At 67.3% G+C, this 57,671-nt stretch carries 42 protein-coding genes and 1 tRNA gene (1 of these 43 cut by a window edge); 20 read left to right on the forward strand and 23 right to left on the reverse strand.

Translation table 11 applies throughout. The features are described 5' to 3' along the window. Window positions 1–115: 115 nt before the first annotated feature. On the reverse strand, window positions 116–793 hold the full coding sequence (lolD, locus tag GFK26_RS00530) for a lipoprotein-releasing ABC transporter ATP-binding protein LolD (protein WP_153280386.1): 678 nt from the start codon (window positions 791–793) through the stop codon (window positions 116–118). Further along, a complete protein-coding gene (locus GFK26_RS00535; RefSeq protein WP_153280387.1) occupies window positions 786–2,042 on the reverse strand; it encodes a lipoprotein-releasing ABC transporter permease subunit in 1,257 nt (418 codons plus the stop codon). Before GFK26_RS00535 ends, lolD begins: the two co-directional genes overlap by 8 nt. Window positions 2,043–2,165: 123 nt before the next feature. Between GFK26_RS00535 and GFK26_RS00540 the strand changes: the two genes are divergently transcribed. From GFK26_RS00540 to GFK26_RS00555, 4 genes are all read left to right on the forward strand, one after another. Then, entirely contained in the window at window positions 2,166–3,134 is a 969-nt protein-coding gene (locus GFK26_RS00540) for a hypothetical protein (protein WP_153280388.1), read from the forward strand. Beyond that, window positions 3,131–4,852, forward strand: coding sequence for a single-stranded-DNA-specific exonuclease RecJ (gene recJ, locus GFK26_RS00545; RefSeq protein WP_153280389.1), 1,722 nt, complete (start codon window positions 3,131–3,133; stop codon window positions 4,850–4,852). The genes GFK26_RS00540 and recJ overlap by 4 nt, the downstream gene beginning before the upstream one ends. A 49-nt stretch (window positions 4,853–4,901) precedes the next feature. Beyond that, window positions 4,902–5,495, forward strand: a complete 594-nt coding sequence (locus GFK26_RS00550) for a hypothetical protein (protein WP_153280390.1) — start codon at window positions 4,902–4,904, stop codon at window positions 5,493–5,495. A gap of 136 nt (window positions 5,496–5,631) precedes the next feature. Beyond that, on the forward strand, window positions 5,632–6,657 hold the full coding sequence (locus GFK26_RS00555) for an SDR family oxidoreductase (protein WP_153280391.1): 1,026 nt from the start codon (window positions 5,632–5,634) through the stop codon (window positions 6,655–6,657). Window positions 6,658–6,662: 5 nt separating this feature from the next. On the opposite strand, the gene GFK26_RS00560 is transcribed toward GFK26_RS00555, so the two are convergent. Next, the gene (locus GFK26_RS00560; RefSeq protein ID WP_153280392.1) at window positions 6,663–8,009 is read right to left on the reverse strand and encodes an erythromycin esterase family protein; all 1,347 of its coding nucleotides are present in this window, start codon (window positions 8,007–8,009) and stop codon (window positions 6,663–6,665) included. A 23-nt stretch (window positions 8,010–8,032) separates the two neighbouring features. Next, window positions 8,033–8,698, reverse strand: coding sequence for a phosphoribosyltransferase (locus GFK26_RS00565; RefSeq protein WP_153280393.1), 666 nt, complete (start codon window positions 8,696–8,698; stop codon window positions 8,033–8,035). A 250-nt stretch (window positions 8,699–8,948) separates the two neighbouring features. Here GFK26_RS00565 and GFK26_RS00570 point away from each other — a divergent pair, with 250 nt between their 5' ends. Further along, window positions 8,949–9,440 carry a ferritin-like domain-containing protein gene (locus tag GFK26_RS00570; protein ID WP_153280394.1) on the forward strand — a complete coding sequence of 164 codons (492 nt, stop codon included), beginning with the start codon at window positions 8,949–8,951 and terminating at the stop codon, window positions 9,438–9,440. A 22-nt stretch (window positions 9,441–9,462) separates the two neighbouring features. Continuing rightward, a complete protein-coding gene (locus GFK26_RS00575; RefSeq protein ID WP_153280395.1) occupies window positions 9,463–9,738 on the forward strand; it encodes a hypothetical protein in 276 nt (91 codons plus the stop codon). A 78-nt stretch (window positions 9,739–9,816) separates the two neighbouring features. On the opposite strand, the gene GFK26_RS00580 is transcribed toward GFK26_RS00575, so the two are convergent. From GFK26_RS00580 to GFK26_RS00595, 4 genes are all read right to left on the reverse strand, one after another. Further along, a complete protein-coding gene (locus GFK26_RS00580) occupies window positions 9,817–10,323 on the reverse strand; it encodes a hypothetical protein (RefSeq protein ID WP_153280396.1) in 507 nt (168 codons plus the stop codon). 42 nt (window positions 10,324–10,365) lie between these two features. Further along, entirely contained in the window at window positions 10,366–11,523 is a 1,158-nt protein-coding gene (locus GFK26_RS00585) for a zinc-dependent alcohol dehydrogenase (RefSeq protein WP_153280397.1), read from the reverse strand. A gap of 274 nt (window positions 11,524–11,797) precedes the next feature. Then, window positions 11,798–12,019 carry a hypothetical protein gene (locus tag GFK26_RS00590; protein ID WP_153280398.1) on the reverse strand — a complete coding sequence of 74 codons (222 nt, stop codon included), beginning with the start codon at window positions 12,017–12,019 and terminating at the stop codon, window positions 11,798–11,800. Window positions 12,020–12,148: 129 nt separating this feature from the next. Beyond that, on the reverse strand, window positions 12,149–13,759 hold the full coding sequence (locus GFK26_RS00595) for an alpha-amylase family glycosyl hydrolase (RefSeq protein WP_153280399.1): 1,611 nt from the start codon (window positions 13,757–13,759) through the stop codon (window positions 12,149–12,151). A 59-nt stretch (window positions 13,760–13,818) separates the two neighbouring features. Here GFK26_RS00595 and GFK26_RS00600 point away from each other — a divergent pair, with 59 nt between their 5' ends. Both GFK26_RS00600 and GFK26_RS00605 read left to right on the forward strand, forming a co-directional pair. Then, a complete protein-coding gene (locus GFK26_RS00600; RefSeq protein ID WP_153280400.1) occupies window positions 13,819–15,483 on the forward strand; it encodes an alpha-amylase family protein in 1,665 nt (554 codons plus the stop codon). 47 nt (window positions 15,484–15,530) lie between these two features. Then, window positions 15,531–16,016, forward strand: coding sequence for a DUF305 domain-containing protein (locus GFK26_RS00605; protein ID WP_153280401.1), 486 nt, complete (start codon window positions 15,531–15,533; stop codon window positions 16,014–16,016). 14 nt (window positions 16,017–16,030) lie between these two features. Here the strand turns inward: GFK26_RS00605 and GFK26_RS00610 are convergent, their stop codons facing one another. Next, window positions 16,031–19,210 (reverse strand): ATP-binding protein, encoded by a 3,180-nt coding sequence (locus GFK26_RS00610; RefSeq protein WP_153280402.1) that lies wholly within the window; start codon window positions 19,208–19,210, stop codon window positions 16,031–16,033. A gap of 143 nt (window positions 19,211–19,353) precedes the next feature. Between GFK26_RS00610 and GFK26_RS00615 the strand changes: the two genes are divergently transcribed. Further along, window positions 19,354–19,740 (forward strand): cupin domain-containing protein, encoded by a 387-nt coding sequence (locus GFK26_RS00615; protein ID WP_153280403.1) that lies wholly within the window; start codon window positions 19,354–19,356, stop codon window positions 19,738–19,740. Next, on the forward strand, window positions 19,737–20,552 hold the full coding sequence (locus GFK26_RS00620) for a class I SAM-dependent methyltransferase (protein WP_153280404.1): 816 nt from the start codon (window positions 19,737–19,739) through the stop codon (window positions 20,550–20,552). Before GFK26_RS00615 ends, GFK26_RS00620 begins: the two co-directional genes overlap by 4 nt. Before the next feature lie 40 nt (window positions 20,553–20,592). Here GFK26_RS00620 and GFK26_RS00625 read toward each other — a convergent pair whose 3' ends face one another. From GFK26_RS00625 to GFK26_RS00650, 6 genes are all read right to left on the reverse strand, one after another. Continuing rightward, the gene (locus GFK26_RS00625; protein WP_153280405.1) at window positions 20,593–21,141 is read right to left on the reverse strand and encodes an RNA polymerase sigma factor; all 549 of its coding nucleotides are present in this window, start codon (window positions 21,139–21,141) and stop codon (window positions 20,593–20,595) included. Window positions 21,142–21,273: 132 nt separating this feature from the next. After that, on the reverse strand, window positions 21,274–32,628 hold the full coding sequence (locus GFK26_RS00630; protein WP_153280406.1) for a filamentous haemagglutinin family protein: 11,355 nt from the start codon (window positions 32,626–32,628) through the stop codon (window positions 21,274–21,276). A gap of 244 nt (window positions 32,629–32,872) precedes the next feature. Continuing rightward, on the reverse strand, window positions 32,873–33,925 hold the full coding sequence (locus tag GFK26_RS00635) for a FecR family protein (RefSeq protein ID WP_153280407.1): 1,053 nt from the start codon (window positions 33,923–33,925) through the stop codon (window positions 32,873–32,875). A gap of 78 nt (window positions 33,926–34,003) precedes the next feature. Next, a complete protein-coding gene (locus GFK26_RS00640) occupies window positions 34,004–34,525 on the reverse strand; it encodes an RNA polymerase sigma factor (RefSeq protein ID WP_153280408.1) in 522 nt (173 codons plus the stop codon). A gap of 2 nt (window positions 34,526–34,527) precedes the next feature. Further along, window positions 34,528–35,205, reverse strand: coding sequence for an STN domain-containing protein (locus tag GFK26_RS00645; protein WP_153280409.1), 678 nt, complete (start codon window positions 35,203–35,205; stop codon window positions 34,528–34,530). A 365-nt stretch (window positions 35,206–35,570) separates the two neighbouring features. Next, entirely contained in the window at window positions 35,571–36,626 is a 1,056-nt protein-coding gene (locus GFK26_RS00650; RefSeq protein WP_101490954.1) for a LacI family DNA-binding transcriptional regulator, read from the reverse strand. 125 nt (window positions 36,627–36,751) lie between these two features. Here GFK26_RS00650 and GFK26_RS00655 point away from each other — a divergent pair, with 125 nt between their 5' ends. The 5 genes from GFK26_RS00655 to GFK26_RS00675 are packed head-to-tail and all read left to right on the forward strand — an operon-like array spanning window position 36,752 to window position 42,855. After that, complete coding sequence (locus GFK26_RS00655; protein WP_153280410.1) at window positions 36,752–37,780, forward strand: TRAP transporter substrate-binding protein; 1,029 nt, start codon at window positions 36,752–36,754, stop codon at window positions 37,778–37,780. 6 nt (window positions 37,781–37,786) lie between these two features. Then, complete coding sequence (locus GFK26_RS00660) at window positions 37,787–39,682, forward strand: TRAP transporter large permease subunit (RefSeq protein ID WP_153280411.1); 1,896 nt, start codon at window positions 37,787–37,789, stop codon at window positions 39,680–39,682. A gap of 37 nt (window positions 39,683–39,719) precedes the next feature. Next, window positions 39,720–40,259, forward strand: a complete 540-nt coding sequence (locus GFK26_RS00665) for a VOC family protein (RefSeq protein ID WP_101490957.1) — start codon at window positions 39,720–39,722, stop codon at window positions 40,257–40,259. A 2-nt stretch (window positions 40,260–40,261) separates the two neighbouring features. Further along, window positions 40,262–41,530 carry a ribulose-bisphosphate carboxylase large subunit family protein gene (locus GFK26_RS00670; protein ID WP_153285803.1) on the forward strand — a complete coding sequence of 423 codons (1,269 nt, stop codon included), beginning with the start codon at window positions 40,262–40,264 and terminating at the stop codon, window positions 41,528–41,530. Further along, entirely contained in the window at window positions 41,527–42,855 is a 1,329-nt protein-coding gene (locus tag GFK26_RS00675; RefSeq protein ID WP_153280412.1) for a four-carbon acid sugar kinase family protein, read from the forward strand. The genes GFK26_RS00670 and GFK26_RS00675 overlap by 4 nt, the downstream gene beginning before the upstream one ends. 71 nt (window positions 42,856–42,926) lie before the next feature. Here GFK26_RS00675 and GFK26_RS00680 read toward each other — a convergent pair. The 7 genes from GFK26_RS00680 to GFK26_RS00710 all read right to left on the reverse strand — a co-directional run bounded on the left by GFK26_RS00680 (window position 42,927) and on the right by GFK26_RS00710 (window position 48,193). Beyond that, window positions 42,927–43,002 (reverse strand) — tRNA-Thr (locus tag GFK26_RS00680). Between the two features lie 59 nt (window positions 43,003–43,061). Then, on the reverse strand, window positions 43,062–43,640 hold the full coding sequence (locus GFK26_RS00685) for a ClpXP protease specificity-enhancing factor (protein WP_153280413.1): 579 nt from the start codon (window positions 43,638–43,640) through the stop codon (window positions 43,062–43,064). 41 nt (window positions 43,641–43,681) lie between these two features. Further along, a complete protein-coding gene (locus GFK26_RS00690; RefSeq protein WP_056572661.1) occupies window positions 43,682–44,293 on the reverse strand; it encodes a glutathione S-transferase N-terminal domain-containing protein in 612 nt (203 codons plus the stop codon). A 96-nt stretch (window positions 44,294–44,389) separates the two neighbouring features. Next, the gene (locus tag GFK26_RS00695; RefSeq protein ID WP_153280414.1) at window positions 44,390–45,166 is read right to left on the reverse strand and encodes a cytochrome c1; all 777 of its coding nucleotides are present in this window, start codon (window positions 45,164–45,166) and stop codon (window positions 44,390–44,392) included. A gap of 36 nt (window positions 45,167–45,202) precedes the next feature. After that, window positions 45,203–46,639 (reverse strand): cytochrome b, encoded by a 1,437-nt coding sequence (locus GFK26_RS00700; RefSeq protein ID WP_153280415.1) that lies wholly within the window; start codon window positions 46,637–46,639, stop codon window positions 45,203–45,205. A 14-nt stretch (window positions 46,640–46,653) separates the two neighbouring features. Then, a complete protein-coding gene (petA, locus tag GFK26_RS00705) occupies window positions 46,654–47,271 on the reverse strand; it encodes a ubiquinol-cytochrome c reductase iron-sulfur subunit (protein WP_153280416.1) in 618 nt (205 codons plus the stop codon). Window positions 47,272–47,431: 160 nt separating this feature from the next. Beyond that, window positions 47,432–48,193: a response regulator transcription factor gene (locus GFK26_RS00710; RefSeq protein WP_228121859.1), complete on the reverse strand. Its 762-nt coding sequence runs from the start codon at window positions 48,191–48,193 to the stop codon at window positions 47,432–47,434. Between the two features lie 480 nt (window positions 48,194–48,673). On the opposite strand from GFK26_RS00710, the gene GFK26_RS00715 reads away from it, so the two are divergent. The 3 genes from GFK26_RS00715 (at window position 48,674) to GFK26_RS00725 (ending at window position 52,790) form a co-directional block, all read left to right on the forward strand. Then, the gene (locus GFK26_RS00715; protein WP_153280417.1) at window positions 48,674–48,982 is read left to right on the forward strand and encodes a hypothetical protein; all 309 of its coding nucleotides are present in this window, start codon (window positions 48,674–48,676) and stop codon (window positions 48,980–48,982) included. A 134-nt stretch (window positions 48,983–49,116) separates the two neighbouring features. After that, window positions 49,117–49,734 carry a YjbF family lipoprotein gene (locus tag GFK26_RS00720; protein WP_194274000.1) on the forward strand — a complete coding sequence of 206 codons (618 nt, stop codon included), beginning with the start codon at window positions 49,117–49,119 and terminating at the stop codon, window positions 49,732–49,734. Beyond that, window positions 49,731–52,790, forward strand: a complete 3,060-nt coding sequence (locus GFK26_RS00725; RefSeq protein WP_153285805.1) for a YjbH domain-containing protein — start codon at window positions 49,731–49,733, stop codon at window positions 52,788–52,790. The genes GFK26_RS00720 and GFK26_RS00725 overlap by 4 nt, the downstream gene beginning before the upstream one ends. Before the next feature lie 100 nt (window positions 52,791–52,890). On the opposite strand, the gene GFK26_RS00730 is transcribed toward GFK26_RS00725, so the two are convergent. Continuing rightward, window positions 52,891–54,897: a polysaccharide biosynthesis protein gene (locus tag GFK26_RS00730; protein ID WP_153280419.1), complete on the reverse strand. Its 2,007-nt coding sequence runs from the start codon at window positions 54,895–54,897 to the stop codon at window positions 52,891–52,893. 452 nt (window positions 54,898–55,349) lie between these two features. Between GFK26_RS00730 and GFK26_RS00735 the strand changes: the two genes are divergently transcribed. Together GFK26_RS00735 and GFK26_RS00740 are read left to right on the forward strand one after the other, a co-directional pair. Then, on the forward strand, window positions 55,350–55,784 hold the full coding sequence (locus tag GFK26_RS00735; protein WP_153280420.1) for a low molecular weight protein-tyrosine-phosphatase: 435 nt from the start codon (window positions 55,350–55,352) through the stop codon (window positions 55,782–55,784). Continuing rightward, window positions 55,781–57,671 carry the 5' portion of a polysaccharide biosynthesis tyrosine autokinase gene (locus GFK26_RS00740; RefSeq protein WP_153280421.1) on the forward strand. Its footprint extends 371 nt past the window's final position, so the window shows 1,891 of its 2,262 coding nt (coding positions 1–1,891); the start codon lies at window positions 55,781–55,783; its stop codon lies off the right edge, out of view. Before GFK26_RS00735 ends, GFK26_RS00740 begins: the two co-directional genes overlap by 4 nt.

Raw genomic sequence — 57,671 nt, forward strand, 5'->3', positions numbered from 1 at the left:
TGTCACCGGTGTGTGACGGTCTCGTTGCAACGTCAGACTTTCGTACGACTCGGCGTGGCGGGCATCCCGTGCGCCGCGGGAAGCCCGGGGCTCCCCTTGGGTGGCTGACTGCCCCTCAGCCCGCCAGCCGCCCCGCCACCAGCTGCAGCACGCGATCGCAGCGCTTGGCCAGGTCCTGGTCGTGCGTGACCATCACGAAGGCCGTGCCGTGCCGGTGCGCAAGGTCGAGCATCAGCGCGAACACGGCGTCGGCGGTGCTGCGGTCGAGGTTGCCGGTGGGCTCGTCGGCCAGCACGCAGGCGGGCTGCGTGACCAGCGCGCGCGCAATCGCCACGCGCTGGCGCTCGCCGCCCGACAGCTCGGCCGGCCGGTGGTGCAGGCGCTCGCCCAGGCCTACGCTGGCCAGGGTCTTCGCGGCGGCCTGCGACGCCTCGCCGGTCTCGACGCGGCGGATCTTCAGCGGCATCGCGACGTTGTCGAGCGCGCTGAACTCGGGCAGCAGGTGATGGAACTGGTAGACGAAGCCCAGGTGATGGTTGCGCAAGCGGCCCTGCTCGGCGGCGTCGGCGTGCGCGATGTCCTTGCCGAGCAGTTCGACCTTGCCCGCGGTGGGCGCGTCGAGCCCGCCCATCAGGTGCAGCAGCGTGCTCTTGCCGGAGCCCGACGCGCCGACGATGGCCAGCGTTTCGCCGGCGTGCACGTCGAGGTCGACACCGTGCAGCACGGTGAGATCGATGCGGCCTTCATGGAAGCGCTTGGTAAGGCCGCGGGCCTTGAGAACGACATCACTCATAGCGCAGGGCCTCGGCAGGATTGACGCGGCTGGCGCGCCAGCTCGGATACAGCGTGGCCAGGAAGGCCAGGATGAGGGAAATGATCGCGATCGGCATGATGTCGCTTTGCTGCGGATCGCTCGGCATCTTGCTGATCAGGTAGATGTCCTTGGGCAGGAAGCTGGCGTGAAAGAGCTGCTCCAGGAAGGGCACGATCACGTCGATGTTGTAGGCAATGCCCAGCCCCAGCAGCAGGCCGCCCACGGTGCCGATCACGCCCACCATGGCGCCCTGCACCACGAAGATGGCCATGATGCTGCGCGGCGAGCTGCCCAGCGTGCGCAGGATGGCGATGTCGGCGCGCTTGTCGGTCACGGTCATCACCAGCGTGGAGACGAGGTTGAAGGCCGCCACCGCGACGATCAGCGTGAGGATGATGAACATCATGCGTTTCTCGACCTGCACGGCCGCGAACCAGGTCTTGTTCTGGCGCGTCCAGTCGCGGATGAGGAACTGCCCCGGCAGCGTGGCGGCGAGCTGGTCGGCCACGTCGCGCGCCTCGTGCAGGTCTTCCAGCTTGAGGCGGATGCCGGTCGGGCCTTCGAGGCGGAACACCTTGGCCGCATCTTTCTCGTGCACCATCGCCAGCGCCGAGTCGTACTCGTAGTGGCCCGAGTCGAACACGCCGACCACGGTGAACTGCTTCAGGCGCGGCACCACGCCGGCCGGCGTGACCTGCCCGCCCGGTGCCACCAGCGTGACCTGGTCGCCGGGCTGCACGAACATCGAGCGCGCCAGCTCGACACCCAGCACGATGCCGAACTCGCCGGGCACCAGCTTGTCGAAGGTGCCGCCCTTGGCGATGCTGCCGGTGTCGGTGACTTCGGGCTCGAGCGCGGGGTCGATGCCGCGCACGATCGCGCCCTTCATGTCTTCGCCGCGCGCAATCAGCGCCTGCGTGTTGATGAAAGGCGCGGCGCCGATCACCGCGGGGTTCTTGCGGGCGTCGGCCATGATGGCGTCGATGTCCTGCAGGGCCTGGCCGTCGCGCGAGAAGATCTCGATATGCGACACCACGCTGAGCATGCGGTCGCGCACTTCCTTCTGGAAGCCGTTCATCACGCTGAGCACGATGATCAGCGCCGCCACGCCCAGCGCGATGCCCAGCATCGACACGCCGGAGATGAACGAGATGAAGCCGTTGCGTCGCGTGGCACGGCCTGCGCGCGTGTAGCGCCAGCCGAGCTGCAGTTCATAAGGGAATCGCATCAGAAGCCCCGCCCCGTGGCCTCAAGGGGCATGGGCGCACCCGCAGGGGGCGGCAAATACACGGGGTGAGGAGCGAGGGGGTAGGTCATACGGTGGAATTGTGGCATCCCGGACAATAGGGAAATGGCCGAACCTCTCCCACGTCATCTGTTGATTCCCTTTGCCGGCCGCGGTTCCCCGGCTTGCCGTGCGGCGCTCGCGACCCTGCGGCTGCCGAACCTCGAAACCCTGCTGCTCCGCCTGACGCTCGCCGACACCGACACGCAGGACGACAGCACCCGCTCCCCGCCGCACGAACGCGCGCTGGCCCGCGCGCTCGGACTGCCCGCCGCCGCCGATGGCTGCATTCCCTGGGCCGCGCTCGAAGCCCGCCAGAGCGGCCTGGCCGCGCCCGGCGACCGCGAGGCCTGGGGCCTGGTGACGCTGTGCAACTGGCAGGTCGGCATCGACGACGTGGCGCTGGGCGATCCGTCCGCCATCGAGATCGACGCCGACGAATCGACGGCCCTGCTGGCCGTGGCACAGCCGTTCTTCGAGGAAGACGGCATCGCGCTGCACCCCTCCGGCACGCCGGGCCGCTGGCTCGCGCGCGCGCCCATCTTCGACGGGCTGGCCACGGCCTCGATCGACCGGGCCGTGGGCTACCCGATTTCGCAGTGGTCGCCATTGGGCGACGCGTCGCGGCCGCTGCGCCGGCTGCAGAACGAGATGCAGATGCTGCTCTACACGCAGCGCGTGAACGACGAGCGCACCGCGCGCGGCGTGCCGCCCATCAACTCGTTCTGGCTCAGCGGCACCGGCGCGCTGACGCAGGACGTCGCGCCCGCCAGCCCCGCGCCCGAAGTCAGCGACGCCCTGCGCGTGGCCGCATTGCGCGACGACGGCGCCGGTTGGGCTGCGGCCTGGCAGGCCCTGGACGCCGGCGCCATCGCGAGCCTGCTGAGCGACTACACCCGCGGCGCCGACGTGGCGCTCACGCTGTGCGGCGACCTCGCCGCGCAGCGCTACACCGTGCAGCAGCGCGGCCTGGCCCGCTGGGCCAAGAGTTTGTTCGATCGCACACGCGCCGCCAGCGTGCTGGAGGCCCTGTGAAAATCATCGCCCGAGACATCCCCCCGCGCACCGTCTGGGCGCTGGAACAAGCCGGCGTGCACCCGCTGCTGGCGCGCCTTTTTGCCGCACGCGGCGTGCGCGGCAAGGACGAGCTCGACGACGGGCTCGCGCGCCTGCTGCTGCCCGACACGCTGCGCGGCACGCGCGAAGCCGCCGTGCTGCTGGCCGATGCCATCGCGCAAGACAAGCGCCTGTGCATCGTGGCCGACTACGACTGCGACGGCGCCACCGCCTGCGCGGTCGGCGTGCGCGGCCTGCGCCTGCTGGGCGCGAAGAACGTGAGCTACCTCGTGCCCGACCGCGTGGTGGACGGCTACGGCCTGACGCCGCCGATTGCCGAGCGCGTGGCCAACGCCGGTGCCGACATGCTGATCACCGTCGACAACGGCATCGCCAGCGTCGAGGGCGTGGCCGCCGCCAAGGCGCGCGGCCTGCAGGTGCTGGTGACCGACCACCATCTGCCCGGCCCCGAGCTGCCCCTGGCCGACGTGATGGTCAACCCCAACCAGCCCGGCTGCGAGTTCGAAAGCAAGAGCATCGCCGGCGTCGGCGTGATGTTCTACGTGCTGCTCGCGCTGCGCTCCGAGCTGCGCGCGCGCGGCGTGTTCGACACCGCCACACAACCCAAGCTCGATGCGCTGCTGCCGCTCGTGGCGCTCGGCACCGTGGCCGACGTGGTGAAGCTCGACGCCAACAACCGCCGGCTCGTGGCGCAGGGCCTGCGCCGCATCCGCGCGGGCGCGATGCCGGCCGGCGTGGCGGCGCTGTTCAAGGCCGCGGGGCGCACCGCCTCGGCCGCGACGACTTTCGACTTCGGCTTTGCACTCGGCCCGCGCATCAACGCGGCCGGCCGGCTGGCCGACATGACGCTGGGCATCGAATGCCTGCTGACCGACGACGCCGGCCGCGCCGACGAACTCGCGCGCATGCTCGACGGCATCAACCGCGAGCGGCGCGACATCGAGGGCGGCATGCGCGACCAGGCGCTGCTGCTGGCCGAGTCGCTGTTCGCGGCCGACGGCGAAGGCGTCGACGCACCGCCGCCGGCCATCAGCGTGTTCGGTGCGGACTTCCACGAAGGCGTGGTGGGCATCGTCGCCTCGCGCATCAAGGACCGCTTCCATCGCCCGACCTTCGTGTTCGCAGCCAGCGCGGCGCCGGGCAAGGAGCAGGAGTTGAAGGGCTCGGGCCGATCGATTCCGGGCTTTCACCTGCGCGATGCGCTCGACCTCGTGGCCAAGCGCCACCCGGGCGTGCTGCTGCGCTTCGGCGGCCACGCGATGGCCGCGGGCTGCACCGTGGCACGCGAGCACTTTCCCGTCTTCGAGCGCGCGCTGGCGCAGGTCGCCGGCGAATGGCTGGCCGAGGCCGCACTCACGCGCCAGATCGAGACCGACGGGCCCATCGCCCGCGAGTACATGCGCATCGACCTCGTCGACACGCTGCACCGCGAGGTCTGGGGCCAGGGCTTTGCGCCGCCGACCTTCAGCGAAGAGGTCGAGGTGGTGTCACAGCGGCTGGTGGGCGAGAAGCACCTGGCGCTCAAGCTCAAGCACCAGGGCCAGCCGATCGACGCCATCTGGTTCAGCCACACCGAGCCGCTGCCGCCGCGCGTGAAGCTGGCCTTCCGGCTCGATGCCGACGAGTGGCAGGGCGTGCGCCGGCTGCGCTTCCTGGTCGAAGGCGCGGAGGTGTGACGCAAGCGGCCTAGACTTGGGTTCCATCCTTCGATTGGGGCACGCTCGCATGCAGCAAGAAGCCATCTCGGCCCACGACATCTTTCCGCACATCCGCGTCGTGATGGGCATGGTCATCGGCCTGGGCGTCACCCGGTTGCTGTCGGGCGTGGCGCGCATCGTGCAGCACCCGACGCAGTACCGGCTCTATGCCGTGCACCTGGCCTGGGTCGCTTCGGTGCTGCTGGCACTGGTGCATTTCTGGTGGTGGGAGTTCGGCCTGTACCAGATCGACAGCTGGACCTTCGGCACCTACGCCTTCATCATCAGCTACGCGATCCTGCTGTTCCTGCTGTGCGCGCTGCTCTTTCCCGACAGCATGCAGGACTACGCGAGCTACCGCGACTACTTCTACGCCCGCCGCGCATGGTTCTTCGGCTTGCTGGCCGCCACTTATCTGCTCGACGTGGTCGACACGATGATCAAGGGCGAGGCGCACTTCGCCCGCTTTGCGACGGAGTACCTCATTCGCACGCCCATCCTGGTGGGCCTGTGCATCGCGGCGGCCCGCTCCGCCAACCCGCGCTTCCACACGGCCTTTGTTGTGGGCACGCTGGCGTACCAGCTGTCTTGGATCTTCCGGCTCTTCGACACCTTGAACTGATCGGCCGGGGCCGTGCGCGGCCTCGGACGCCACGCGCGTGGGGTCGGGACGCTTTCCTACGCAGGTGGCGGCGCAGCGTTCTACGGTGGCTTTTCGAACGCAACGTCGAACGAACGCCAGACCGCAGGAGCCGTCCATGAAGTCCACCGCCGCCACCGCCACAGCCTCCGCGAAGAAAACCGGCAAGACCGCCGCCGTCACCGCGCGGCATCGCGCCGTTCAACGCAGCCAGGACGCCAAGGACCGCGCGAAGCAACCCGAGGCCGAAAGCAAGAAGAAAGCGCCGGTGCAGGCAGGCCACCGGCCACTGCCTGCCAACCCCATGCCCGCGCAGCACCTGACCAAGCCGGGCCTGGAGGCCGAGATGGCGCTGCGCCCGCGCTTCGAGGCGCCCGACTACGTCGGCAGCGGCAAGCTCGAGGGCATGAGCGCGCTGGTCACGGGCGGCGATTCAGGCATCGGCCGCGCGGTGGCCGTGCTCTACGCACGCGAAGGCGCCGACGTGGCCATCGTTCACCTCGACGACGAACAGGAGGACGCCGAAGAAACGCGGCGCCACGTCGAGGCCGAGGGCGCGCGCTGCCTCACGATCAGCGGCGATGTGCGCGACCCGGCCTTCTGCCGGCAGGCGGTCGACGCCACCATCGCGGCCTTCGGCAAGCTCGACATCCTCGTCAACAACGCGGCGTTCCAGCTGCATGCGGCATCGATCGAGGACATCAGCGACGAGCGCCTCGACCTCACGCTGCGCACCAACATCGCCGGCTACTTCCTCATGGCGCGCGCCGCCGTTCCGCACCTGGGACGCGGCAGTTCGATCATCAACACGGGCTCGGTGACGGGCCTCGAAGGCAGTGCGCAGTTGCTGGACTACTCGGCCACCAAGGGCGCCATCCACGCCTTCACCAAGTCGCTGGCCAGCAACCTGCTCGAACGCGGCATCCGCGTGAACGCCGTGGCGCCGGGCCCGGTGTGGACGCCGCTGAATCCGGCGGACCGGTCCGCCGAAGAAGTGAAGGACTTCGGCAAGCAGACCGACATGAAGCGGCCCGCCCAGCCCGAGGAGCTGTCGCCTGCGTATGTGTTCCTTGCGGCACCGAGCTGCGCGAGCTACATCACCGGTGTGGTGCTGCCTGTGACGGGCAGCGTGGGCGCGGTGTAGCGCCGCTACATGCCGAAGGGATAGGTCTCGGGCGCCTCGGCGTCCGTCCATCCGGCTTCGCGCTCGAGCGGTTCGACCGCACGCGACTGGTCGAAATGCAGCACCGCATCGAATTGCGCCGGCAGCTCGGCAAAGAAGTAATGGCTCTGGCGTTCGGTGTCGGGGCGGTAGATGACGCCGATCGCGCGTTCCAGCCGCGATTCGCGCAGCACCGCCACGTGGCCGCCTGTGCCGCGCATCGGCAGCATGAACCGGTCGATGCTGGTCGCATGCAAGAGACCCTCGTAGCTGTCGGCGCGCGACGGCACAACCTGTTTGCGCTCGGCGGCCGCGCCCCAGTCGGACGCCGCCGTCACGGTGCCGGCGTGCGTGGTGAAGCCGATCAGCACCGCATCGCGGCCATGGCGTTCGCGCATCAGCTGGCCCACGTTGAGTTCGCCGCGTCGCCCGCCCATCTCGGTGGCGCGCGCATCGCCCAGATGGGAGTTGTGGGCCCACACCACGATCCTCGGGCGCTCGCCGCCCCGCCCGAGGTGACGCTCGAGTTCGTCCAGGGTCTCCACCATGTGCCGGTCGCGCAGGTTCCATGACGACACGTCGCGCAGGTACATCGAGCGGTAGTACGCCTCGGCGTTCTTGACGAGGCGGGCGTTCTGCTCGGCGTTGAACGCGTCGTCCGTGTCGACGGCGCTGCCGCCGCTCGCAGCGGCAATGGCATGGTGGCGCATCTCCGTCAGCATGCGGATCACCTCCTGTTCGCAGGACGGCGAAGAACCGAGGCCGGTCATGAGCCCGTAGACCTGGCTGTCGTCGCCGAACCGGTCGAAGCAGGCATAGCGCTCGCGCGCACGCCGCGCCGCTTCGGCATCCGTGCGGTCGAAGTACCCCAGCACGGCTTCCATCGAAGCCATGAGGCTGTAGAGATCGAGGCCATAGAACCCCGTTCTCTCGTGCGGCGGCCTGGCGTCGTTGAAGGCGCGCTGCCAGTCGACGAAGTCGACCACGTCGGTGTTGCGCCACATCCAGGTCGGGAAGCGCTTGAAGCCGGCCAGCGCGTCGCGCGCCGATGCATCGTTGCCCGTGCCGCGCACAAACCGATTCACCCGGTAGGCATCGGGCCAGTCGCCTTCGATCGCCACCGCGTGAAAGCCTTTTTCCGCGATCAGGCGCCGGGTGATCGCCGCCCGCTCGCGGTAGAACTCGTGCGTGCCATGGGACGCCTCGCCGAGCAGCACGAAGTGCGCGTCGCCGATCAGTTCGAGCAGCGCGTCGTGGTCGCGCGCGGTGCCGTCCAGCCGGTGCGCGGCCGAGCGCAGCGTGTCGAGTTGCCTTGTGGTGGGAGTCGATGTCATTCCGGTGCCCATCCTCTGGTGCGTCAGTTCGAGGACCCGGTCTGGCGCGCGCTTCGCTTCAGCAGCGCGACGACCTCCTCGTCGCTGGTCTGGGAAAAGTCCTGGTACCCGAGGCCGACGGCGCGAAACGGCGCCGGCGTTCTGACGCAAAGCACGTTGTCGGCCTCACTGCGAAGCAACTCGCAGGCCTCGGCCGAGGCCACGGGAACCGCGACCACGATGCGTGCAGGCTGCAGCGCGCGAAGCGCCCGGACGGCCACACGCATGGTCGATCCGGTGGCCAGCCCGTCGTCGACGAGCACCGCGGTGCGGCCGCGCACGTCCGGTGGCGGCCGACCGTCGCGATACAGCCGCTCGCGCCGTTCCAGTTCGATGCCTTCGGCACGCGCCACCTCCTCGACAGCCGTCGAAGAGATGCCGAGTTCGCGCACGACGGCGTCGTTCAACACACACGTGCCGCCGCTGGCGATGGCGCCCATGGCGTACTCCGCGTGGCCGGGGATGCCGAGCTTGCGCACGACCATCACGTCGAGTGGCGCGTCGAATGCACGCGCCACTTCAAAGCCCACCGGCACACCACCGCGCGGCAGCGCCAACACGACCACGTCGCGTCCGGCGCAGGCCTGGAACAGCCTCCTGCCGAGTTCTTGTCCGGCCTCTGTGCGGTCACGGAATACGTCGGGTGCCATGTCGATGTCCTGGCGCGGTCGGGTCGCTGCGCGCATGAAAGACATCGTATTTTTTCGTCGTCGCAGCGGTGTAGGGCGATCCTCACATCGACGTAGGTGAAGCGACAGCCTGCAGGTGCGATGCCGCGCGCGAGCCCCATGCCAACGCACTGGCATGCCGCGTCGCCGCAGGCCTACATGAAGGCACCGCCGCCGCAGGCAATTTGCAGGTTTTCCAACCCCCACTTTTATTCTTGCGAAGGAGCGACCCATGCCAGTGAAGTCCGCGATGGACCTTTTCGTTCACGAGATTTCGGACACCCACAACGCCGAGAAGCAGATGACGCGATCGCTGCCCAAGCTCGCACGCGCAGCCACGGACCCCGAGCTTTCGCAGGCGTTCGAAGACCACCTGGTCGAAACACGCACGCAGGTCGAGCGCCTCGAGCAGGTCGCCGAGGCATGCGGCTTCAAGATCAAGCGCGTCAAGTGCGACGGCATGGAAGGCCTGGTCGAAGAAACCATGTCGCTGGTCGACCTGATCGGCAAGGGCCCGGTGCTCGACGCAGCGCTCATCGGCGCCGCACAGAAGGCCGAGCACTATGAGATCGCGGGCTACACCTCGCTGTGCCTCATGGCCCAGAAGCTGGGCTTTGCCGACGCCGTTCCCCTGCTCAAGGCCAGCCTGGCCGAAGAGCAGGCGACCGACCAGCGGCTGGGCCTGCTTGCCGAGGCCGCGCAGATCGAAGAAGCGGCCGCCTGAGGCGCGGCGATGCGGGGGCGACGTGGACGACCGCTACGAAGGCGACGGGTACGAGTTCAGCATCCGGCTGCTCGACCACCGCCGCCTGTTCGTGCACGTGACCCGCGCGGCGCTGGAGTTCCTGGCCGGTGATGAACCGGCCGACCAGCTCTCGACGCTCACGGCCTGCATGGGCCTGCTGCGCGAGCGCGCCCTGCTCGTGCATGCGAGCACGGGCGCCGAGCGCGTGGTGCTCGGGCCGGCTGACGTGGCGGGGCCCGCGGACCTGGGTACGCAGAGGACGCCGCTGCTGCACTGAGCGCGGCGGAGCTCCGCCACCGAGGGTCGGCTCGGGGGCGACGGGCATGCCGAGCCCTTGGTGCTGACGCTTTGCCCTTCAGCGCCGCCGCTTCAGCGCGACGGCGATCAGCGCCAGCGCCGCAATGCCGATCGCCGCCTTGCGCGCCGCGCCCATCGGGTTGTGCCTGAGTTCGGCACGGCCGCCCATCTCGGCATAGAGATTGGGCACATGGCCGCGCGAGAGGTCGTCGATGAGGCCTTCGCCCACATTCACCCGGTCGGCCAGCAGCAGCATCATCCAGTGGCGCAGGTCGTTCTCGGAATGCCTGAAGGCCTGGCGCCGCAGCCAGCCGCTCAGCCCCTTGGGCGGCAGCGTGGTGCCGTAGACCGGCGTGATGCGCGGGCGTTCGGAGGACACCAGCACGTCGGCATGCGAATGCTGCTGTTCGGGCGGCGGCACCGCATGCGGCAGGCGCGGCGGCGTGCGCTCCATCGGATACGCCGGCCGGTGGGCGTGGTCGAGGTCGGCGCCCCAGCCGACGATGTGCGCATGGCGCTCGGCCTGGCTGCGCGGCGGGTTCTGTTGTGCGTCTGTGATGATCATGCGGATCGCTCCAAGGGGAATGGCATTCCGGCAGACCGGCCGTCAGGCGGCCAGCGCCGAAGGCGGCACGAGCACCGTCTTGATGCAGTTGTCCAGCTTGCTGGAGAACAGGTGGTACGCATCGGCCACGTCGCGCAGGTCGATGCGGTGCGTGATGACGTCGCTCGGCCGGATGCGCCCCGCCTGGATGTGTTCGATGAGCCGCGGCAGGTGCCGCTTCACGCTTGCCTGGTTCATGCGCAACGTGAGGCCCTTGTTGATCGCGTTGCCGATCGGCACCGCATTGAAGGTCGGTCCGTACACGCCCACGATCGACACACGCCCGCCCTTGCGGACCGCGTTGATGCACCAGTGCAGCACGATCGCCGCGCCGCCCTGCAGCTTGAGCTTCACGCCCAGCAGCGTGTGCGCAAAGCTGCCTGCGGCTTCGCAGCCTACGCAGTCGATGCACACGTCGGCCCCGAGGCCGTCGGTCATCTTCTTGATGTGGACCGCCATGTCGCCGACCTGCTTGAAGTCGACCACCTCGCACTGCGCGTAGCGGCGCACGAAGTCGAGCCGGTACTCGACGTGGTCGACCACGATCACGCGGCCCGCGCCCAGCAGCCACGCCGACTTGGCGGCAAAGATGCCGATCGGGCCGGCGCCGAAGATCACGACGGTGTCGCCTTCTTCGATGTCGCCCATCTCCGCGGCCTGGTAGCCGGTGGGCAGCGCATCGGTGAGCAGCACGGCGTCGTCCACGTCCAGGTCGGGCGGGATCACGGTGGGGCCGATGTCGGCCATCGGCACGCGCACGTACTCGGCCTGCCCGCCGTCGTAGCCGCCCGTGGTGTGCGAGTAGCCGTAGATGCCGCCCACGGCGGTGGCCGAGGGGTTGGTGTCGTGGCAGTTGCTGTAGAGCTCCTTCTGGCAGAAGTAGCAGTTGCCGCAGAAGATATTGAAAGGCACCAGCACATGCTGGCCCGGCTTCAGGTGCTCCACCGCCGGGCCGACGGCCTCGACCACGCCGGTGAACTCGTGTCCGAAGGTCGTGCCCACGCGCGTGTCGGGCACGAGCCCGTGGTACAGGTGCAGGTCGGAGCCGCAGATGCACGAACGCGTGACGCGCACGATCGCGTCGCCCGGGTGTTCGATCTCCGGCTCGGCCTTGTGCGCAGCGCGCACGCGGTAAGGGCCGCGGTAGTTCATGGCCAGCATGGTGGAAAGCTCCTTTGGCGGTTGCGGGTGTTGCAGGAAGACAGGCACTCACGCGGCAGGAATTGCCATGCGAGGCCGCGCACTCAAGGGTCCGGCAAGCCGGATGCCTGCGCACCGGGGTGGTCCGAAGAGGCCGTTCACCACGCCGGCACGCCAGCGCGCATCCATGGCGGCCCGGCGCAACGGCCCGGCGCAACGGCCCGCCGCCGGGGAGTGCGGTAGCAATTGCCGCAGGTCTCACCGGTATCTTTGCGCGCCCGCGCTGCGCTTCACTTCAATTCGACGGGCGCGTCGGCGAGACATCGCGCGCCTCGCCGGATTCGCCGCGCCGAGCGGAACGATCGGCAGGCGCGCCGGGGGCCTTCTGTCCATCGGCGGCACGGCGCGTCACCGGGGCTTCGTCGGCCCCCTCGTCCTCCGGCACCACATCGCGCCGGGCGTTCGGGTTGGACACCAGGACGGGCCTGTTCTGCGGTGGCTTCACATAGTCGACCATGGATCGTGCTCCTTTCGTTCCGGCGAAGGATCCCCGTGCGGGCAGCGAGGCCGATGTAGGAGCGGGCCGCTGAAGTTTGCCGCCCGATGGCGACGGGCCGCGCCGCTGACGTGCCCCCGTCGCCGTAACTCAGCGCGCCACGATCACGCCCTCGAGTGGCTGCAGCACCAGGGGGCCAGGCACCACGCCGGTCCGGTCCGCATGGGTCGAAGCCAGCACGACCGCCTCCGCCGGCAGCAGGTCGGCGGCCACCGGCGTCGGCGTGGTGGAAAAATTCAGCAGCACGATCAGCCGCCTTTCTCCCGACGTCCTCGCATAGGCCAGCACGTCGGCCCCGGCGTCGAGTTGCTCATGGCTTCCTTCATGCAGCGCGGGCTCGCGGCGACGCAGTGCGATGAGCTTCCTGTAGAGCTGCAGCATCGAGGCCGGGTCCGCCAGTTGCGATTCGACGTTGCGCATGCCCCAGTCGCCGCCCAGCCGCAGCCATGGCGTGCCATCGGTAAAGCCCGCCATGTGGGTCCGGCTCCACTGCATGGGCGTGCGCTGCGGATCGCGCCCCAGGCCCTTGCCCGGCTCGTTCTTCTCGAACGGGTCCTGCACTTCGTCGGGCGGAATGGGAACGTCGGTCAGGCCGATCTCGTCGCCGTAGTAGAGCGTGGGCGTGCCGCGTAACGTCAGAAGCAGCATCGCCGCGAGCCGCGCCCGCTCCTGCCCGACGCGGCTCGCGATGCGCGGCTTGTCGTGGTTGCCGAGCACCCAGTTGGGCGCCGCGCCGTGCGGCAAAGCCGCTTCGTAGTTGCGCACGATCCGGTCGATCTCGACCGCGTGCCATGGCGCGGCGATGAGCTGGAAATTGAACGGCAGCTGAACCCCCTGCAACAGGCCGTCGGCGGTGCGGCCGTAGTAGGCCATGAGCCGCTCGAGCGGAAGGTAGAGCTCGCCGATCAGCACCCGCGCCGAAGCCTCGCTGCTGAACGCGTCGACGGCGCGGCGCATCTCGAACACGATGTCCTGCATCTCGGGGCGGTCCGTGGTGTAGAGCGCCAGCAGCCGGTGCGAGGGGTCCTGTCCCGGTTGGAATGACGGGTTGGGCGGGTTGTCGCGAAACTGGTCGTCCTTGATGAGGTGGTAGAGCACGTCGACGCGGAATCCGTCCACCCCGCGCCGCAGCCAGAAACGCAGCACCTCGTACATGGCCTCGCGCACCTCGGGGTTGCGCCAGTTCAGGTCGGGCTGCTCTTTGAGGAAAGAGTGGCAGTAGTACTGCCCGCTGGCTTCATCGAAGGTCCACGCAGGGCCTCCGAAATTGCTGAGCCAGTTGTTGGGAGGGCCGCCGTCGGGCGCGGGATCTCGCCACAGATACCAGTCGCGCCTGGGGCTCTTGCGCGACGCGCGGCTTTGCATGAACCACGGATGCTGGTCCGAGGTGTGGTTGGGCACGAAGTCCAGCACCAGCTTCAGGCCGCGCGCCTTGCACTCCTGTGCCAGCACATCGAAGTCCTCGAGCGTGCCGAAGCGCGGATCGATGTTGCAGTAGTCGGATATGTCGTACCCGAAGTCGGCCATCGGTGAGGGGTAGATCGGCGATATCCAGAGGGCGTCCACGCCGAGGTCGATCAGATAATCAAGCCGCTTGCGGATGCCGCGCAGGTCGCCGATGCCATCTCCGTCGCTGTCCTGGAACGAACGCGGATAGATCTGATAGACGATTCCGTTCTTCCACCAGGCATCGGCCGACATCGCGTTTTCCTTTCGTGTTTGCGTGTTGCGAGGTCTCGATCTTCAGGAGGTTCCCCGCGATGATCAACGATCTTTGGTACAAGAACGCCGTGGTCTATTGCCTCTCCGTGGGGACCTTCATGGACTCCAACGGCGACGGCTGCGGTGACTTCGAAGGACTGACACGGCGGCTGGAATACCTGCACGGCCTGGGCGTCACCACCTTGTGGCTGATGCCCTTCCATCCCTCGCCGGGGCGCGACGACGGCTACGATGTTTCCGACTATTACAACGTCGATCCGCGCTTCGGCACGCTCGGCGATTTCGTCGAGTTCACGCACTCGGCTTCGCGCCTGGGCATGCGCGTGCTGATGGACCTCGTGGTCAACCACACCTCGGTGCAACACCCCTGGTTCCAGCAGGCGCGCAAGGATCGAAAGTCAAACTATCACAACTGGTACGTGTGGTCCGACAAGAAACCGGCCCGCTACACCGACGGTGTGGTTTTCCCCGGCGTCCAGAAATCGACCTGGACCTTCGACAAGATCGCAAGGCGCTGGTACTTCCACCGCTTCTACGATTTCCAACCCGACCTGAACACGGCCAACCCCGATGTGCAGGCGGAGATCCTCAAGATCATGGGCTTCTGGACCCAGATGGGCGTGTCGGGCTTTCGCATGGACGCCGTGCCCTTCGTGATCGGCGCCAAGGGGCCGGGAGTGGTTCGGCCCACGGAGAAGTTCGACATGCTGCGCCAATTCCGCGAACTGCTCCAGTGGCGCCGGGGCGACGCGATCATCCTGGCCGAAGCCAACGTGCTGCCCAGGACCAACATGTCGTACTTCGGCGCCGAGGGCGAGCGGCTGCACATGATGTTCAATTTCCGGGTCAACCAGCACCTGTTCCACGCCATGGCCATTGCCGACGCGCGGCCGCTGGCGAAGGCGCTGGAGGCCACGCGGGAGCGCCCGCCCACCTCGCAATGGGCCATGTTCCTGCGCAACCACGACGAACTGGACTTGGGGCGCCTGAGCCGCGCGCAGCGCGCGCGCGTGTTCGCCGCCTTCGGGCCCGACAAGGACATGCAGCTGTACGACCGCGGCATCCGCCGCAGGCTGGCACCGATGCTCGGCGGCAACCGGCGCCGCCTCGAACTGGCCTACAGCCTGATGCTCACGCTGCCCGGCACGCCGGTGATCCGCTATGGCGACGAGATCGGCATGGGCGACGACCTGAGCCTGCCAGAGCGCAACTGCACGCGCACCCCCATGCAGTGGTCCACCGAGCGCCAGGGCGGTTTCACCGTGTCGTCGAAACCCATCCTGCCCGTCATCTCCGGCGGGGCGTATGGCTTCGAGCACGTGAACGTGGCGGCCCAGCGGCGCGACCCCGAGTCGCTTCTCAACTGGATGGAACGCGTCTTCCGGATGCGAAAGGAAGTGCCGGAGATCGGATGGGGCGATTTCGAAGTGATTTCGCACGACGAACACGCGGTGCTCATCGTGCGCTACGAGTGGCGAGGCAACGGCGCCCTCTTCGTGCACAACCTCGGCGAGAACCCGCTGGAAATCAAGATCGCCGCCAAGGCGCTCGGCAAGCACGGCGGGCAACTGATCAACCTGCTCTCGGACGCGCACAGCCGCGCCGACCCTCAAGGCAGGCACTGCATGCTTCTGGAGCCCTACGGCTACCGATGGTTCCGGGTCGGCCGGCTCGACTACCTTCTCAAGCGCGACGAGATGTGAAAGCAGCGCCTGTTCATCATCAACAACCCCGCACCAAGGAGAGCCAGATGAAAGATAGCGAACACGCCTCGGCGCACACAGGCAGCCACAACTACCTCCTGTTTGCAGTGAACATGCTGCTCAGCTTCATTGCCATGTACGTCCTCATGTTTTCCATGATCGACGGCTGGGGCGACTTCCGGAACAACCTCAACATGTTCTACATGGCACTCAGCATGGTCGCGCCCATGGGCATCTTCATGCTGGCCACGATGCGGGGGATGTACCGCAACAAGGCGATCAACGGTGCGCTCTATACCGGGCTCGCGATGCTGTTTGTCGCCGCCCTTGCCGGGACGCGGCAGCAGAGCCTCATCGGCGACGGGCAGTTCATCGCGTCGATGGTGCCGCATCACTCGGGCGCGATTCTCATGTGCCGCGAGGCCCAGCTGAAGGATGCCGAACTGGTCGCGCTGTGCAAGCGGATATCCAGCTCCCAGCGTAGCGAGATCGAGCAGATGAATGCGATTCGGAAAAGGCTGTCTGCGGGTTAGCGCCGGGGGGTTACCTAGCCGGCCAGTTCCTGGCAGCGCGCGGCGTCCGGCGCATGGCCGCAGACGCGGAACTCCTGTGCCGCCGCGGCGAAGCCTTCGCGCGCGGCAGCGACACGGCCCGCCGCCAGTTCGATGTGGGCCCGCGCCTCGTGCAGCGACGCGTACCAGGCCGGCAGCTTCATCACCACGTGGGCCAGGTACTCGGACTGCTGCTGGTGGCGGGCCGCCAGGTCCAGCTCGCGCGCCCTGGCGGCCGCGATGGTGGCCGGGATGGCGAAGGTGATGCGGCAGCCGGGGCAGCTTTCCAGCGGGCCGCGCACGTTGGCTTCGGCTTCCTCCAAGACGCCCAGTGCGACATCGGGCTGCGTGGCCATCGCGATGCGGGTGCCGTAGATGCGGTCCAGCAGGTGAAAGCCGACATCGGACTGCCGCGCGACGTCGAGCGCTTCGTCGAGCAGGCCGCGCGCCCGGTCCATCTGCCCGCGGTAGATCGCCAGTTCGGAGCGGCGCTGCAGCGACAGCGCTTCGCCCGTCGCACCGCCGATCGCGCGGTGCATGCGCCCGCCGGCCACGAGGTCTTGCTCGGCGGCGTCGAGCTGGCCGCTGAGCAGCCAGGCCTCGCCGCGCAGCGTGACGGCGAATGCATGCCCGCGCGCCGCGCCCAGCCGCTGCGCTTCGGTCGCCAGCGCATCGGCGAATGAGATGACCTCGGCATACGGCCGCGAGCCGTACAGGAAGCGCTGCGTGATGCACAGGTGGCCGTCGAACACGCGCACCGCCAGCTGCGGCAGGTGGCTCGTCTCCTTGAGGTCGGCCCAGATGCTGCCGTGCAGGTCGCCGCGCGCGTGCGCCGCTGCGGCTTGCGACCAGGAGGCGATCACGAGCGTGCCTTCGTCGCCGGTCTCCAAGGCAATCCGGCGCACCTCGGCCGACCGGCGCGTGCCTTCGGCGGGGTCGCCGAAGCCCAGGGCCGCCGCGCCGCTGTACGCCAGCGCTTCGGCCAGGCGCCCCGCCACGGTGGTGGGATGCACGTCCTGCAGGTACTTCAGCGCACCGGGCGGATCGCTCATCTTCACTTGCGCCAGGGCGCGCTTGGCGCGCAATTCGTGCGACAGCGCCTCCGGCGCGACAGCGGCGGCGGCGTCGTAAGCAGCCAGGGTGCCGGGCCGGCCCAGCGCGTCCAGGGCTTCGGCACGCAGCGCCAGTGCGTCCGGCTGCGTCGCCCGGTGCGCGAGCAGCGGCTCGACGTGGCGCAACACGTCTTCGCAGGCGCCGAGACGAAAGGCTTGGCGCGCGGCCGCCAACGCGCAGGGAATCGCCCGATCGGCATCGCCTGCGGCGAGCCAGTGGTGGCCCACCAGGCCCGGCGCCGCGCCGCCTTGCTCCAGCCGCGTCGCCACGTCGCGATGCAACAGCACACGCCGGTGCGGCGGGATGCCTTCGGCCAGCGCCTCGCGCACGAGCGCATGGCGGAAACGGTAGCGGCCATCGGCCACCACCAGCACGCCTGCGGCCAGCGCCTGGTCGAGCCGCGCCAACGCGTCATGGCCCTCGTCGGTGGCCAGCGCCACGGCCGTGGCCACGTCGAAATCGTCGGCCGACAGCGCCAACCGGCGCAGGGCCTCCGTCGTGCCGGGGTCCAGGTCGCACAGGCGTTCGGCCAGCGCCGACGACACGCTGCGGGGCATCGCCCCCGCGGCGCCGTCTGATGTGGCTGCAGCGCGCGTGAGCTCGACCACGGCAAACGGCAGGCCTTCGGCACGGCGCGCGATGGCGGTGGCGACCTCGCCTGTCATCGGTGCGTCGGCCGAGCGGGCTGCGAGCAGCGCCGCCTCTTCCTCGGACAGCGGCCCCAGTTCAAGGGCCTCCAGCTGGCCGGCGCGCAGCAGGCGCGAGGTGTTCCGGTCCAGCAGGGGCGGCAGCGCGTGCCGACATGCGAGCAGCACGAACACCGGCGGGCCGCTCGCGACCAGTTGCGTCAGCGTCTCGGCGCTCGCGTCGTCCGCTGCGTGCGCGTCGTCGACGATGAGCAGCACCGGCTTTTGCGAGGCGGTGGCCAGCAGCAGCCGGCGCACGGCGCCCACCATCTGGTGGCGCCCGAGCGGCAGGGCCAGCGGTTGCACGTCGCCCGAGGCGGTCATCTGCGCCAGCACGGCCTGGGCGTGCGCACCGATGGCCTGTGCCGCGTCGGGCAGTTCGCCGAGCAAGGGCTCCACCAGGTCGGCCGCGATGCCGTAGGGCCGGCTCCAGTCGCTGGCCTGCAACGAGCGCACCTGCCAGCCCAGGCCCCGCGCTTCTTCGGCGACGCGGCGGCAGAAAGCGGTCTTGCCCATGCCCGCCGGCGCGCGCACCACCGCGCCACCTGGACGGCCCGCGAGGCTGGCACGCAGCCACCCCAGCACACGCACCAGCTCCATGGCACGGCCGACGAAACGCGGCGCGGCGCCTTCCAGGCCCGCGACGCAGTCGCGGTACAGCGCCTCGGCCGAGGCGCCGGGGCGCATGCCCAAGGTCTGCTGCAGGTGGTCGCGCAGGTGGCCGTACCAGCGCAGCGCCGAAGAGCGCCGCCCGGCCGCCAGCTCCTCGCGCATCAACTGGACATGGGCCGCCTCGTCGGTGGGATCTTCGCGCACCAGCCGTTCCAGGTCGCCGGTCTGGCGCAACAGCCGCAGGAACTTGTCGCGCAAGCGCTGGCGCGGCGCCTCGGTCCAGGCTTCGTAGCGGGCGTCGGGCAGGAGGTCGCCGCTGTAGAGCTGCGCGGCCGCCTTGCAGGCCTGCGGATCGCCGCTGCCCAAGGCTTCGTCGGCGGCGCGCTCGAACCGGTCGACGTCACACGCCACCGCACGGTCGGGCAGCAGGAACACCCGGCCGCCTCGCAACACGAGCGCGTCGGGCCGGCCGATGAACTGGCGCGCGTGGTGCGCGGCCTTGCGCAGGTTGGCGCTGCCCGCGTCGGGGTCCAGGTGCGGCCAGAGCGCTTCCACCACCTGCTCGTTCGCCAGGCTGCGGTCGGGCTGCAGCGCCAGCAGTTGCAGCAACTCGGCGGCTCGCCGGGTCAGCGGCACCGGGGGGACCAGTGGCACCGGCGGCGTCTGGGAGGGTACCCCGACCGCGGCCGGCCTCACGCTCAGGCGAAACGGGCCCAGCAGCCGGATCGACACGGCATCGGACGACGGAGTCGTTGAGGGCGACATCGCGATTCCTTTCCACCGACACAAGGCCGGGAACGTTTCAGGAACGCCAAGCGTGGAGCATCAGTATGCCGTCTATCGAACCTGGCGGGTGCAACGAATAGACGCACCACCCCCGCGCCCGCGAACCTCTCGAGGAGCACCTCATGCACATGGCAAAAGACGAAGTCGACGTGAAGATGGAGATTCCCGGTGCCGTGATCCGGCAGCGCTTGAATTTCGGCGACGCGACCGGCTACAGCAAGATCAGCGGCGAGTACTTCACGCTGTCGGCGGGCGTCGACACGACGCCGCTCTTCCAGGGCCTGAACCACAACTCGTGCCATTGCCCGCACTGGGGATTCGTGCTCAAGGGCCAGATCACCACCACCGACGATGCCGGGGGACAGGAAACGGTCAAGACCAACGACCTGTTCTATTGGCCGCCCGGCCACAACGTCAAGGTCGACGCCGACGCGGAGATCGTGATGTTCAGCCCGCAACACGAGCACACGCAGGTGATCAACCACATGATCGAGAAGGTGAAGTCATGAACCCGAACAAGGCCCTCTGGGAAAAAGGCGACTTCACCCGCATCGCCGAGAGCATGCGCGAGAGCGGTGAAGACGTCGTGCGCCACGCGCACATCACGCCCGGCATGAAGGTGCTGGACCTCGGCTGCGGCGATGGCAACACCGCCCTGCCGGCCGCCAAGCTCGGCGCGCAGGTGCTGGGCATCGACATCGCCGCCAACCTGGTCGCCGCGGGCAACCGGCGGGCGGCACAGGCCGGGCTGTCGGCCAGCTGCCGGTTCGAGGAAGGCGACGCCTGCGAGCTGCAGCTCGAGAACGCGTCCTTCGATCTGGTCATCAGCATGTTCGGCGCCATGTTCGCGCCCAAGCCCTTCGACGTGGCACGGGAGATGGTGCGCGTCACGCGGCCGGGCGGGCGCATCCTCATGGGCAACTGGATCCCCAACGACCCCACGCTGGTGGCGCAGATTTTGAAGATCAGCTCGTCGTATGCGCCCCCGCCCCCTGAGGGTTTCGTGAGCCCGATGGGCTGGGGTTCGACCCCGAACATCGTCGAGCGCTTCGGTGCGGCGGGGGTTGCCGCCGAGGCCATCCGTTGCGAACGCGACAGCTACATCTTCGACTTCAAAGGCACAGCGGAGGAATTCGTCGACACGTTCCGGCAGTTCTATGGCCCGACCATGAACGCGTTCGACGCAGCCGCCAAGGCCGGGCGCACCGACGAACTGCGCACGGAACTGGTCACGCTGTTCCAGAGCCAGAACCAGAGCCAGTACCCCAACACCTGCCTGATCGCCGCGACCTTCCTGCGGGTGACGGTGGAGGTGAGCTGATCGGCGTCGGCACAGCTGACGCGCCGTCCCCGAAGGCCCGTCAGCGCAGCGACTGCGCGCAGTGCGCCAACGCCTGGCGCAAGGTGGTGTCCACACGCCGCAGCGAGAGCCCGTGACGGGCGGCCACCTCGTCACGCGTCAGCTCATGAATGCGCAAGCCCATGAAGATCGCCTGGTGACGATGCGGCAAGCCGCGCATGGCGCGCTCCACCGCCAGCAAGCCGGAGCGGGCCTCGGCAATGGGCTCGGGACCGGGCGAGGGGTCCGCGAAGCTTTCCAGTTCAACGGCCGCATCGCCGCTGTACTGCCCGGGCCGGTCGGCGCGCAGGCGGTCCACCGCCACGTTGCAGGCCACCCGAAACACATAGGCCTCGGGGCTGTCCACCGCATCGGGAACAGCGCCGTCGCCCAGCCGCAGCCAGGCGTCGTGCAGGCAGTCGCTGGCCTGGTCGGCGCAGCCCAGGCGGCGCAGCAGCCGCCGGTGCAGGCGCTGGTAGTTGGCCACCAGGCAGTCGCGCAGCAGCGCGACGCCATGGCCGGCATCGCCTTCTTCGGAAGACGCCAGGCAAAGTTGAATGCTCATGTCCATGACGGATGTGCCTTCGTGACTGCATCTGCAAAAAATGGCCGGACCTGCGCAATGGCCGACGCACGCCCCACCCTCCCCCCACGTGCAAACACGCGAGGAGAAGCCGCACCTTGTGGTGCCCCGGTGGCGGGTCTAGTCGGGCTGCTGCAAGCGGCGGCGCTCGGCTTCGGTCAGCCGCGCCAGCTGTTCCGGCTTGAGGCTTTGCCCGTGACCGATGACCTGCACGCGGTGGTTCGGGTCGTGGCTGGCCACGCCCGGCGGCCGCGCATCCGGTGCACCGGAAGGCGACAGCGCGCCGCCGCGCTCGGCCGCATCGTTGCCGAAGCCGAGCACCCGCACGGTGAAGACCGAGGGCAGCGCCTGGCGGCTTGAGGCGCGGTCGCGCTGCACCGCGTCCTGCGCGGCCATCGCCGCCTGCGAGGCTGCAGCGCTGGCATTGGTGAGCGCGCCCACGTTCACCGCCGCCACCACCGGAATGCCCTTCGACTCGCCCTTGACCTGGATGTTGTCGGCGTTGAGCACCTGCAACGCCGCGATGTTCAGGTTGCCTGCCACGCGCACGCCCGCATCGCCGGCGTTGACCACGCCCCCCGGCGCCACTAGGTCGACGTCGCCATCGCCCACGGTGCCGATGCCGCTGCCGCTCATGTCGGACTTCTCGCGCACGATGGTGTTGCCGTCCAGGTCGGTCACCACTTCGGGCGCCGAGGGCACACGCACGGTCTTGGAGCCGCGGCCGGCGTCGATGTCGCCCTTGCTCGACCAGATGATCTGGTCGCTGCCGCGCGAGGTGGCTTCGGGCACGAACGACAGGATGCGCGAGCGGTTCACGGTCACGTCGTTTCTGGCGAACACGTTGATATGGCCCGAGCCCAGCGTCACCAGCCCGTGGCCGTCGGGCACCTTGGTGCCCAGCGCCGCCACCTGCAGGCCGCCGCCCGGCGTCAGCACGTTGATGTCGCCGCCGGCCATGGTGCGCAGCATCATCAGGTTGGCCGCGACGTTGCCCTTCCACTGGTCGCCCGGGAACAGGGTTTCGATGGCGGTGTAGCCGCGGTTGTAGCCGCCGTTGCGCGGCAGGTCGTCCACGCCGGGTTCGTTCTGGTCGCGGCCGGCATCGCGCAGTTCCAGCATGTAGATCTGGCGCAGGAACTGCTGCTGCGCGAGCTGCGGCAGTGCCTGGAAGCGCTGCCACGCGGCCAGGGGCGCCAGCGCTTCGCCGGTCATGTCCTTCATGTACGACACCAGGCCGCGGCGTGTCACCTTTTCTTGGCCGGCCCGCATCTCGGTGCCGTCGACCAGGTACAGCGGCAGCGTGCTGCCGTCAGCGCCGCGCGTCTTCAGGTGGTCGGGCATGGCCGCGACCTTCGACGGGTCGAGGTAGGCGCCGGCGAAGGCCTCGTAGGCCGGCGCGTGGTTCATGCCGGCCATCACCGTGATGGTGGCCCCCTGCTCGGACAGCCCGTGGACCTGGGTCTTCGGGATCGGGCGGTTGTCGGCGGCGTCGTACTGCTGGTTGCCCAGCGTCATGACGCGCAAGTCGTTGGCATAGACATCGCGTCCCGCCGCCAGCACCAGCGAGCCGGCGCCCTGCAGCTTGATGCTGCCGGAGCCGTAGTGGGCCGGGCTCAATCCGCGGCGCACCAGCGCCGCCGCGATGATGTCATTGCCTGCTTCCAGCAGCGTCGTGTCGTCGGAGTGCACGTTGCGCGCATTCATCTGGATGCCGCGGATGTCGGTGCCGGCGCGCAGCCAGGTCTGCTCGTTGGCAACGATGTTGGCGCCCAGGATCGAACCTTGCGCGGCATGGACGCGGCTCGGCGCACGATCGTCGATCAACGTCGGCACGTCGGGATTGCCCACGTCGGTGAAGTACGGGGCCCCGAGGTACGTCCCCGGCGACAGCGGGTTGCGCAGCACTGTGTCCATGTTGACGATCTGGTGGGCGTAGCCGCCCGCACCCGCTGGCAGGAAGGGCGATGGCACCATCGGCAACGTGGCGTACGACATGACGATTTCCGCGTCGTTCTCATGGCCCGCCCAGGTCTTCAGCAATGCGGCGTCCTGGCTGTTGAAGCGCACGTCGCGCTGCGCCATCAACTGCACGTCGTTGGTCGCGGCGGGCATGACGTACATCGCCCCCTGGACCTGCAGGCTGCCGTTCATGGCCGTCGCATGCAGGCGTGCCGGGTAGCGGTTGCCACCGTAGCCGACGAGGCCGTTTTCGGCCGTCGTCTGAGGGCGCAACACCACGTCGCGGAAGATGAAGTCGGCCTGGTTGACCAGCGTGATGTCGCCACCGGTCGAGACCAGGCTCAGGCCGCTGCGCTGCGAATAGCCCGTCATGTAGGCGCCATGGTCGAGCAGCCGTCCGTCGGGCGTCATGCCGTTGCCATAGCGCACGAGCAACGGATCGACCACCGCTTGCAGGCGCAGGTCGCCGGCGGTGCGCAGGCTCAGCGTGGCGTCGCCCAGCGCCAGCACCGGCGCCACGGCGAAGGCCTTCGAGACGCCCACGTTCTGCGCGTCCGTCTTCGTCACGGTCACCGTGTGGCCCGTGGTGGTTTCGCCGGCCCGGATCTCGCCCGTGCCGCGCCCGATGTAGTACTGGCCGCCGCGGATCGCGCCGCCGGCCTCGACCGTCATCGCGCCGCCGTTGCGCACCTCCATGTTCATGGCCTCGCCGACGCTGCGCCCGCCGCGCATGCGCATGTTGCTGGTCAGCGCCACCACCAGGTTGCCGAGGTCGCCGCCGGCGCTCACGTTCACGTTGCCGCCGCCGAAGGCGGCCACGCCCTGCCTGAACTCGCCGTGGTTGACCCACCAGCTCGCCTGCTCGATCGGGCGGATGTTCGGTGCGCAAACGCCGTTGTTGCAGTTGGTCGCGCCGTCGTGGTACGGGCCGAACACGCGGTCGGCGTTGACGTTGCCCTGCCGGTTGAGCCACTCGGTGAAGCGCTGTCCCGAGGGCTGGGCCTCGATGCCGCCCTGCGCCACGATGTCCAGGTTGCCGCCCGCCACGCCGTAGGCGGCATTGGCGGGCGCGCTGCTGAAGTCGCTCCAGGTGGTGGTGTCCTTGCGGCCCGCGGTGTAGATCACCGAATCCTTGTGCGCCAGCTTCAGGTCGCGCCCCGCGCGCACTTCGAGGTCGCCGGTGCCGGTGCGCACCAGCTTGCCCGCGCCGCTGTCGACGGCCGCATCGGGGTCGGTGTCGGCGCTGCCGATGCGGACCGTGCCGCTGCCCGCCGCCTGCCCGGCCAGCGGCTTGAGCGCCAGTGCATGGGCCGAGCCCATGTCGCCGCCGGCAACCAACCGCAGGTTCCATGACGCGGCCTCCTGCAGCGTGCCGGTGCGGTCGGCCGCATTGAAGCCATCGCTCAGGTGGCCGTCGATCAGCAGGTTGCCGGCCGCGCGCAGCGTGAGGCTGCCTTCGCGGGCGTTGGCGAAATCGGTGAACAGGTTCCAGTCGCTGCCCATCGCCAGGTCGCCGGTGCTGCTGATCTCAATGCCGGGCATCACGCGCAGGCCCGAGCCCAGGCCCAGCCGGCCGGCGATGGCGCCGCCGCGGTTGGCGAAAGTGCTCGCATCGGCGATCGCCGTGCTTTTGATGGCATCGACCGAGGTCTGGTTTTCGTACACGGCCACGCCTTCGAGCACGGCCGAGCGCGCACCGACGATGCCGGTCTTCACGGCCACTGCGGCCAGGTCGTCGTGGGTCGCGTTCTGGCGCGCGCGCAGGCGCACCTTGCCGCCGTCAGCACCGGCCACATCGATGGTGCCGCCGCGCAGGTCGAGCGAACCGCCCGTCGCCTCGAGCGTGACACGGCCGCTGCCCAGCGTGCCGGTGGCACCGGCCAGCAGCTGTGCGCCGTCCTGCATCGACACGCCGTTGCCGCCGGTGACGCGGATCGCTCCGCCGTAGGCCGCGCGTGCGTCGATGCGGCCCGTGATGTTCACCCTGCCGTGGTCCGCAGTGAGACCGAAGTCTTCCACCGTGGTGGCACCGTCGAGCGTCACGTCGCCCTGGCGGATGCGGAACTGGCGCGAGCGGTAGAAGCCCGCGTCGTTCAACCGCTGGTTGAAACCCGCGAAGTCGCCGAGCGTGGCGATGTCCAGCGAGAAGGCCCCGGCCTTGCCGCCGTTGCCCGCCTGCGCCGCGACACGGCCGTCGAGCACCACGGTGCCGCCGTTCGATGCCGCCAGCGCCAGCGTGCCGGCGTTGCCTCCGTCCGCGTGCGCGGCAAGGTGGAGCGCGCTGCCCGCGTCCAGCCGCACATCGCCGCCCACGGCCGACAGGTTGATGCGGCCCGCATCGGCATACGCGGTCACGTCGAAGAAATTCTTGGCGAAACCGCCCACGTCGATCTGCGCGCCGTTGGCCAGCACCACGCTGCCGGCCGAGGCCGTCATGTCCACGGCGCCGCCCAGTGCCACGGCGCGGCTGCCGAACAGCACGCTGCCGCCGCCCAGGCTCAGGCGCGTGCCCAGGCTGTCCTGCAGGCCCTGGTCCGCCGCGCCGTCGCCTTGAGCGCGCAGCACCTGCAGCGCGCCGCGCGTGACGATCGATTGCGCCGCGCCACCGCGGCCGGTCAGCAACGGCGTGGTCAGCGTCAGCGCCGAGTCGCCGGCGTCAATGCCGCCGTTGCCCTCGCCGAGGGTGCGGTTGCGCCCGTGCAGCGAGATCGCACCGAAGCCCGACAGGGTCTTCTGCCCCATCCCCAGCACCAGCGTGCCGGCATCCAGCGTCAGGCCGCCCGTGCCCATGCCCATTCCGGTACCGCCCGCAGCGGTGGCCGTGCCGCCGCTGTTCATCAAGGCGATGGTGTCGCCGCGCAGCACGACGTCGCCGCCCGCGCCGGCGAGCCGCGCGCCGTCGAGCGTCAGCGAGGCCAGGCCCGCGGCGCCGAGGTCGAGCGACTTGTAGAAGTCGAAGCTCGAATAGCTGCGCAGCGTGAGGCGCTGCGAGTTCGCCAGCTGCGCCAGCGCGCCTTCGTCGAGCACCATGCCTTCGCTGCCGCCGCCGAAGCCGATGCGGCCCGAGGCCACTGACAGGTCGGTGCCGGCAATGCGCGCCGAGCTGGCCAGTTCGGTGTTGCGCGTGGCGTCCAGCAGCAGCGCTGCGCCGCCGTTCACTTCGGCGCCGGCGCCGATGCGGACCAGGCCGCCGGTGGTGGTGTCGACGTTCTGGCGCAGCACCTTCGCCACGTTGCCGTTGGCCACGCGCACCAGCGCGCCCCAGTCGCGTGCCGGTGTCGTCAGCACGTCGTCGTCGGTGGCGGGGGTGCCTTTGGTGTCGTACACCTCGCGCTGCTGTGGCGCCATGATCAGGTCGCCCACGGTGCTGGCGCCGGTGCCGCGCGCGCTCACCACGCTGCCCGCGTCGACGGCCACCTGCCCGCTCGCGGCCAGGATGATCTCGGGGCCGTACAGCGCCGAGCCCGCGTCGTTGCGCACCACGATGTCGCTGGCCGTCACATTCAGCCCCACGCCCAGCGGATCGCCCTTGCGCGTGCCGCCGACCAGCAGGCTGCCGGCGCCGAAGTTCGACAACGCGGCAGAGTCGATCACCAGGTAGCCGTCACCGCGCAGCGTCCCGGCGTCCTGCCCGGCGCCGACGATGGCGATCTTCTTGCCCGCGATGTCGAGCAGCCCGCCGCGCCCGCCCGTGTCGGGCTGCGAGCGCAGCGTGCCGTCCAGCAGCAGGCGCTCGGTGGCGTCGAACACCACCGCGCCGCCGTCGCGCGCCAGCCGCGGCGTGACCACACGCTGGCCCGTCAGGCGGTACTGCGTGAGCTTGAAAGCTTCCGACGCGAAGAAGTCGTTGGAAAAGGCCTCGTTGTATTCGCTGTAGCGGCGCAGCGTGTCGCCCGACATCACGCGCCACGCGGAGGCGGTGGCCTGCTGCGTGCCGCCATAGGCGTTGCCGGTCTTGCCCTGCATGACGATGCCGCCGTCGGGTGCCTTGAAGCCGGTCTTTGCCGGGCCGGCCCACGCGGTGCCGGTGGACTGCACCGCCATCGCGCCGGGCAGCAGCGCATAGCGCGCGGGCAGCAGGTCGTACCAGCCGGCGGCTAGGCCCGGGCCGCCGGACAGCCAGATGCGCTGGCCGGCCTCGATGGCGCTGGCCGGCGCCGTGCCGGTGCGCCCCGGCAGGATGGCGTAGGTGCCGGGCATCGACAGCACGTCGTGCGAGCCGCCGGGGCCGGGTACGAATTCCCATGCGTACATGTCGCCGCCGCCCGAGATGTCGACCACCGCGCCCTTGGCCAGCGCCACGTCGGGCGCCTTCATGGTGATGCGCTTTTCGGGCGGCGCGACCAGCGCGCTGTCGGAAGGACTGCCGTCGTCGCGCCGGCGCGACGGATCGAGCCAGTGCTCGTTGTTGGACAGCGTGCCGTAGGGCACGGTCAGGCCGCTGCCGCTCACCGAGGTGATGCTGTCGCTGCCCAGCGCCAGGCTCTTGCCGGCGTTGAGTTCGATCTGTCCGAGCGGCGCGCGCAGCACGCCGTTCTGTGCGATCACCGGAGCCTCCAGGCGCAGCGTGCCGCCGGCCGACAGTGCGGGCGGGCCCGCATCGCCCAGCCGCTCGATGGCGATCGACTCACCGGCGCGCACCACCGCCGTCATCGCGGTGGACGGGTAGACCTGGCCGGCCTTCATGACCAGCTGGCCGTCGACATCGAAGTTGACCTGCAGCGATGTGGCGGGCGTGAACGTCGCGGGCAGCGCGCCGCCGAGCCGGATGTCGTCGGCCTGCAGCACGGTGCGGCCGAAGCCGGCGATGCGCATGCCGGCCGTGCCTTCGGGCGCGGCCCTGCCGATGTCGATCAGCGCGGCGGACAAGGTGAGTTGCCCGCCGAGCGCCGCGGGGTCGGTCCACCCGGTCGATGCAAAAGGCGACAGCGCATCGAGCGAAATGTGCGCCGCCGACAGCTGTGCGCTGCCGAGTCCGCCGCCGTTGCCCAGCCTGGGCGTGGCAAGCGACAGGCTGCGGCCGGCCTTCACGTGCACGCCGTCGGCCAGCGAGATGCCTTTGGACGCATTCAGCGACACGGCATCGAAGCCGCCTTGCGAAATGGACCCGGCCAGGACGCGCGAGGTCGATTGCGTCTTCACGTCGGGCACCAGCACATGCGTGGTCAGCGCCGCGCTCGTATAGAAATGGCGCGCCAGCAGGTCGAGCACGATCGGGCTGATGGTGAGGTTGGCCTCCCAGGGCCGGACCACGCCCGAGACCTCGGGTGCATCGAGGTCGTTGACGATCTCCATGCCGCCGCCCACCACGCCCGGCAGGCTGGAGATGGCCGAGCGCATCTGCGTCGTGAACTTCAGGGGCGTTTTGCTGTACTCGTCGAACAGGTCGAGGTCGGGCACCTGGCTGAAGAGCTTGCTCATGACCCTGTTGGTGACCGGGTCGCGCCAGTACAGCGTGGTGGGCACCGTCACGCCGCCCGGCTTGGCGGGCGGACCTTCGCTCGAATCGACGATGGTGAGCGAGCCGCCCGATGCGCCCGCGCCGCCGCTGCGGCCCTGCAGGTCGGCGGCCACGCGCATCGTGCCGCGGCTGCCGCCCTTGAGCAAAATCGCGCCGCCGTCGCTGGACAGCGCCACGTTTTCCCAGCCCACCGGACCCAGCCGCGGACCCGCGACGGGGATCTGGATTTCGCCGGAAGCGCCGGACACATCGATGCGCGCGCCGGGCTGCAGTTGGAGCGCATCGCCGCCCAGCAAAGAAACCTCTCCGCCGGCCAGCACCTGGCCTTTCAGCGTGCCGCGCGAATCGGCATGATTCACCGGCACGCCGCGCGCCAGCAATTGCGCGCCCGCTTCGAGCGTGAGGTCGGCCGCGCCCAGTTCGATGCGCCCGGCCGGCGCCTCCAGCGTGCCCTTGATGCTCATCTTGCTGGCGGGGCCTCCCGCGGACATGACCAGCCTGCCTCCGGTGTCGGCACGCACGACCGCACCGGCGCCCACTTCGATGGGGCCTTCGACCGTGCCGAGTTCGAGCGACGCGGGCTTGCGCGCCAGCCGCTCTTCCGGCCGCAGCACTCCGACCGGCGCGACCTGTGCCAGCGTGGTACCGCTGGCGACGTCGCGGTAGGGGAACGTCGCCAGGTCGATGCTCGCCGCGGGGCGCATCACGCTGGCACCTTCGGCGATGGCGATGCCCGACTTGTCGCCCACGTTCACAGCCACCGCGCCGAAGCCGCGCTCGCTGTAAAGCGCCTCGGGCAGCACCACGGTCTTTGCATCGGGTGCCATGCCGCCGATCTGCACCGGCGACAAGGTGCCGAGTTCGAAGCGCGCGGCCGAACCGGCCGCGTAGCCGCGGATGTCGAGCGCCGCCATGTCGGCCTGCGGCGTCACGCCGCCCAGCGCGACGGTGCCGCCGTTGCCTACGCGCAGCTTCGGCAGGCCCTGCTTGCCGGCATCGACCCGTCCGCCGCCGGACACGTCGAGCACGACGCCGGGATCGATCGCGAGCTTGGCCGCGCTCAGCGCCAGCCTGCCGCCGTCCAAGGCCCACTGCGCGGGCGCCGAGCCATCGCGCCAGGCATTGATCCACTGGCCCCGCACATCGAGCGCGCTGGCCGCGCCGAATGCGAGCGCCCCGTTGACCGAGTCCAGCGCGATCTGGCCACCGGGTGCGCGGATGGTGCCGTCGACCTGGAGGTTGACGGTGGCGGCCTCGCCACCGCTCGCCTGGAAGGTGCTGCCCGGCGCCAGGTTCAGCACCGCGCCGGATTCGAGGATGAAGTCGCCCGAGACGTTGAACAGCAGGCGCCCCATGCCCGAGCGGTTGAGCACTTCGTCGGACAGGTAAGTCAGCTTGCCGGGCTCCTTGATGCCCGAATCGGGCACCGGCGGCACGCGGAAATCGTCGCCCAGCGCCGACTGCGCATCGAAGCCCGCGACCAGGCGGCGCGGGTCGCGGCTCACGACCAGCTGGCCGACCCACCAGGGCCGGTCGTCCTTGGTGCCGTTGCCCAGTTGCAGTTCGCCGCCCAGGTTCTTCGTGGGCTGCATCTGCTGGCGTTCGCCGACCAGGCTGCCGCCCCAGTAGTCGCCCTCGAGCACCATCGCGTCGCCCGCGAAGATCTGGATCGCGCCGGCCTTGCGGCCTTCGGTGTAGCCGGCCTCGGGCATGTCGGCGCCGATCAGTGGATTGCGCCACGTGGTCTTCACGCCCCAGCGCGCGTGGTTCTGCAGGTACTGGCCGGCAATGCCCACGTAGTCCATGTCGGGCATGGCCTGCTGCATGCCGTAGACACGGCCGTCGGCGCCCATCAGCTTGGTGCTGGTGTTGCGGCCGTCGGCATAGCGCACCGAGCCGCCCGCCACGTCGAGCAGCGAACCAGCCCGCGTGATGACGGCGCCGCCCGCGCGCAGCGTGATCTTTCCGGCCTCGGCCGACAACTCCTGCAGGTCGGTCTTGCCGACGCCGATCCAGCCCGTCATGTCGCCCAGCGGCGTGCCAACCCAGGCGCCCGGGATGTAGGTCTTGCCGTCGCTGCCCAGCACCCATTCCACGCCGCTCATGGGGCCGCCCGCAAACACGCCGTTGGCACGCCGGTCGACCATCACCTTCTTGCCGCGCACCCACGAGTTCACCAGCAGCGGCGAGTCGCGCAGTTCGTTGATGCGCAGGTCGGCCTCGATGAAGTTGCGCGACATCGGCAGCAGGATGTCCTGCACGCCCGCCACGCTCAGGAAGGCCTCGCTGTCCAGGTAGATGCGGCTTCCGTCGCGCAGGTTGCCCTTGTAGTAGGGCAACTGCGTGAAGATGGGGTTGGCCGCCGTCTCCATGTGGATGGTTCCCGAAGGCACGATCACGCCCGCACGCGGCTGGGCGTCGATGAGGTTGCCGAACATCTCGATGCGTCCCGGCTTGTAGCGCGTGACGAGCGCGCTGGCCTCGATCTCCGACCTGTCGCTGGCATCTGGCAGCACCTGCGTCACGCTGTTCGGCCCCAGGGTGAGCGTGCCGGCCGACCAGTTCATCAGGTCGTCCATGTCACCCGTGTAGGCCCGCGCGCCCTGACCCCAGGCACGCATCACGATCGAGCCGTTGCGGTTGTTCAGTGCCGTGGTCGCCGTCAGCACACCGCTCTGGCGCACGTCGCGGCCCTGCAGCGTGATGTTGCCCCGGTCGGACTGCACGATACCGGTGTTGGCCACTTCGTAGCCGACCTGCGCGGCGCGCGCGGCCATCTCGGGCAGCACCACGTCGCGCACCCCTGCCATGTAGGCGGCGTCGGCGTACGCCGGTGTCAGCGCATGGGCGCTGAGCACCTGCCCGAAATTGAAGGCCCAGCCCGGCGCGGCCGATGCCGCCACGTCCAGCCCGCGCACGCCGTTCGGGTCGTTGCCGATCGGTGTCTTCAGGTAGACGTTCTCGCCCGCCGCCATGATGACCTGCCCGTCGGGCGCCGACAGGTGGCCCGCGTTGCGCACCTTGGGCCCGAACAGCATGAGCTTGCCGCCCGCGTCCACCGCCAGCCGCGCGCCCGCATCGACCCGCACCTCGCCGGGCGGCGCACCCGGACTGAAGCGGTCCACGCCGCCCATCCGGTCGGGCCGTGTGCCGTTGCCGGGCTTGAATCCGGCGTCGGCAAAGATCTCCGGCTTGAACGGACTGAAGTCGCCGAACTGCGGAATGCTCGCGTCGTTGCCCTGGTAGGAATGGCTCTGGCCGTTGTTGATGCCGAGCTTGAACTGCGTGTCCGACAGGCTCAGGCTCGACGCCACCAGCGTGCGCGTGTTCACCTGGCTGTTGCCGGTGAAGACGATGCCGTTGCGGTTGACGAGATACACCGACCCGTCGGCCTTGATCTGCCCCGCGATCTGACTGGGTTTGCCGCTCGGGTCGTTGATGCGGTTCAGCGCGATCCAGGTGTTGGTGCCGTCGGGTTTGGCGCCCGCGCGCTGGTCGAACTGCACGACGGTGTTGCGACCGACGTTGAAGGTTTCCCAGTTCAGGATCGCCTTGTCCGCCGTCTGTTCGATCTTCACCTGGGTCTTGCCACTGGCCGCGCTCTGCACCGGTGCATTGGCGTTGGCCCAACCGGCGGTCAGGCTGTTCGTATCGACCTTCAGGCCGCCTTCGGCGAGACCGTCGGGCACCGAGCCGTCGTTCTGTGCCGCCTGCCGCGCCGCGGCTTGCGCCGACTGTTGCGCCGCGATGGTCTGCGCGGCCAGGTTCAGGTTGTTGATGGAGCGCTGCCACTGCGGGTTGTCGGCCTTCTGCCGCGCCACCGGATTGGTGAGGCTCGACGCGGGCTGGCCGTTGGGCAGGTAGCCCGTGAGCGCGGCCGTGCTCTGCGCCGAGCCCTTGGCGTTGAACCATGCGCCGCTGAAGGCGCGCTGCGCCTGCGCGTGGCCGGCCATGCCGCTGGCCACCAGCATCAGCGCCATGGCGCGCGCAATGGGCGCCAGCTTGAAATTCCCCTGTCGTCGATCCCCGTTCCCGCGCATGCCCGTGCTCATGTGAAGTTCCCGCCAATGATTGGTTCGATGTTCTGGAAGGGCTTCACATCAAAGGGCCGCAGTGCAAGACAAGAAAAGCAATGCGGCGCGACGAAAAACCCGTTACTGCCAAGACACCGGACGCCGCCGGATTCCGCCAACATTTTTTGACCGCCGCGCACGGGCGGTGCGTGGTTTCGCGAGAGTCACGCGGCAGTCATTCGGTCGTCACGCGAATGCCACGCGAAAGCAGAAGTCGCGGCCTTCAGCTCAGGATCAGCAACCCGCCGGGCAACGCGCGCGCGCGCAGGTCGAACGAGTGCTGGATCTGCAGCAGCGCCTCGTCGAGCACGGCGATGGAGAAGCGCCCGCTGACGGCGCTGTCGCGCCGCGCATCGGCCATCAGCACCACGCGGCCGGGCCGGTAGCGGTTGATTTCATCGAGCACCTGCGCCAGCGGCGTCTGCCTGAACACCAGCTCGCCCTTGCGCCAGGCCGACAGGTCCGCCGGTTCGACGGCCTGCACGCCACCGAGCGACGTGGCGTCGTACACCGTCTGCTGCCGCGCCTGCAACAGCTTGTGCCCCGCTGCATGCGCCACCTGCACCGAGCCTTCGATGCAGGTCACGCACACCTTGCTGCCTTGAAGGTGTCGCACCTGGAAGCGGGAGGCGCCTTGCGCGCCGCTGCGGCCCGCGCCCGCGGTCACGACGAAGGACGGGCTCGCGCCCTCTTGCATCGCTTGCAGGTCGATGGCGACTTCGCCCGCGAGCAGGTCGATGCCCGTGGTTTCTCCATGGACCGACGTTTCGCGGCGCACGCGGGTCTGCGTGTTCAGCGTCACGCGGACGTGGTGGGCGAAACCGAGCGTTCGCTGCTCGCCCGTGGCGGTGCGTTCGTCTGCGCCCCATGCGCCCGGCGCGGGCCAGAGGCCGAGCGGCGGATAAGCCACCACCGCCACGCCGGCGACCGCGGCCGCGCTCATGGCCGCGCCCAGGAAGGCGCGGCGGCCCGGCTGCGCGGCGCGCGGGGTGCCCTGCGCCAGTTGCCGGTAGCGCGCCGCCGCCTTCGGATCGGCGCGCAGGCCCTGGTCGATGGCCAGCTTCATCGCATGCCACTGATGCTTCGCCTCGTCGAAGGCCGCCTGGTGCGCGGCGCTGGTGTGCTGCCAGCGCTTGAAGGCCTGCATGTCCATCTGCGTCACCTCGGCCAGCGCCAGTCGGCCCAGCCAGATGCGCGCTTCTTCCCGCAGCGCGTCGGGCACGGCATGGCCGCGTTCGTCGGCCGGCATCGGAGGCGTTGGGGGGATGGAGGACATGGTGTTCACGAGGCCGCGCCGCACCGGGGTGCGGAACTCCTCCTGTTCAAGACAACTGGCACAGCGCAAATCCTCCAACTATTTTTTTGGGTCCATCTGACGGCCCATTTGGGCCGTGCAGAAATCGTGCGCTCGCTTCAGCTCATGCTCGACCGTGTGCAGCGAAACGCCCAGCCTCTCGGCCACGTCCTTCTGCGGCAAGCCCTGCCAGCGCACCAGCACGAGGATGTCGCGGCGGCGCTTCGGCATGCGCGCGATCACCTTGTAGAGCGCCGCCATTTCCGAGCGCGCCTCGGCGATCTCGGCCGGCCCCGGCGCGGTGTCGGCCACATCCAGCAGCGCATCGACCTCGCTGCGCGGCACGATGCGGCTCTGGCTGCGCAGGTTGTTCACGGCAATGTTGACGGCCATGCGCAGCAGGAACGCACGCGGGTGCTGCACCGGCCCCTGGTCTTCCAGCCGACGCAACCGCAGCCAGGTGTCTTGCAGGGCATCGCCCGCCAGATCGTCACTGCCCAGCAGACGCGTCAGGCGGCGCTTCAGCTCGCCGTAGCGTTGCGACAGGAAGTCGAGCAGAACCAGTCGGACTTCTTCGGACACGGCTATGGCCTTGCCGCGTCTTCGCAGGACGGCCCACCCGCCTGCGCCGGCAGGATCAGCATGGCCAGCGGCTGCTTCATGTCGGGCGGCGGCCGGTCGATGCGCACGCGCTCCAGCGTGGCCACCAGCACGGCATCGCGACGCGTGTCGCCGGTGCTGCCGAGCAGCTGCGCGCGGTGCACACGGCCCGCCGCATCGACACGAAAGCGCAGCAGCGAGCGGTAGTCGCCCTGCGCCGTGCGCGGATCGGCGCACAGCGCATCCCACACGCGGGCCTGCACCAGGCCGTCGTAGCGCTCCAGCCGCGCGCGGACACCGGCCGCCGCCTCGGCCTGCGCGCCGAGCGGCTTCAGCACGAAGGCGTTGACGCGGCCCGCGCTCACTTCTTCCATCGCGAGACCGGTGCCTTCGAGCAGGCGCTGCAAGGCATCGCGCGGCGTGAGGCGACCCTGCACCGGCGCCGCCGTGCGGCCGGCCACCAGCGTGCTGCTGAACAGCGCAGCGCGGCCCGACACATCGGCGAAGCGGTTCAGTGCGGACGCAAGCGGCTGGATCGGCAGGTCGAAGTCGAACTGCGGTTCGACAGGGTTGGAATGAAGCGTCACGCGCGGCTCGTCGGGAGGCGGCGGGCGGCCGATGTCATCGGCTGCAAGGGCGACATGCGCGGGAACGATCGACATCCATGCAGCCATGCAACACAGCCCCCATCGCGCGGGGCGGCGACGCGTCAACACGCCAGGCGCGCCAAACAACCCCATGGCCGGTTGTCGCACCCTGTCGCATTCCCGCGCACGCCATCACGCCCGCAGCCAGGCTGCGGGAAATGGTGTGGAAGGGGGAACGCGTCGAGCCGGCAAAGACTTGCACCTTGAGGTAACAGCGCATGGTCGCATCGGCCGGTGACGCTTTTGTTACGCCCATCGCATCTTTCGGCGATGCCAATGGCCCGCTGGCGAGAGGAGGCAGAAGTGCAGCCAAGACTGGCACTGAGCAACACTGAACTCGTGGGACTCGGCATCCGCCTCGCCGCAGCCAGGTGCCGTATTTACGGAAGGTTCTCGCGAAAGATCACCTGGCTGCGCGTGGTCTCCACGCCGCTGAGCGCCTCGCGCTTGTCGCGCAGGTTGGTGAAGATGCGCACGCAGCTCATCAGCGTGGTGTGCGGGCTCTGCGTGATCACCGCGTCCATGCTGCCGTCGATCAAGAGGGCGCGGGTGTCGGGCGTGAGGCCGTGGCCGATGAAGACGACCTTCTGCTCGCGCCCTGCTTCCTTCAGCGCGCGCGCCACGCCGTCTGACGCGCCGCCGATGTTGTAGATGCCACCCATGTCGGGGTGCTGCTCCAGCAGCGCGCGGGTCTGGCGGTAGTTCTTGGCCGCGTCGTCCTGGCCTTCGCGCAGGCCCACGACCTCGAGCTTCGGGAACATCTCATCGATGACGTGCAAAAAGCCGGCTTCGCGCTCCTCGTGCGCCTTGTAGCTCAGGCTGCCCGCGATGAGCGCGACCTTCGCGGCGCGCGCGCCGATGAAGCGGCCGATGAGGTAGCCCGCGGTGCGACCGGCCGCGCGGTTGTCGAGCCCCACGAACGCGGCGCGCTCGGAGTTCGACAGGTCCGAGATCAGCGTGACCACCGGCAGCCCGCGCGCGGCGAGCGCGGCCACCGCCTCGCGCACCGCCGGATGCTCGAGCGCCATCATCGCGATGCCGTCGCAACGCTGGCCGTGCTTGCGCAATGCGTCCGCCAGCTCATGCGGATTGAAGCTCTCGATGAACACCGTACGGCACTGCACGTTGAACGGCGCCCAGTGCTCCTGCGAGTAACCCACCATGTCGCCCAGCATGCGGATGAAGCGGTTGGTGCCCGCGGGCAGCAGGAACACGAGCCGCAGCGGCGGCGGTGTCAGCGCCGCATAGAGCTCGGGGCCCGGCAGGTAGTCGAGCTCGCCAGCTGCCTTGAGCACGCGCTGCACCGTGGCGTCGCGCACGCCGGGGCGGCGGTTGAGCACGCGATCGACCGTGGCGGTCGACACCTGCGCCGCGCGCGCGATGTCGACCACGCGCGCGCGGCGTGCATCGGAAGGAGGTGAAGGGTTATCCCGCATACATCAAAAACCATCAGGATCGAGTTTGACCCGGATGATGCATCCTTTTATCTTCGCTGTGGCCCGAATCCACCGATGCATCAGATTGCATCAAGCGCATTCCGAAGATCCTGGAGACAAAAGACATGACCTCGCTCACTCGCCTGAACCGCCGCAGTGCACTGCGCACGCTTTCCGCCCTCCCCGCCGCCGGCATCGTGTCGGCCGTGCCGCGCATCGCGCGCGCCGCGGAGTTCTCGTACAAGTACGGCAACAACCTGCCGCTGAGCCATCCGCTGAACATCCGCGCGCAGGAAGCCGCGGACCGCATCGCCAAGGAAACCAAGGGCCGGGTCGAGATCAAGATCTTCCCGAACAACCAGCTGGGCGGCGACACCGACATGCTCGCGCAGGTGCGCTCGGGCGGCATCGAGTTCTTCACGCCCTCGGCACTCGTCATCGCCACGCTCGTGCCCGTGGCGGCCATCAACGCGGTGGGCTTTGCGTTCAACGACTACAGCCAGGTGTGGGCCGCGATGGACGGCAAGGTCGGCGCGCACGTGCGCGGCGCCATCGCCAAGTCGCGCCTCTATGCCTTCGAGAAGATGTGGGACAACGGCTTTCGCCAGACCACGAGCAGCAAGGCGGCCGTCGCGAACGCCAAGGACATGGACGGCCTGAAGATCCGCGTGCCGGTGAGCCCGCTGTCGATCTCGATGTTCAAGGGCCTGGGCGCCGCGCCCGCGAGCCTGCAGTTCAGCGAGGTGTATTCCGCGCTGCAAACGAAGATCGTCGATGCGCAAGAAAACCCGCTGCCGATCATCCAGGTCGCCAAGCTCTTCGAGGTGCAGAAGTTCTGCTCGCTCACGAATCACATCTGGGACGGCTACTGGTTCATTGCCAACGGCCGCGCATGGGACGCCTTGCCCGCCGACCTGAAGACCATCGTCGCGCGCGCCATCAACGACGCCGGCATGCAGCAGCGCGAAGACATCAAGAAGCTCAACGACTCGGTGGTCGGCGACCTGCAGGCCAAGGGCCTCACCATCAACCGCCCCACGGCCGACAGCTTCCGCGCCAAGCTGCGCGAATCGGGCTTCTACGGCGAGTGGAAGGGCCGCTTCGGTCCCGAGGCCTGGGCGCTGCTCGAAGGCACCGTCGGCAAGCTGGCTTGAGCGGCCATGGTGCATGAATCGACTTTCGAAGCGGCGCCGTTCGTCGGTGCCGGCTCTTCGGCCAACGCACTGAGCGGCATCGCCGGGCGCGCCGACCGCGTGATCGGCGGCGCCGTCGAGGCCTTGGCGGCGCTGCTGGTGCTGGCCGAAATCTGCGTGCTGTTCGCGGGCGTGGTGTCGCGCTATGTGTTCCATGCACCGCTGGTGTGGTCGGACGAGCTCGCGTCGATCCTCTTTCTCTGGCTTTCGATGCTGGGCGCCGTGGTGGCGCTGCGGCGCGGCGAGCACATGCGCATGACGGCGCTGCTGCAGAAGGTGAAGCCGTCGACGCGCGCCATGCTCGATGCGTTCGCCATCGCCGCATCGATCGCGTTCCTCGTGCTGATCGTCTGGCCGTCGATCGACTACGCGCACGAAGAGTCGTTCATCGTCACGCCCGCGCTGGAGATCAGCAACGCCTGGCGCGCCGCGGCCATTCCAGCGGGCATCGGCATCATGCTGGTGATGGCACTGCTGCGGCTGCTGCGCGTATGCACGGGCAGGCAGATAGCCGTCGCGGTGCTCGGCATGGCCGCGCTGGTCGGCATCTTCTGGCTCGCGGCGCCGCTGTTCGCGACGCTCGGCAAGTTCAACCTCGTGATCTTCTTCGTGGTCGTGGTGGCCGCCACCGTACTCTCGGGCGTGCCCATCGCGTTCTCGTTCGCGCTCGCCACCTTCGGCTACCTCGCGCTCACCACGCGCACGCCGCTGCTGGTGATGGTGGGGCGGCTCGATGAAGGCATGTCGCACCTCATCCTGCTCGCGGTGCCGCTCTTCATCTTCCTGGGCGCGCTCATCGAAATGACGGGCATGGCGCGCGCCATGATCCAGTTCCTCGCGAGCCTGCTGGGCCATGTGCGCGGCGGCCTCTCGTATGTGCTGATCGGCGCGATGTACCTGGTGTCGGGCATCTCGGGCTCCAAGATCGCCGACATGGCGGCCATTGCGCCCGTGCTGTTCCCCGAGATGGTCAAGCGCGGCGCCAAGCCCGGCGACCTCGTGGCGCTGCTTTCGGCCACCGGCGCGCAAACCGAGACCATTCCGCCGTCGATCGTGCTCATCACCATCGGCTCGGTCACGGGCATCTCGATTGCGGCGCTGTTCACAGGCGGCCTGCTGCCAGCCGTGGTCCTGGGCATAGCGCTGTGCGTGGTCGTGTGGTGGCGCTACCGCCGCGAAGATCTGAGCGGCGTGCAGCGCTACAGCAAGCGCGAGATCGGCAAGCTGCTGATGGTCGCGCTGCCCGCGGTGCTGCTGCCCTTCGTGATCCGCGCCGCGGTGGTCGAGGGCGTGGCCACGGCCACCGAGGTGTCGACCATCGGCATCGTGTATTCGGCGCTGGTCGGGCTCTTCGTCTATCGGCAGTTCGACTGGAAGCGGCTGAAGCCGATGCTGATCGACACCGCCTCGCTCTCGGGCGCGATCATCTTCATCGTCGGCTGCGCCACGGCGATGGCCTGGGGCCTCACGCAGTCGGGCTTCTCGCAGGACCTGGCGCGCATCATGGGCGCGCTGCCAGGCGGCGCGTATGGCTTCCTCGCTGTATCGATCGTCGCGTTCATCGTGCTGGGCAGCGTGCTCGAGGGCATTCCGGCCATCGTGCTGTTCGGACCGCTCCTCTTTCCCATCGCCAAGGCCGCGGGCGTGCACGAGGTGCACTACGCGATGGTCGTGATCTTCTCGATGGGCATCGGCCTCTTCGCGCCGCCCTTCGGCGTCGGCTACTACGGCGCGTGCGCCGTGAGCAAGGTCAACCCCGACGAGGGCATCCGCCACATCTGGGGCTACATCGCCGCGATGCTGGTGGGCCTCATCGTCGTGGCCGCCTTCCCGTGGTTCTCGACCGGCTTCCTCAAGTTCTGACCACAACAACACACTCACATCACCGGAGCCAATTGCAATGAGTCGATTCCTCGGCGAGATCCGCCAGCTGGGCTATGTCGTGCACGACATCGAAGCCGCCATGGACTACTGGAGCACCACGCTGGGCGTGGGCCCGTGGTTCTACAACCCCAAGGTGCCCATCAAGAACTACCGCTACAACGGTGAAGCACACGAGCCGCACAACTCGGTGGCGCTGGCCAATTCGGGCTACGTGCAGGTCGAGCTGATCCAGACGCGCAACGACGTGCCCTCGATGTACCGCGACTTCCTCCAGGCCGGGCGCACCGGACTGCAGCACGTCGCCTACTGGACCGCCGACTACGACGCCGACCTCGCGCGCCTCACCGCGCAGGGCTTCAAGCCCGTGATGAGCGGCGAAGTGGGCGAGCGCGGCCGCTTCATCTATTTCGACACCGAGTACCACCCGGGCACGGTGATCGAACTGTCCGAAGTGGCGGGGCCCAAGGGCAAGATGTTCGACCTGATCCGCAGCGCCTCCGAGGGCTGGGACGGCAGCGAGCCCGTGCGGCCCTTCCCCGACCTGAGCAAGCTGTGACGATGGTGGCCGAACGCATCCGCGCGCGCTACCTGATCGAGACGCCGGTGGACCCGGCGGCCGTCGCCGAGGTGATGGCCGGCGAGCAATCGTGTGGCACCTTCACGCGGGTCGAGGGCGAGACCGATGCGCTGCGCGAACGTGCGCGTGCGACGGTCGAGGCGATCTCCGAACTGGAACCCGTTGCATCGCCGAGCCTGCCGAACGCGCTGCTGGAGCGCAAGGGAACGCGTGGGCCGTGGCGGCGTGCGCATGTCGACATCTCGTTTCCCATCGCGAACATCGGCGCCAACTTGCCGACGCTTGCAGCGACCGTCTCGGGCAATCTTTACGACTTGGGCGAAGTGACGGGGCTGCGGCTCGAATCGCTGCAGGTGCCGTCGGCCTATCGCGCGCAGTTCGAGATGCCGCGCGTCGGCATCGCGGGCACGCGGCACGCCACGGGTGTGGCGAGCGGCGCGCTGGTCGGCACGATCATCAAGCCGAACGTGGGGCTCTCCGCCGCGGAGACTGCCGCACTCGTTGAACGGCTCTGCGCCGCGGGCGTCGATTTCATCAAGGACGACGAGGTCTGCGCCGACCCCGCGCATGCGCCGCTCGCAGAGCGCGTCCCCGCCGTGATGGCGGTCGTGCGTGCGCACCAGGAGCGCACCGGCAAGCACGTGATGGTGGCCTTCAACATCACCGACGAAACCGACGCGATGAAGCGCCATGCCGATCTCGTGGAGCGCGAAGGCGGCTCCTGCGTGATGGCCAGTCTCAACTGGTGCGGGCACTCGGGCATCCAGACGCTGCGGCGCCACACGGGCCTTGCGCTGCACGGCCACCGCAACGGCTACGGAGCGCTGTCGCGGCATCCGCTGCTGGGCATTTCGTTCCAGGCGTATCAGACGCTCTGGCGCCTCGCGGGCGTGGACCACATGCACGTGCACGGCCTGCAGGGCAAGTTCTCGCAGCCCGACAGCGAGGTCATCGAATCGGCGCGCGACTGCTTCACGCCGCTCACCGACGCGGCGGACGACCGCGTGATGCCCGCCTTTTCGTCGGGCCAGTGGGCGGGCACCGTGCCCGCCACCTGGGCCGCCATCGGCAGCGACGACCTGCTCTTCATGGCGGGCGGCGGCATCCTCGCGCATCCCGACGGCGCCGAGGCCGGCGTGACGAGCATCCGCCAGGCGTGGACGGCCGCGCGCGCGGGCACGGCGCTGAAAGACGCCGCGAAGCACGCGCCCGAACTCGAGCGCGCCCTCGCCTTCTTCGGCAAGCCATGACGCAGGCCCCGGCTGTCGTCTACTACGGCGACGATTTCACGGGCGCGACCGACACGCTCGGCACCGCGGCCCGCGCAGGCCTGCGTGCCCTGCTGTTCCTGAAGACGCCCGATGCCGCGCGGCTCGAGCGCGTGGGCCCGCTCGATGTGCTGGGCATCGCGGGCGCAGCGCGCGCCATGACGCCGGATGAGATGCAGGTCGAACTGGCACCCGTCGCTGCGCTGTTCCGCTCGCTCGGCGCGCGCGTGCTGCACTACAAGACCTGCTCGACCTTCGACAGCGCACCGCACATCGGCTCGATCGGCGCTGCGGTGCGCGCCTTGCGCAGTGCGGTCGAAGCGCCTTGGACTGCGATCGTCGGCGGGCAACCCAACCTGGGTCGGCATTGCCTGTTCGGCAACCTGTTCGCGGCGGCAGGCGCGGGCGGCGAAGTGTTCCGCATCGACCGCCATCCGACGATGAGCCGGCACCCTGTGACGCCGATGCACGAGGCGGACTTGCGGCGGCATCTGGCCGAGCAAGGGCTGGCCGACGTGCATTCCATGCCTTTCACGGCGGCGTCGAAAGGTAGTGCGGCACTCGACGCTACGCTGCAACGCGCGCTTCAACCGCCCTCACCCGCTACGTCACCTGACGCCGTGCTGTTCGACGTGGTCGATGCCGCGCAGCTCGCGACCATCGGCCAGGTGCTGTGGGCGCGGGCACAGCGCAACACCTTGCTCGCGGTAGGACCGAGCAGCGTGGTCGACGCGCTGGCTCCCGCGCTGGGCTCACGCAACGGCGCTGAGCTCGCGCAGCGGGTCGTGACGCCCGCGCCAGGTCCGGTGCTTGTGCTTGCGGGAAGCCTGTCGCCTGTCACAGCCCGGCAGGTCGCCGCGGCACGGTCCTTCGATACCGTGTGGCTCGACGCGTCAGCGATGGCGCAGAGGGACGCCGCCACGCTGGAACGTCATGCACGAAACATCGCGAACGGGCTCGCCAACGGCCGCAACGTGCTGGCCTGCACCCGTCCGCTCGATCCGTTGCCGCTGGCGCCCAGCATCGATGCCCAGGCCCTCGCGCGCGCCGGTGGCGAACTCCTGGCCCGCGTGCTGGCCATCGTGCCGCTGCAACGCGTGGGCATTGCCGGCGGCGACACCTCGAGCCATGCCGTGCAGGCGCTCGACGCCTGGGGGCTTTCGTACGTGGCGGACCTCGGCGCAGGCACGTCGTTGTGCCGCGTGCACAGCGACGAGGCGGCGCTCGACGGCCTGGAGATCATGCTGAAGGGCGGGCAGATGGGCTCGGACGACGTGTTCGAGCGCCTGGTGCACGGCTCGTCCTAGGCTGGCGCCGCACTCCCCTCCCAGGACAAAGAAAAAGCCCGACAACGCAGGACGTTGTCGGGCTTTTTGTCTGGTGCCGCTTGTCGGAATCGAACTGACGACCTTCCGCTTACAAGGCGGGTGCTCTACCAATTGAGCTAAAGCGGCTGAAAGAAAACAGTGTTGGAGAAGATTCTAAGCGGCCGGCTTTGGGGCCGACCGCGTGGTCACTTGACGCGCTTCAGCGACGGCCTGGCGCCACCGCCGGCCGGTGGACGCGGCGGCTCGTCGGTCGGGTCGGCCGGCTCCGAGCCGGTATCGACCGCCTCGTCATCGTCCTCGCCCGTCACCAGATGGAACACCTTGTTGGCGTCGCCTTCGGTGCCGCGCGAGGCATCGCGCAGCGGCATGCGCGACGCACTGGCCGGGGAGGCAGCATTCGTGGCAGCGTCGGTTCCACCATCGTCCAACGTGGCAGCCGGCACCGGTGCCGGAAACGCCATGCCCTGGCCGTTTTCACGGGCGTAGATCGCGATCACGCGGCCGACCGGCACGCTGATCTCGCGCGCCGTGCCTGCGAAGCGGGCCTTGAACTCGATGAAGTCGTTGCCCAGCTTCAGCGAGCTGGTCGCGTCGAAGCTGATGTTCAGCACGATCTCGCCGTTCTTCACGTACTCGCGCGGCACCTGGACGGTGTCGTCGACCAACACCGCGACATAGGGCGTGAACCCGTTGTCGGTGCACCACTCGTACAGCGCCCGGATGAGGTACGGGCGGGTGGAAGAGGACTCGAGCGCGTTGATCATGAAGGACGGCGAATTACGAGGAAAGCAAGCACGCAGCTTACTTACTTGCGCATGACCTTTTCAGACGGGGTCAGCGCTTCGATGTAGGCCGGGCGCGAGAAGATGCGCTCGGCGTACTTCAGCAGCGGTGCCGCGTTCTTGCTGAGGTCGATGCCGTAGTAGTCGAGACGCCACAGCAGCGGCGCGATGGCCACGTCGAGCATCGAGAAGTTGTCGCCCAGCATGTACTTGTTCTTGAGGAACACGGGCGCGAGCTGCGTGAGGCGGTCGCGGATGTGCGAGCGTGCCTTTTCGATGGCCTTGTCGTTGCCTTTGGTGGTGCGGTTCTCGAGCGTGGCCACATGCACGAACAGTTCCTTCTCGAAGTTGAGCAGGAACAGGCGCACGCGGGCGCGGTCGACCGGGTCGCCGGGCATCAGTTGCGGATGCGGAAAGCGCTCGTCGATGTACTCGTTGATGATGTTCGACTCGTACAGGATCAGGTCGCGCTCGACCAGGATCGGCACCTGGCCGTACGGATTCATCACGCTGATGTCTTCGGGCTTGTTGTAGAGATCGACGTCGCGGATCTCGAAATCCATGCCCTTTTCGAACAACACGAAGCGGCAACGGTGGGAGAAGGGGCAGGTCGTTCCTGAATACAAGACCATCATGGCGAGAGACTCCTAAAAATCAAAAAGAGTGGGTCGCCTGGGCAACCCACTCTGTGGGACCGGACGCACGAGGCGCCCGATCGGCGTGAACGGAAATTACTTGACGTCTTTCCAGTACGAGGCGTTCAGTCGCCATACGAAAACCACCGACATGGCCAGGAACAGCAGCACCCAGACGCCGATGCGCACACGGGTGTTCTGCGCAGGTTCGGCCATCCACTGCAGGTAGCCGACGAGGTCGCCCACTGCGCTGTCGAACTGCACCGGGGTCAGCGTGCCCGGGGTCACTTGCTCCCACTTGCCCGAGAACACGTCAGTTGCATGGCCATGCTGCTCGACCTTGGTATAGATCGGCAGGCGCTCGCCCTGCAGTTCCCACAGCGGGTTCGGCATGGCGACGCTCGGGAACAGCAGGTTGTTCCAGCCGGTGGCCTTGGTGTCGTCGCGGTAGAAACTGCGCAGGAAGGTGTACAGGTAGTCGGGGCCCGTGCCGCCGTGGCCGGCGCGCGAACGTGCGACGAGCGTCAGGTCGGGCGGCGTGGTGCCGAACCATTCCTTGGCCTGGCGGGCGTCGATGTTGGCCTTCATGGTTTCGCCGACCTTGTCGGTCGTGAACAGAAGGTTGTCCTTGATCTGCTGCTCGCTGATGCCGATGTCCTGCAGGCGGTTGTAGCGCATGAAGGCGGCTGAGTGGCAGTTGAGGCAGTAGTTGACGAACAGCTTGGCGCCGTTCTGCAGTGCCGCCACGTCGGTGGTCTTGTTGGGCGACTTGTCCCACGCCAGACCGCCGGATTCGGCGGATGCGGTCGCGGAGAAGGTCAGGCCCAGAGCCAGACCCATGACAGCGAGCCAGCCGGAAATTCTTTTCTTCATCGTGTTTCTCTCAAGCTCTCTTGCACTTCTCGCGCATCAATGGGCGGCGAAGACCACGCGCTCGGGCACGGTCTTGAATTCACCCTTGCTGCTCCACCACGGCATCAGCAGGAAGAAGCCGAAGTAGAAGAGCGTGCCGATCTGCGAGATGGTCTGGGCGATGTCCAGGGCGAACGAGCCGATGACCAGGTTGCCCCAGACACCAGGTGCCTGGATGCCCAGGTAGCCCAGGATCAGGAACAGGAACACGAACACGCCGTAGACATACTTGTGCCAGCTCGGACGGTAGCGGATCGACTTGACTTCGCTGTGGTCGAGCCACGGCAGGAAGAACAGGATGATGACCGAGCCGCCCATGATGACCACGCCCCAGAACTTGGCGTCGAAGGTCTTGAGCAGGAAGATCACGACGGCAGCCACGACGATGGCGGCAATCTTGAGGCCCATGCCCGACTTGCCCTTGACGAAGTTCCAGATGGCGGCCGCCGCGATGATCAGTGCGAACACGTTGACCATGTCGTCGGTGGTGGCGCGCAGCATCGAATAGAACGGCGTGAAGTACCAGACCGGCGCGATGTGGTTCGGCGTCTTCAGCGAATCGGCCGGAATGAAGTTGTTGTACTCCAGGAAGTACCCACCGGCTTCAGGCGCGAAGAAGATCACGGCCGAGAAGATCGTGAGGAACACCACCACGCCGAAGATGTCGTGCACCGTGTAGTACGGGTGCGACGGGATGCCGTCGACCGGATGGCCGTCAGGACCGCGATTGGCCTTGATCTCGATGCCGTCGGGGTTGTTGGAACCCACTTCGTGCAGCGCGATCAGGTGGGCCACCACGAGGCCGAGCAGCACCAGCGGTACGGCGATGACGTGGAAGCTGAAGAAGCGGTTCAGCGTGGCGTCGCTCACCACGTAGTCACCGCGGATCAGCAGAGCCAGATCAGGACCGATGAACGGGATGGCAGCGAACAGGTTCACGATGACCTGGGCGCCCCAGTACGACATCTGGCCCCAGGGCAGCAGGTAGCCCATGAAGGCTTCGGCCATCAGGCACAGGAAGATCGCGCAACCGAACACCCAGATCAGCTCGCGCGGCTTGCGGTAGCTGCCGTACATGAGGCCGCGGAACATATGCAGGTACACCACGATGAAGAACGCCGAGGCGCCCGTCGAGTGGATGTAACGGATGAGCCAGCCCCACGGCACGTCGCGCATGATGTACTCGACCGATGCGAACGCTTGGTTCGCGTCGGGCTTGTAGTGCATCACGAGGAAGATGCCGGTCACGATCTGGATCACGAGGACCAGCATCGCGAGCGAGCCGAAGATGTACCAGAAGTTGAAATTCTTCGGTGCGTAGTACTTGCCCCACTGGTCGTTCCAGAGCTTGGTCAGCGGGAAGCGGTTGTCGACCCAGTTGAGCAGCTTCTCGCCTGCGGGGGCGTTGGGGGAAACTTCGTGAAATTCAGCCATGTTCGTGGTCTCCCTCAGGCCTTCTTGCTGTCGTCGCCGATGAGCAGGCGCGTGTCGGACAGGTACATGTGCGGAGGCACAGGAAGGTTGTCGGGAGCGGGCTTGTTCTTGAAGACGCGACCGGCGAGGTCGAACGTGGAACCGTGGCAAGGGCAGAGGAAGCCGCCTTCCCAGTCGTTCGGCAGCGAAGGTTGCGGGCCGGCCTGCAGGCGGTCGACCGGCGAGCAGCCGAGGTGAGTACAGATGCCGACCACGACCAGCACATCGGGCTTGATCGAACGGTGGCCGTTCTGTGCGTACTTGGGCGTGAATTCGTCGGGGTGGCGCTTGGAGAGCGGGTCGGCGAGCTGGCCATCGAGCTTGGCGAGTTCGGCAACCTGGTCAGGGGTGCGCTTGAGAATCCAGACCGGCTTGCCGCGCCATTCGACGGTGATTTTTTCGCCGACCTTGAGGGCCGAGATGTCCACTTCGACCGCGGCGCCCGCGGCTTTTGCCTTTTCGGACGGCTGGAATGTGCTCACAAATGGGATTGCGGTGGCCACGCCGCCCGCTACGCCGGCACAGCTGGATGCGATCAACCACGTCCGCTTGCTTGTGTCGATCCGGGGCGAGCCGGAGGTCATGTCACTCATGGGGATCCTCTAAGTCTTCTTCGCTGGAGCAGGGGCTGACCTTTGCCACAGCAAGGTCAACCCGAGATTGTAGCGGGGCGCAAAAGGGTTTTTCAACGATTGCCGCGCGTCCGCACGGCGCCGCAGCGCGTGCGCGACAGCGGGCAGCGACTCGCAGCGCTCAGCTCAGCAGCCCGTATTGGGTCGCCTGCCGAACGGCCTGTGTCCGCGATTTGACCGCCAGCTTGCGGTAGATCCGCTTGGCGTGGAACTCGACCGTATTGATCGAGAGGCAGATCGCTTCGGCAATCTGCCGGTTGCTCCAGCCTTGCGCGATCAGCCGCAGCACATTGAGCTCCCGAGGTGACAGCAGCCCGGGAGCAGGCATCGGGGGCGAGACCGTGTCGCCGTCGCGCAGCGCGGACTCGACACCCTCCGGTTTCGCCGACGCCGCAATCAAGCCGAGGACGCGGCGCGCGACACGCGCATCGATCGGCGAACCGCCACGCTCAATCGAGCGCAGCAAGAAAGAGAGTTCCGCATCGTCGGTGCTCGTGAGCAGATAGCCGGAGGCCCCGGACGAGATCGCAGCCTCGACCAGCAGGCCGTCGTCGCTCTTCGACATGGCGATGGCGTCGATCTGCGGGTAGGCGCGGCGCAGGTGCGACAGAAGTGCGACGCCGCCGTCATCAGTCAGGTGCATGTCGACCAGCACCAGGTCGTAGGGCAACGCGGCCAGCAGATGGATCGCTTCCGCGTGCGTGGAGGCAACCACGACGCGACGACCCGGCGCCAGGTCGCACAGGAGGCGTCGCATGCGGTCGGCCAGGATCAGGTCGCCTTCGACGATCAGCGCACCGAAGAAGGCACGGCCCGAGGCAGCCAATCGCTCGATGGGTGCTGGCGCCGAATGCGCGCTGCTGACGGATTGGTGATTCATCATGAGCAGGCGCCTCCACGCGCGCCATCTGTCGCGTCCGCGCACACCCGCACACCTTCCGCCACCCCGCCCTCAGACAATCGAATCACGCATATCCCCTTGTTGTGCCCCGCGGCATACCTTGAATGTCAACTTTCGTTTCGGGACACTGCAGGAACGATGCCTGGGGCCCACCAAGCGACTCGCAGCAATAGCGCTCGGGCCAGCGCATTGATTTCATTGAAGAAATCCGGTGGCAACGACTGGAGCCCTCCTGCCAAAGCACCCGCCAATTCGCCGTCGTTACGGCCGTTTTGGACGGAACGTTACGTAGCATGGAGATACACATGCATCCGTCACATTCACCATCAAAAATCGAGGCAATATGCGGTTACGCGGATGTCGTGGCAAACGCCCCATCCTCAAGCCCGAATTAGTTGCGGCACACTTCTGATGCTGCTAACCTCGACCCAAGAGCATAAAAAACCCTTTGAGAGGATCACTGTGAAGACGAACAAACTGGTTGCTACCGTCGCCCTTGCCACCCTGGCAATCTCGTCGGCTTTCGCCCAAACGCAGGTTACCCCTGCGACCCCAAGCAACAACACTCGCGCATTTGCACCCGGCCCTGCTGGCGCTCCGAGCGCAACCGCTGCTGGCCTTGGCGGCCTGACCCCCGTTCAATGGGGCGCTGTTGCAGGCACCGGCGCACTGATGGTTGCCCTTGGCAGCAGCAACAACGGCAACGGCGGCGGTGGCTTCTTCGTCCCTGGCACCGGCACCACCGGCACGGGCACTACCGGCACGCGTTAATGCTGGTTGCCCTCCTGAAAGGAGGGCATTCGCTGAAAAGTCCGCGCGTTGCTTCCGCCACGCGACTCTTAGAACGTTGCCTTTTGGCAACGTTTTGCTTGGGCGTTGGCGGTTGCTCCTCCGGAACCTCGGCCATGCTGGATTCGGCTCGCCTGCTCTATCGCGGTGAGTCTGCAGCAGCCCAGCCCGATTTCAATCCCAGCTATCGATACCTGAGAACCAGCGTCAATGGGCGCATCGTTTTCATGGTGCTCGGCTACATCGATCAGCGCGCCGAAGGGCCCGTCGAGGTTTGGTACAGCGGCTCGGGTGAAGTCGTCCGACTCCTGAATGGCCAGTTGGTCGGCACGACTGGCTTGTCCATCGACTGGCGCGACGTTCGACTCTCCAATCCGCCTGCCTGGCAAGCTCATACAGCCAACCCAACGCAGACCTACGTTCGAGAGCGCGACCTGATGCCCGGCTATCGCTTCGGCATCCGTGACGACATCGCGCGTACATCGATCGTCCCTCCCGCCGACAGCGCCCTTGCTGGCGCGTCCGCCAACTCCTTGCGTTGGTACGAAGAACGCAGCGTGTCCCGCCCTGCGACAGCCTCCGTTCCTCCCGCCCGCTTCGGCGTTTCATTTGCTTCTGGCGCCCCCCAGGTCGTGTATTCGGAGCAATGTGTTTCCCGCGACCTCTGCATGAGTTTCGAACAGTGGACACCCCCCGCACCAGCAGCCGCCACCGCGGCGCGCGCTGGTACATGAGCCCCCTCTTTCTGCAAGCCATCAGCCCCCCGCATTGGCCCCGTCGGACGGCCCTTGCCTGCGCGCTGATGGCGAGTCTTGGCGCACTGGCCGAGCCGTCGCAGAACACAGCGACGGTCGAGCCCGCAAGTGATGCCGAGGTGCGGCCCGGCGAGCGACTGAGCACTTGGCTGCTGCGCCAACCAGAGGACACCGCAGCACCCGGGCTGGCATGGCGCGTGCCGCAGGAGCGGCTAGCCCAGCAGTTCCTGAAGAACACATTGCTCGTGCGCCTCGAGGCCGCCAGCAGACGTGCACCGCGCTCCGAGCAACTCGATCGGCTGAAGCTCATCACGTGGCTACAGAACCTCCCGATCACCGGCCGCGTGGCGCTGGGCATTGTGGACCCTCGCTGGTTGCAGGCGCACCCGGATCAAGATCCCTTGCTGTCGGCCGGACAGCAGCTCGTTGCACCCCCTTCGCAACTGAAAACCATCGCGGTCGTACGGCCCGATGGCGAACTCTGCCATGTGGCACACGAAGCCGGCCGAACCGCCTGGGATTACGTCATCGCCTGTGCGCCCAAGTCCACCCACGATTGGGCATGGGTTGCACAGCCCGACGGCCGGACGTCGCGCGTGGGCATTGCCCCCTGGAATGGCCACCCTTCCGACGAACCGGCGCCCGGCGCATGGATCTGGGCGGCACCGCGCGGCATGACCGAACTGGTCGACGCGTCGGAAGGCATCATCAAGTTCTTGGCGACGCAAGGCCCCTCACCCCAGGCGGCACCGCTGCGCGCAACCACCGCGGCGCTCGCGCCCGCCAAGCCGGTCATCGCGATCAGTACGCCCGCCCTGCCGCCAGTGCCACCGGAGAGCATCATCTCCGTGCGCTCCGACGCTTCGGCCCCGCAATACAAGGCACCTCGCACGAGCAGCAACGACTGGGGCGAAACCGGTCTGCTCCAAACGCCGACAGCACGCATGGGCGAAGCCGGCGATTTCCGCACGTCGGTCAGCCACGTGTCACCCTATACGCGGCTGAACGTGATGTTCCAGCCGCTGGACTGGATGGAGGCCGGCTTTCGCTACACATCCATCAGCAACCGCGCATATGAGGCCAGCACCACAGGCCAAAGCAACAAGGACAAGAGCATCGACGTGAAGCTGCGGCTGCTGCGCGAATCCGCCTATGCGCCTCAGGTTGCACTGGGCTTTCGCGACCTGGGCGGTACCGGCCTTTTTTCCGCCGAGTACCTGGTCGCCAACAAGCGCTACGGCGACCTCGACTTCAGCCTCGGCATCGGCTGGGGATATCTGGGCAACAGCGGAAACATCCGCAACCCCTTGCTAGCCCTGAGCAATCGTTTCAGAACGCGCACGGTGAGCTCCGCAACGGGCGGTGAAGCCAACTTCAAGGCCTTCTTCCGAGGTCCAGCCTCCTTGTTCGGTGGCGTCGAATGGCGCACGCCCTGGGATCCGCTGACCGTCAAGCTCGAGTACGAGGGCAACGATTACAAGAACGAGCCCCAGCAGAACAATCAGGTTCAGCGCTCGCCTTTCAACATCGGCCTGGAATATCGCTACTCGCCAGGCGTCGCCTTCACCGCCGGCCTGGAGCGCGGCAACAAAGTGATGGTGGGCCTGACCCTGTCCACCAACATGGCGAAGATGCGGGCCAGCAAGCCCGCAGACCCGCCGCCGCCCCGCTTCACGCCGGAAGCGCCAGCCAATCCGCCCGGTTGGGCCGCCACCGCTGCGGAGATCCAGGCACGCACCGAATGGACCGTGCAGCGCATTGCGGCGCAAGGCGACAGCGCGCACGTCTGGATCACCGAAAGTCACACGGTGTACCGCGAGGCCCGTGTGCAGCAGGTCATTGCCGTCATGCATCGCGATGCTCCGGCGTCGATCAAGCACTTCATCCTTCATTACAACGAGCGTGGATTGGCACTGCACACGCAGGTTGTCGATCGCAGCGAGTGGGTGACGGCGCACTATCAGGCACAGACGCCAGCCGAACTGCGCGCCACGGACCAGCGTGACTACGCCCCGCCGCGCGGCCGGACCGAAGATGGGCTCTACGTGCCGGCAGCGCCACAGCGCGCCCCCGCCGACGTAACAGCCGCCGTCAGCGCATCGCCCGGCGAGACGTCGGCCATGGCGCCATGGGAGCGGCGCGCGGAAAAACTCACCTTCGGCCTGACCCCGAGCTTCTCGCAGATCCTCGGCGGCCCCGATGCCTTCCTGCTCTATCAACTGGGCGTCTCGGCCACGGCGGAGTACCGCTTCACACCAAGCACGTGGGTGAATGCCGCGGTGAACTGGCGCTTGATCGACAACTTCGACAAGTTCACCTACACGGCGCCCAGCAACCTTCCCCGCGTGCGAACCTACCAGCGCGAGTACGCAACGACCAAGCGGTTCACCATGCCGGTGTTTCAGCTGACCCATGTGGGCCGGCTGAACGAAGACCAGTACTACAGCGTTTACGGCGGCGCCCTCGAGTCGATGTTCGCCGGCGTGGGTGCTGAGTGGCTCTACCGCCCGTGGCGCAGCAAGTTCGCCTTTGGCATCGACGTCAACCACGTGCGTCAGCGAGACTTCGCCCAGGATTTGGGTCTGCGCGATTACAAGGTCAACACCGGCCACGCCACGCTCTATTGGGACACCGGCTGGAACGGCGTGCAGGCCAGGATCAGCGCGGGTCAATATCTTGCGGGCGACCGCGGCGTCACGCTCGACATCAGCCGTCGCTTTGACAACGGCGTGACGATTGGCGCTTGGGCCACCAAGACCAATGTGTCCGCTGCACAGTTCGGCGAAGGCAGCTTCGACAAGGGCATCTACGTGTCTATCCCCTTCGACGCATTGCTGCCACGCTCGAGCAAGTTCACCGCGAACTTTGCCTGGGCTCCGCTGATACGGGATGGTGGCGCCAAGCTGGGACGGATCAACCCGCTTTTCGAGATGACGTCGATACGGGACCCGAAGGCTTTCAGCTTCTCTTCACCCGACGATAAGGCGCCGAAGGCGGGGGACAACATCCTCGACTTCAAGCGAGCAGCGCAGTAGACGACGCCGCAGAAAACAAAAGAGCCCCGATCCGGGGCTCTTGGTCTCAGCGTCACCCCGGGTGAGTCGGGGCGGGAAATAACGAAGTGGCTCTATCGAATCAGATCGCCACGGCAATTGGATTCGGCGCGGACGGCTGATCGGCCTCGCCCACTTGCGCGGCGCCGGCAGCCGCTGCTGCAAGCGACAGGGGCCGGTCACGCACGCGGTGACGCTCCATGTGCACCCAATCCACCACTTCCGCGTGGGGCTGATAGCCGGGCAGCATCTGCGTCAGCGTCCGCTTCAGCATCGGCACATCGCTGCTTTCGAGTGCAGCGTTCAGGGTCTCGAACTGGCGCCAGAGCTCATTCCAAGGCAGACAGGGATCGTGCGCCTTCATGACACGAGGATGCGCCGTAGGCATCGCGCTGTCACCAATCAGGAGCTCTTCGTAGAGCTTCTCGCCAGGTCGTAACCCGGTCACCTGCAGCTCGATATCGCCATCCGGCGAATGCTCGTCTCGGACTGTGCGCCCCGAAAGCTCTACCAGCCGGCGGGCGAGATCAATGATCCGCACCGGTTCACCCATGTCGAGCACGAACACATCGCCACCCTGCGCCATCGCACCCGCCTGAATCACCAATTGGGCGGCTTCGGGAATGGTCATGAAATAGCGTGTGATGTCCGCATGCGTGAGCGTGATTGGGCCACCCGCCTCGATCTGCTTGCGAAACAACGGCACCACAGAACCGCTGGAGCCCAGGACGTTGCCGAAGCGGACCATCGAGAAGCAGGTGTCCGAACTCTGCTGCGCCAGCCCCTGCAATGCCATTTCGGCAACGCGCTTGCTGGCCCCCATGATGTTCGTCGGCCGCACGGCCTTGTCGGTGCTGATCAGGACAAAGTTGGGAACCTTGCACTCCATGGCGATCCGCGCCGTTGTGAGCGTACCTATCGCGTTGTTTCGCACACCCTCTGCCGGGTTGTGCTCGACGAGCGGCACATGCTTGTATGCCGCCGCGTGATAGACCGTGTCAGGGCGCCAGGCGCGCATCACTTCGCGCAGCCGCGCCGCATCGCATACCGAAGCGAGCAACGGGATAACACGTACGGTCGGTGCCAGTTGCTCTAGTTCCTGGTGGATGCCATAGAGCGCGTACTCGCTCAATTCCACGAGCAGCAGCGTGGAAGGCGACAGCTGAACAATCTGCCGGCACAACTCACTGCCGATGGAGCCACCAGCGCCAGTGACTAGCACCACTTGGCCGCGGATGTGCTTGTGGAGCAGGTCTGCCACGGGCTCGACCGGATCACGCCCCAGCAAATCCTCGATGTCGACCTCGACCAGATCATTGACCTGGACCTTGCCGTTGGCCAGATCGAGCAACCCCGGAAGCATGCGTACATGCAGATGCAATGGCAACAACTGGTTCAGAATTTCAACGCGGCGTCCGCGACTGGCCGAGGGCATCGCCAAGAGCACGTCTGTGATGCCCCAACTGGCAGCGTTGTCGCTGAGCCAATCGGAGGACTGAATGCGCAGACCGTTGATCGTGTTGCCTTGGAGATGCGAGTCATCGTCAACGAAAGCCCGGACGACCATGTCCCGACTTTGGGCCAACGCTGCGGCCAGCTGCAAACCCGCGCTACCGGCACCGTAGATCACAACCTGAGGCAATTGCTTACGTTGCAGAGCGCTCATGTAGAGACCGCCCAACCAATAGCGCGCAAACATGCGCGAGCCGGCGATAGCCAAGAACAAGAGCAACGGCACCAGCAAACCGACCGTGCGCGGCACTCCTCGCACACCGACAACCGAGAAGATCAACGCATAGCCGAGGCCAAACAATACGCACGCGCGCACGATGGCCATGACTGCAGCCGTGCCTGCATATCGAAAGATGGCTCGGTAGAGCCCAAACACCACAAAGAGGGGAAGCGCAAGGGCTACAGCGACCGCGATGGCTGACCACTGAACACCACGCGGCGTCACCCATTGCTCGAAACGAAAGCTGAATGCCAACCAGACACACAGGACGCAGAGCATTGCATCGACCCCCAGAGCCAGCATGCGCTTCAAGGGGCGCGGCAAAGCAAGCAAGGGCGTAGCCAAACGATTGATCACACAGAAAACTCCTGCGGCGTTTGGAGTGCGCCGCGCTGCAACAATTGTCCGTGAAGGGTACCCACCCTCCCCCCCAATTCAGGGTATTCGCGACACTCATAATGTCATTTTTGTATCTTTTGCATCGACATGACTTTGGTCATAGAGCCGCTGATCAGCCCCCTCAAGCAGCTGTCCCTTTGGCAGCCATGACCGATCTGAGGCCAGAAAGCCTGCGGCTTGACCAACGCCACGAGGCAGTGAGCGCCGATGCCCTGACTACAATGCCAAGGGCGTGCCTACCCATCCTTCGTCTCTCTTTATTTAGATAGCGCGATTCAATCGCTCAACGAAGGACAAATGGCGAGGACATTTCTGAATGACATGTGCTTCATGCCGGACATGAAGCATGCGGCACGCAATACGTTGAGTCTGACAACAGAGGCACAAGCCTTCGCAGGGAGCCAAGTCTCATGAAATCTGTTCTGGTGGTATGCATTGGCAACATCTGCCGTAGCCCGATGGGTGAAGCATTGATCGCTGCAGCATTGCCGCAGGTTCAAGTCACGTCAGCGGGGACCGGAGCCCTGGTCGGGCACCCGGCAGATCCGATTGCACGCAAACTCATGGCCGAACGTGGCATCGACATCGAGGCCCACCGGGCACGCCAACTTACAGGGCAGATGTGCCAACAGGCAGACCTCATTCTTGCGATGGACGAAGCCCAGCGGATTCACATCGGGCAGCGCCATCCGTTAACCCGGGGCAAGCTGTTTCGCTTGGGCGAAGTCGCACGCGTTGACATTCCCGATCCTTATCGCATGGGCCGTCCGGCCTTCGAGCACGCCCTGCAACTCATCGCTGACGGCGCCCAAGCCTGGGCCGAACGCATTCGCAAACTCTCATGACTTCTTCTGCTTCCACTTCGGCTCCTTCCGCAGCACTCGCGCGCGACGATGACAACGATGCAATTCATCTGTCCGAGTACTTCGATATCTTGCTCGACCGAAAGTGGCTGGTGGCAGGCGTTACCGCCGTCGCCCTCGTCATCGGTACGGCCTATGCGCTCCTGACCACCCCGATCTATCAGTCCAACCTCCTGATTCAGGTTGAAGACTCCGCCCCAGACGCCAAGAACTTTCTCGGCGACACCGCGAACCTCTTCGATGTGAAGACGCCGTCCACAGGCGAAATCCAGATCATTCGTTCGCGAATGGTCATTGGCGGCGCTATCGAGGCAAAGCAGCTTTACGTAGATGCGAGGCCCCGATACTTGCCGTTCATCGGCGAATGGCTCTCCAGACGTGCCAAGGAACTATCGAGCCCAGGCTTTCTTGGCGTGGGAGGCTACGTTTCTGGAACCGAAACGGTCAGCATTGCCAAGTTCGACGTACCTTCCACGTTCGAAGACCAGCAGCCCTTCACGATTACCACGCTGGCCAGTGGCCAATACACGCTGAGCCATCCCGATCTTGCCGAATCATTGACCGGCACTGTCGGCAAGGTGCTCAACCAGCAGCTTCCCGAAGGAGCCATCACCTTGGTGGTATCGCGACTCGAAGGCAAACCAGGGGCCGAATTTCTAGTCTCACGTGCATCGTTGCTCACCACGACTGAGAATCTTCAACGGCGCCTCCAACTGGGGGAGCAGGGTAAACAGTCGAACGTGATCAGTGTTTCGCTCGAAGACAGCGACCGTGAACGCCTGCGGAGCACACTCAACGAAATCGGGGCTCAATACGTTCGCCAGAACGTTGAGCGCAAAGCCGCCGAAGCCGAAAAAACCATCGAATTTCTTGATAAACAATTGCCTGAGTTCAAGCGGCAGCTCGAAGACTCGGAAGACGCATATGCACGCTTTCGCAACCAGAACGGCACGGTCGCCTTTGATGAAGAGGCCAAGGCTGCTCTGAGCATGTCAGTGCAGTTGCAGACCAAGCTGTTGGAATCGCAGCAGTTGCGACGCGAATTGCTCTCGCGCTTCACCGAGAGCAATCCCAAGGTCCAAATGATCGACGGCCAGATCGCGGCCATCCGCCATGAGATGGATGGCCTTGAGACCCGCGTCAGCGCCATGCCGGCCGTCCAACGCGACGCACTGCGGCTCGAACGGGATGTGCGCGTCAACGGCGAACTTTACAAATCGCTGCTCAATAGCTCACTGCAACTACGTCTTGTGAAGGAAGGCAAAATCGGCAACGTGCGGTTGCTTGACACGGCGGTAGAGCCAAGAAAAGCGGTCAAACCACAGAAACCGTTGATCGTCGCATTGTCTTTGGTGCTAGGTTTGCTGGCTGGCGTTGCAATTGCCATCCTTCGGAGCAAGCTTTCAAACGGTATCCAGAATCCGCAAGAAATCGAGGACCGTCTCGCCCTCAATGTCTATTCCGTGGTGCCATTGGCTCTCGAACAGGAAACGATACTGGAGCACATCGCCGGTGGCGCTAAGGGCGTGCAATTGCTGGCGGTGACCTCTCCCGAGAGCCTTGCCATCGAAAGTCTGCGCAATCTGCGTGTTTCTCTGCAACTGACTTTAATGGAGACCGGCAACAACCGCGTGCTCATCACCGGCGCAACGCCTGGCGTGGGAAAGAGTTTTGTCTCCGGCAATTTCGCGGTCATCATGGCGCAGGCCGGCAAACGCGTATTGCTGATCGACGCCGACCTGCGAAAGGGGCATCTTCAAAAGGCCTTCGGGCTGCCGCGCAAGGGCGGCTTGGCGGATGTGTTGGCAGGCGACATGACACCCGAGCAGGCGATCCATGCTCAGGTGGTCCCTAATCTCGACGTCCTTA

Origin of the sequence: Variovorax paradoxus, from assembly GCF_009498455.1 — a bacterium.
Taxonomy (GTDB): Bacteria; Pseudomonadota; Gammaproteobacteria; order Burkholderiales; family Burkholderiaceae_C; genus Variovorax; species Variovorax paradoxus_H.

What these genes read in the sequence shown, in the direction of transcription:
- GFK26_RS00620 (WP_153280404.1), top strand. Translation starts at nt 19,737, where the DNA reads ATGAACCCGAACAAGGCCCTCTGGGAAAAAGGCGACTTCACCCGCATC.
- GFK26_RS00635 (WP_153280407.1), bottom strand. Translation starts at nt 33,925, where the DNA reads ATGTCCTCCATCCCCCCAACGCCTCCGATGCCGGCCGACGAACGCGGC.
- GFK26_RS00645 (WP_153280409.1), bottom strand. Translation starts at nt 35,205, where the DNA reads ATGTCGATCGTTCCCGCGCATGTCGCCCTTGCAGCCGATGACATCGGC.
- GFK26_RS00590 (WP_153280398.1), bottom strand. Translation starts at nt 12,019, where the DNA reads ATGGTCGACTATGTGAAGCCACCGCAGAACAGGCCCGTCCTGGTGTCC.
- GFK26_RS00535 (WP_153280387.1), bottom strand. Translation starts at nt 2,042, where the DNA reads ATGCGATTCCCTTATGAACTGCAGCTCGGCTGGCGCTACACGCGCGCA.
- GFK26_RS00610 (WP_153280402.1), bottom strand. Translation starts at nt 19,210, where the DNA reads ATGTCGCCCTCAACGACTCCGTCGTCCGATGCCGTGTCGATCCGGCTG.
- GFK26_RS00735 (WP_153280420.1), top strand. Translation starts at nt 55,350, where the DNA reads ATGAAATCTGTTCTGGTGGTATGCATTGGCAACATCTGCCGTAGCCCG.
- GFK26_RS00685 (WP_153280413.1), bottom strand. Translation starts at nt 43,640, where the DNA reads ATGATCAACGCGCTCGAGTCCTCTTCCACCCGCCCGTACCTCATCCGG.
- GFK26_RS00615 (WP_153280403.1), top strand. Translation starts at nt 19,354, where the DNA reads ATGCACATGGCAAAAGACGAAGTCGACGTGAAGATGGAGATTCCCGGT.
- GFK26_RS00665 (WP_101490957.1), top strand. Translation starts at nt 39,720, where the DNA reads ATGAGTCGATTCCTCGGCGAGATCCGCCAGCTGGGCTATGTCGTGCAC.
- GFK26_RS00690 (WP_056572661.1), bottom strand. Translation starts at nt 44,293, where the DNA reads ATGATGGTCTTGTATTCAGGAACGACCTGCCCCTTCTCCCACCGTTGC.
- GFK26_RS00580 (WP_153280396.1), bottom strand. Translation starts at nt 10,323, where the DNA reads ATGATCATCACAGACGCACAACAGAACCCGCCGCGCAGCCAGGCCGAG.
- GFK26_RS00630 (WP_153280406.1), bottom strand. Translation starts at nt 32,628, where the DNA reads ATGAGCACGGGCATGCGCGGGAACGGGGATCGACGACAGGGGAATTTC.
- GFK26_RS00660 (WP_153280411.1), top strand. Translation starts at nt 37,787, where the DNA reads ATGGTGCATGAATCGACTTTCGAAGCGGCGCCGTTCGTCGGTGCCGGC.
- GFK26_RS00570 (WP_153280394.1), top strand. Translation starts at nt 8,949, where the DNA reads ATGCCAGTGAAGTCCGCGATGGACCTTTTCGTTCACGAGATTTCGGAC.
- GFK26_RS00560 (WP_153280392.1), bottom strand. Translation starts at nt 8,009, where the DNA reads ATGACATCGACTCCCACCACAAGGCAACTCGACACGCTGCGCTCGGCC.
- GFK26_RS00585 (WP_153280397.1), bottom strand. Translation starts at nt 11,523, where the DNA reads ATGCTGGCCATGAACTACCGCGGCCCTTACCGCGTGCGCGCTGCGCAC.
- GFK26_RS00720 (WP_194274000.1), top strand. Translation starts at nt 49,117, where the DNA reads ATGCTGGATTCGGCTCGCCTGCTCTATCGCGGTGAGTCTGCAGCAGCC.
- GFK26_RS00550 (WP_153280390.1), top strand. Translation starts at nt 4,902, where the DNA reads ATGCAGCAAGAAGCCATCTCGGCCCACGACATCTTTCCGCACATCCGC.
- GFK26_RS00725 (WP_153285805.1), top strand. Translation starts at nt 49,731, where the DNA reads ATGAGCCCCCTCTTTCTGCAAGCCATCAGCCCCCCGCATTGGCCCCGT.
- GFK26_RS00710 (WP_228121859.1), bottom strand. Translation starts at nt 48,193, where the DNA reads ATGATGAATCACCAATCCGTCAGCAGCGCGCATTCGGCGCCAGCACCC.
- GFK26_RS00650 (WP_101490954.1), bottom strand. Translation starts at nt 36,626, where the DNA reads ATGCGGGATAACCCTTCACCTCCTTCCGATGCACGCCGCGCGCGCGTG.
- lolD (WP_153280386.1), bottom strand. Translation starts at nt 793, where the DNA reads ATGAGTGATGTCGTTCTCAAGGCCCGCGGCCTTACCAAGCGCTTCCAT.
- GFK26_RS00700 (WP_153280415.1), bottom strand. Translation starts at nt 46,639, where the DNA reads ATGGCTGAATTTCACGAAGTTTCCCCCAACGCCCCCGCAGGCGAGAAG.
- GFK26_RS00555 (WP_153280391.1), top strand. Translation starts at nt 5,632, where the DNA reads ATGAAGTCCACCGCCGCCACCGCCACAGCCTCCGCGAAGAAAACCGGC.
- GFK26_RS00565 (WP_153280393.1), bottom strand. Translation starts at nt 8,698, where the DNA reads ATGGCACCCGACGTATTCCGTGACCGCACAGAGGCCGGACAAGAACTC.
- GFK26_RS00670 (WP_153285803.1), top strand. Translation starts at nt 40,262, where the DNA reads ATGGTGGCCGAACGCATCCGCGCGCGCTACCTGATCGAGACGCCGGTG.
- GFK26_RS00675 (WP_153280412.1), top strand. Translation starts at nt 41,527, where the DNA reads ATGACGCAGGCCCCGGCTGTCGTCTACTACGGCGACGATTTCACGGGC.
- GFK26_RS00540 (WP_153280388.1), top strand. Translation starts at nt 2,166, where the DNA reads ATGGCCGAACCTCTCCCACGTCATCTGTTGATTCCCTTTGCCGGCCGC.
- GFK26_RS00655 (WP_153280410.1), top strand. Translation starts at nt 36,752, where the DNA reads ATGACCTCGCTCACTCGCCTGAACCGCCGCAGTGCACTGCGCACGCTT.
- GFK26_RS00595 (WP_153280399.1), bottom strand. Translation starts at nt 13,759, where the DNA reads ATGTCGGCCGATGCCTGGTGGAAGAACGGAATCGTCTATCAGATCTAT.
- petA (WP_153280416.1), bottom strand. Translation starts at nt 47,271, where the DNA reads ATGAGTGACATGACCTCCGGCTCGCCCCGGATCGACACAAGCAAGCGG.
- GFK26_RS00625 (WP_153280405.1), bottom strand. Translation starts at nt 21,141, where the DNA reads ATGGACATGAGCATTCAACTTTGCCTGGCGTCTTCCGAAGAAGGCGAT.
- GFK26_RS00695 (WP_153280414.1), bottom strand. Translation starts at nt 45,166, where the DNA reads ATGAAGAAAAGAATTTCCGGCTGGCTCGCTGTCATGGGTCTGGCTCTG.
- GFK26_RS00600 (WP_153280400.1), top strand. Translation starts at nt 13,819, where the DNA reads ATGATCAACGATCTTTGGTACAAGAACGCCGTGGTCTATTGCCTCTCC.
- GFK26_RS00605 (WP_153280401.1), top strand. Translation starts at nt 15,531, where the DNA reads ATGAAAGATAGCGAACACGCCTCGGCGCACACAGGCAGCCACAACTAC.